At 58.7% G+C, this 57,671-nt stretch carries 50 protein-coding genes; 28 read left to right on the top strand and 22 right to left on the bottom strand.

Annotated elements, in window-relative coordinates; genetic code table 11:
• Nucleotides 1-86 precede the first annotated feature (86 nt).
• From NKF26_RS21365 to NKF26_RS21355, 3 genes are all read left to right on the top strand, one after another.
• Entirely contained in the window at nt 87-1,514 is a 1,428-nt protein-coding gene (locus tag NKF26_RS21365; RefSeq protein WP_253228755.1) for an O-antigen ligase, read from the top strand.
• 390 nt (nt 1,515-1,904) lie between these two features.
• Nucleotides 1,905-2,729, top strand: coding sequence for an undecaprenyl-diphosphate phosphatase (locus NKF26_RS21360; RefSeq protein ID WP_253234864.1), 825 nt, complete (start codon nt 1,905-1,907; stop codon nt 2,727-2,729).
• Nucleotides 2,730-3,292: 563 nt separating this feature from the next.
• Nucleotides 3,293-4,738 carry a sugar transferase gene (locus NKF26_RS21355; protein WP_253228753.1) on the top strand — a complete coding sequence of 482 codons (1,446 nt, stop codon included), beginning with the start codon at nt 3,293-3,295 and terminating at the stop codon, nt 4,736-4,738.
• A gap of 303 nt (nt 4,739-5,041) precedes the next feature.
• Here the strand turns inward: NKF26_RS21355 and NKF26_RS21350 are convergent, their stop codons facing one another.
• Together NKF26_RS21350 and aglM are read right to left on the bottom strand one after the other, a co-directional pair.
• The gene (locus tag NKF26_RS21350) at nt 5,042-6,592 is read right to left on the bottom strand and encodes an aryl-sulfate sulfotransferase (protein WP_253234863.1); all 1,551 of its coding nucleotides are present in this window, start codon (nt 6,590-6,592) and stop codon (nt 5,042-5,044) included.
• Nucleotides 6,593-6,902: 310 nt separating this feature from the next.
• Nucleotides 6,903-8,195: a UDP-glucose 6-dehydrogenase AglM gene (gene aglM / locus NKF26_RS21345; protein WP_253234862.1), complete on the bottom strand. Its 1,293-nt coding sequence runs from the start codon at nt 8,193-8,195 to the stop codon at nt 6,903-6,905.
• 86 nt (nt 8,196-8,281) lie between these two features.
• Between aglM and aglF the strand changes: the two genes are divergently transcribed.
• Nucleotides 8,282-9,016 carry a UTP--glucose-1-phosphate uridylyltransferase AglF gene (aglF, locus tag NKF26_RS21340; protein WP_253228750.1) on the top strand — a complete coding sequence of 245 codons (735 nt, stop codon included), beginning with the start codon at nt 8,282-8,284 and terminating at the stop codon, nt 9,014-9,016.
• A 127-nt stretch (nt 9,017-9,143) separates the two neighbouring features.
• Nucleotides 9,144-10,058: an NAD-dependent epimerase/dehydratase family protein gene (locus tag NKF26_RS21335; protein ID WP_253228749.1), complete on the top strand. Its 915-nt coding sequence runs from the start codon at nt 9,144-9,146 to the stop codon at nt 10,056-10,058.
• 17 nt (nt 10,059-10,075) lie between these two features.
• On the opposite strand, the gene NKF26_RS21330 is transcribed toward NKF26_RS21335, so the two are convergent.
• The 3 genes from NKF26_RS21330 to NKF26_RS21320 form a co-directional block, all read right to left on the bottom strand.
• Nucleotides 10,076-11,227 carry a glycosyltransferase family 2 protein gene (locus tag NKF26_RS21330; protein WP_253228748.1) on the bottom strand — a complete coding sequence of 384 codons (1,152 nt, stop codon included), beginning with the start codon at nt 11,225-11,227 and terminating at the stop codon, nt 10,076-10,078.
• 53 nt (nt 11,228-11,280) lie between these two features.
• Nucleotides 11,281-12,423, bottom strand: a complete 1,143-nt coding sequence (locus NKF26_RS21325; RefSeq protein ID WP_342766350.1) for a glycosyltransferase family 1 protein — start codon at nt 12,421-12,423, stop codon at nt 11,281-11,283.
• Nucleotides 12,424-12,510: 87 nt separating this feature from the next.
• The gene (locus NKF26_RS21320; protein ID WP_256487789.1) at nt 12,511-13,650 is read right to left on the bottom strand and encodes a glycosyltransferase; all 1,140 of its coding nucleotides are present in this window, start codon (nt 13,648-13,650) and stop codon (nt 12,511-12,513) included.
• Between the two features lie 316 nt (nt 13,651-13,966).
• Here NKF26_RS21320 and NKF26_RS21315 point away from each other — a divergent pair, with 316 nt between their 5' ends.
• The 4 genes from NKF26_RS21315 (at nt 13,967) to NKF26_RS21300 (ending at nt 20,128) form a co-directional block, all read left to right on the top strand.
• Nucleotides 13,967-15,280, top strand: coding sequence for a sulfatase-like hydrolase/transferase (locus tag NKF26_RS21315; protein WP_253228747.1), 1,314 nt, complete (start codon nt 13,967-13,969; stop codon nt 15,278-15,280).
• A gap of 301 nt (nt 15,281-15,581) precedes the next feature.
• Nucleotides 15,582-17,372 (top strand): O-antigen ligase, encoded by a 1,791-nt coding sequence (locus NKF26_RS21310; RefSeq protein ID WP_253228746.1) that lies wholly within the window; start codon nt 15,582-15,584, stop codon nt 17,370-17,372.
• 242 nt (nt 17,373-17,614) lie between these two features.
• Nucleotides 17,615-18,448, top strand: coding sequence for a hypothetical protein (locus NKF26_RS21305; protein ID WP_253228745.1), 834 nt, complete (start codon nt 17,615-17,617; stop codon nt 18,446-18,448).
• Between the two features lie 138 nt (nt 18,449-18,586).
• Complete coding sequence (locus tag NKF26_RS21300; RefSeq protein WP_253228744.1) at nt 18,587-20,128, top strand: flippase; 1,542 nt, start codon at nt 18,587-18,589, stop codon at nt 20,126-20,128.
• 141 nt (nt 20,129-20,269) lie between these two features.
• On the opposite strand, the gene NKF26_RS21295 is transcribed toward NKF26_RS21300, so the two are convergent.
• On the bottom strand, nt 20,270-21,181 hold the full coding sequence (locus NKF26_RS21295; protein WP_253228743.1) for a hypothetical protein: 912 nt from the start codon (nt 21,179-21,181) through the stop codon (nt 20,270-20,272).
• 224 nt (nt 21,182-21,405) lie between these two features.
• Between NKF26_RS21295 and NKF26_RS21290 the strand changes: the two genes are divergently transcribed.
• From NKF26_RS21290 to NKF26_RS21275, 4 genes are all read left to right on the top strand, one after another.
• Nucleotides 21,406-22,329 (top strand): NAD-dependent epimerase/dehydratase family protein, encoded by a 924-nt coding sequence (locus NKF26_RS21290; protein WP_253228742.1) that lies wholly within the window; start codon nt 21,406-21,408, stop codon nt 22,327-22,329.
• 280 nt (nt 22,330-22,609) lie between these two features.
• A complete protein-coding gene (locus NKF26_RS21285; RefSeq protein ID WP_253228741.1) occupies nt 22,610-22,915 on the top strand; it encodes a hypothetical protein in 306 nt (101 codons plus the stop codon).
• 69 nt (nt 22,916-22,984) lie between these two features.
• A complete protein-coding gene (locus NKF26_RS21280; protein WP_253234861.1) occupies nt 22,985-23,521 on the top strand; it encodes a metal-dependent hydrolase in 537 nt (178 codons plus the stop codon).
• Between the two features lie 135 nt (nt 23,522-23,656).
• Complete coding sequence (locus tag NKF26_RS21275; RefSeq protein WP_253234860.1) at nt 23,657-24,652, top strand: DUF1616 domain-containing protein; 996 nt, start codon at nt 23,657-23,659, stop codon at nt 24,650-24,652.
• 8 nt (nt 24,653-24,660) lie between these two features.
• On the opposite strand, the gene NKF26_RS21270 is transcribed toward NKF26_RS21275, so the two are convergent.
• Genes NKF26_RS21270 through NKF26_RS21255 form a run of 4 tightly spaced genes read right to left on the bottom strand, consistent with a single transcriptional unit; the run spans nt 24,661 to nt 28,350 of the window.
• Nucleotides 24,661-25,629: an NAD(P)-dependent oxidoreductase gene (locus tag NKF26_RS21270; RefSeq protein WP_253228738.1), complete on the bottom strand. Its 969-nt coding sequence runs from the start codon at nt 25,627-25,629 to the stop codon at nt 24,661-24,663.
• A 6-nt stretch (nt 25,630-25,635) separates the two neighbouring features.
• Entirely contained in the window at nt 25,636-26,634 is a 999-nt protein-coding gene (locus NKF26_RS21265; protein WP_253234859.1) for an NAD(P)-dependent oxidoreductase, read from the bottom strand.
• A complete protein-coding gene (locus NKF26_RS21260; protein WP_253234858.1) occupies nt 26,631-27,821 on the bottom strand; it encodes a DegT/DnrJ/EryC1/StrS aminotransferase family protein in 1,191 nt (396 codons plus the stop codon). The genes NKF26_RS21265 and NKF26_RS21260 overlap by 4 nt, the downstream gene beginning before the upstream one ends.
• 43 nt (nt 27,822-27,864) lie before the next feature.
• Nucleotides 27,865-28,350, bottom strand: a complete 486-nt coding sequence (locus NKF26_RS21255; RefSeq protein ID WP_253228735.1) for a DapH/DapD/GlmU-related protein — start codon at nt 28,348-28,350, stop codon at nt 27,865-27,867.
• Between the two features lie 142 nt (nt 28,351-28,492).
• On the opposite strand from NKF26_RS21255, the gene NKF26_RS21250 reads away from it, so the two are divergent.
• The 4 genes from NKF26_RS21250 to NKF26_RS21235 all read left to right on the top strand — a co-directional run bounded on the left by NKF26_RS21250 (nt 28,493) and on the right by NKF26_RS21235 (nt 33,078).
• Nucleotides 28,493-29,494, top strand: coding sequence for a glycosyltransferase (locus NKF26_RS21250; RefSeq protein ID WP_253228734.1), 1,002 nt, complete (start codon nt 28,493-28,495; stop codon nt 29,492-29,494).
• Between the two features lie 20 nt (nt 29,495-29,514).
• Nucleotides 29,515-30,555, top strand: coding sequence for a lysylphosphatidylglycerol synthase transmembrane domain-containing protein (locus NKF26_RS21245; RefSeq protein WP_253234857.1), 1,041 nt, complete (start codon nt 29,515-29,517; stop codon nt 30,553-30,555).
• Nucleotides 30,556-30,619: 64 nt separating this feature from the next.
• A complete protein-coding gene (locus NKF26_RS21240; RefSeq protein ID WP_253234856.1) occupies nt 30,620-31,954 on the top strand; it encodes a glycosyltransferase in 1,335 nt (444 codons plus the stop codon).
• An 83-nt stretch (nt 31,955-32,037) separates the two neighbouring features.
• Nucleotides 32,038-33,078, top strand: coding sequence for an SDR family NAD(P)-dependent oxidoreductase (locus tag NKF26_RS21235; RefSeq protein WP_253228731.1), 1,041 nt, complete (start codon nt 32,038-32,040; stop codon nt 33,076-33,078).
• 37 nt (nt 33,079-33,115) lie between these two features.
• Here NKF26_RS21235 and NKF26_RS21230 read toward each other — a convergent pair whose 3' ends face one another.
• Nucleotides 33,116-34,798, bottom strand: a complete 1,683-nt coding sequence (locus NKF26_RS21230; RefSeq protein ID WP_253228730.1) for a hypothetical protein — start codon at nt 34,796-34,798, stop codon at nt 33,116-33,118.
• A 197-nt stretch (nt 34,799-34,995) separates the two neighbouring features.
• On the opposite strand from NKF26_RS21230, the gene NKF26_RS21225 reads away from it, so the two are divergent.
• The 3 genes from NKF26_RS21225 to NKF26_RS21215 all read left to right on the top strand — a co-directional run bounded on the left by NKF26_RS21225 (nt 34,996) and on the right by NKF26_RS21215 (nt 37,928).
• Nucleotides 34,996-36,099, top strand: coding sequence for a glycosyltransferase (locus tag NKF26_RS21225; protein ID WP_253228729.1), 1,104 nt, complete (start codon nt 34,996-34,998; stop codon nt 36,097-36,099).
• A 100-nt stretch (nt 36,100-36,199) separates the two neighbouring features.
• Nucleotides 36,200-37,138 (top strand): polysaccharide deacetylase family protein, encoded by a 939-nt coding sequence (locus NKF26_RS21220; RefSeq protein WP_253228728.1) that lies wholly within the window; start codon nt 36,200-36,202, stop codon nt 37,136-37,138.
• A gap of 1 nt (nt 37,139) precedes the next feature.
• Nucleotides 37,140-37,928, top strand: coding sequence for a formyltransferase family protein (locus NKF26_RS21215; protein WP_253234855.1), 789 nt, complete (start codon nt 37,140-37,142; stop codon nt 37,926-37,928).
• Between the two features lie 16 nt (nt 37,929-37,944).
• Here the strand turns inward: NKF26_RS21215 and NKF26_RS21210 are convergent, their stop codons facing one another.
• From NKF26_RS21210 to NKF26_RS21195, 4 genes are all read right to left on the bottom strand, one after another.
• Nucleotides 37,945-38,205, bottom strand: coding sequence for a hypothetical protein (locus NKF26_RS21210; protein WP_253228726.1), 261 nt, complete (start codon nt 38,203-38,205; stop codon nt 37,945-37,947).
• 77 nt (nt 38,206-38,282) lie between these two features.
• Nucleotides 38,283-39,506, bottom strand: coding sequence for an NAD-dependent epimerase/dehydratase family protein (locus tag NKF26_RS21205; RefSeq protein WP_253234854.1), 1,224 nt, complete (start codon nt 39,504-39,506; stop codon nt 38,283-38,285).
• Nucleotides 39,503-39,658 (bottom strand): hypothetical protein, encoded by a 156-nt coding sequence (locus NKF26_RS21200; RefSeq protein WP_253228724.1) that lies wholly within the window; start codon nt 39,656-39,658, stop codon nt 39,503-39,505. The genes NKF26_RS21205 and NKF26_RS21200 overlap by 4 nt, the downstream gene beginning before the upstream one ends.
• Nucleotides 39,659-39,854: 196 nt before the next feature.
• Nucleotides 39,855-41,987 (bottom strand): hypothetical protein, encoded by a 2,133-nt coding sequence (locus tag NKF26_RS21195; protein ID WP_253234853.1) that lies wholly within the window; start codon nt 41,985-41,987, stop codon nt 39,855-39,857.
• Here NKF26_RS21195 and NKF26_RS21190 point away from each other — a divergent pair.
• The 4 genes from NKF26_RS21190 to NKF26_RS21175 all read left to right on the top strand — a co-directional run bounded on the left by NKF26_RS21190 (nt 41,974) and on the right by NKF26_RS21175 (nt 45,088).
• On the top strand, nt 41,974-42,153 hold the full coding sequence (locus NKF26_RS21190) for a hypothetical protein (RefSeq protein WP_253228722.1): 180 nt from the start codon (nt 41,974-41,976) through the stop codon (nt 42,151-42,153). The two genes, NKF26_RS21195 and NKF26_RS21190, sit on opposite strands and share 14 nt — an antisense overlap.
• A 180-nt stretch (nt 42,154-42,333) precedes the next feature.
• Nucleotides 42,334-43,779 (top strand): DUF58 domain-containing protein, encoded by a 1,446-nt coding sequence (locus tag NKF26_RS21185; RefSeq protein ID WP_253234852.1) that lies wholly within the window; start codon nt 42,334-42,336, stop codon nt 43,777-43,779.
• The gene (locus tag NKF26_RS21180; protein ID WP_253228720.1) at nt 43,779-44,225 is read left to right on the top strand and encodes a hypothetical protein; all 447 of its coding nucleotides are present in this window, start codon (nt 43,779-43,781) and stop codon (nt 44,223-44,225) included. The genes NKF26_RS21185 and NKF26_RS21180 overlap by 1 nt, the downstream gene beginning before the upstream one ends.
• Nucleotides 44,222-45,088, top strand: coding sequence for a hypothetical protein (locus NKF26_RS21175; protein ID WP_253234851.1), 867 nt, complete (start codon nt 44,222-44,224; stop codon nt 45,086-45,088). The genes NKF26_RS21180 and NKF26_RS21175 overlap by 4 nt, the downstream gene beginning before the upstream one ends.
• Nucleotide 45,089: 1 nt before the next feature.
• On the opposite strand, the gene NKF26_RS21170 is transcribed toward NKF26_RS21175, so the two are convergent.
• Both NKF26_RS21170 and NKF26_RS21165 read right to left on the bottom strand, forming a co-directional pair.
• Entirely contained in the window at nt 45,090-46,103 is a 1,014-nt protein-coding gene (locus NKF26_RS21170; protein WP_253228718.1) for a MoxR family ATPase, read from the bottom strand.
• On the bottom strand, nt 46,096-47,172 hold the full coding sequence (locus tag NKF26_RS21165; RefSeq protein ID WP_253234850.1) for a DUF4350 domain-containing protein: 1,077 nt from the start codon (nt 47,170-47,172) through the stop codon (nt 46,096-46,098). The genes NKF26_RS21170 and NKF26_RS21165 overlap by 8 nt, the downstream gene beginning before the upstream one ends.
• Before the next feature lie 767 nt (nt 47,173-47,939).
• On the opposite strand from NKF26_RS21165, the gene glmS reads away from it, so the two are divergent.
• Nucleotides 47,940-49,739 (top strand): glutamine--fructose-6-phosphate transaminase (isomerizing), encoded by a 1,800-nt coding sequence (gene glmS / locus NKF26_RS21160; RefSeq protein WP_253234849.1) that lies wholly within the window; start codon nt 47,940-47,942, stop codon nt 49,737-49,739.
• A gap of 98 nt (nt 49,740-49,837) precedes the next feature.
• On the top strand, nt 49,838-50,221 hold the full coding sequence (locus NKF26_RS21155) for a hypothetical protein (RefSeq protein WP_253228715.1): 384 nt from the start codon (nt 49,838-49,840) through the stop codon (nt 50,219-50,221).
• Between the two features lie 10 nt (nt 50,222-50,231).
• On the opposite strand, the gene NKF26_RS21150 is transcribed toward NKF26_RS21155, so the two are convergent.
• The 4 genes from NKF26_RS21150 to NKF26_RS21135 all read right to left on the bottom strand — a co-directional run bounded on the left by NKF26_RS21150 (nt 50,232) and on the right by NKF26_RS21135 (nt 54,899).
• On the bottom strand, nt 50,232-51,428 hold the full coding sequence (locus NKF26_RS21150; protein ID WP_253228714.1) for an MFS transporter: 1,197 nt from the start codon (nt 51,426-51,428) through the stop codon (nt 50,232-50,234).
• A 161-nt stretch (nt 51,429-51,589) separates the two neighbouring features.
• Nucleotides 51,590-52,672 carry an outer membrane lipoprotein-sorting protein gene (locus tag NKF26_RS21145; protein WP_253228713.1) on the bottom strand — a complete coding sequence of 361 codons (1,083 nt, stop codon included), beginning with the start codon at nt 52,670-52,672 and terminating at the stop codon, nt 51,590-51,592.
• Nucleotides 52,673-52,967: 295 nt separating this feature from the next.
• Nucleotides 52,968-53,750, bottom strand: coding sequence for an IclR family transcriptional regulator (locus NKF26_RS21140; RefSeq protein WP_253228712.1), 783 nt, complete (start codon nt 53,748-53,750; stop codon nt 52,968-52,970).
• A gap of 78 nt (nt 53,751-53,828) precedes the next feature.
• Nucleotides 53,829-54,899 carry a Gfo/Idh/MocA family protein gene (locus NKF26_RS21135; RefSeq protein WP_253234848.1) on the bottom strand — a complete coding sequence of 357 codons (1,071 nt, stop codon included), beginning with the start codon at nt 54,897-54,899 and terminating at the stop codon, nt 53,829-53,831.
• A gap of 153 nt (nt 54,900-55,052) precedes the next feature.
• Here NKF26_RS21135 and NKF26_RS21130 point away from each other — a divergent pair, with 153 nt between their 5' ends.
• A complete protein-coding gene (locus NKF26_RS21130; protein ID WP_253234847.1) occupies nt 55,053-55,784 on the top strand; it encodes a sugar phosphate isomerase/epimerase in 732 nt (243 codons plus the stop codon).
• A 25-nt stretch (nt 55,785-55,809) separates the two neighbouring features.
• Here NKF26_RS21130 and NKF26_RS21125 read toward each other — a convergent pair whose 3' ends face one another.
• The gene (locus tag NKF26_RS21125) at nt 55,810-56,268 is read right to left on the bottom strand and encodes a universal stress protein (protein WP_253228709.1); all 459 of its coding nucleotides are present in this window, start codon (nt 56,266-56,268) and stop codon (nt 55,810-55,812) included.
• 132 nt (nt 56,269-56,400) lie between these two features.
• Between NKF26_RS21125 and NKF26_RS21120 the strand changes: the two genes are divergently transcribed.
• Complete coding sequence (locus NKF26_RS21120; protein WP_253234846.1) at nt 56,401-57,507, top strand: Gfo/Idh/MocA family protein; 1,107 nt, start codon at nt 56,401-56,403, stop codon at nt 57,505-57,507.
• The last annotated feature ends 164 nt before the right edge of the window (nt 57,508-57,671 follow it).

Raw genomic sequence — 57,671 nt, 5'->3', positions numbered from 1 at the left:
GTTATTCCTAAATTATATAAAAAGGCAAAGAAATACTCTTTTTATGCTATGGTTCAACGGTAGTACCGATAGCGAGGATCAAACCAATGAGTATCCGTAACCAACGAAAGACTTCTGTCTCCCTGAATCCCCTTACCGACGAGTTTCAACCGATAGCCCTGCTCCAACTGCTTTTGATACCACTCCTCTTCGTCGTGGTTCTCCTTCGCGTGCCGAACGCACCCGAACAGTACGGGTCGTTTCATATCGACATGCTCTATCTCTACCTCGCTCCGGTTTTGTTGCTCATGTACAGTTATTACAACCGGGACCGGAACTTGTGGCTACATATCGCGCAAGTGTGCGTACTGATACTGCTGACGTTCGTCCTCCTGCGACAACACAACAAATACATCCCGCCGGACGGACGGACTTTCCAAGTCGCTTTCGTCTTCTTACTGTACGTTCTGTACCCGATTCTCGGCCATCGCCTCGTGGAGTTCGTTCGAAGTCGGGCGCTGTTCATCGGCGCGTATTCGGTGTTGCTTGGGGTGTTTTTCTATCACGTCAAGGAAATGAGTGCCGGATCGACGAAAGCCTCGTTCGTCGTGTACGTGGCGCTCATCTTCGGACTGAGCCTCTTTTTCCTGCCGAGATACGTCAATCGTAACGTCTTCCTCTGGGCCGTATCGCTCATCTCCGCATTCGCTGCCGTGGTGGGTCTTCCGGCGTACATGATCGGGGACTACCAACTGTCGTGGCTGCAAATCCAACTGTTTCAAGCGACGTTCGGCCTCCCGCTCTTCGGTCAAACCCATTTCCTCCAGTCGATATTCGCGAACCCGAACACCACCGGAATCGTCGCCTTCGCGGGCGCGTTCGGGGCGCTCGTGTTGGCGAGCGATTCCGTACGACACAGGCGGTACGTCGCGGCCTCGGTGGCGATACCGCTCCTGCTGTTGAACGTCGTCGCCCTCGTCCTCTCTTACTCCCGATCATCGTGGCTCGCGTTCGGCCTGGCATCTATCATTTACGTCGGATACCTGGCTTTCGACCGTAGAAGTCTCCCATTCACCGTCGTCGGTTTGGGAGCGATAACGATTCTGTTCCTCGGTGGGATTCTCTTCTCGGTACTGCCGATAGACGCGAGCGGCCGATTCGTTCTCTGGAAAGCCGGCGTTCGGGCCGTCTACCACGCTCCGTCACCGATCGGATACGGGGTCGTCAACACGCACGACGTCATCGCTCCGTTCATTTCCGTCGAGAGGATGCGTGGACGCTCCCCGCACAACTCATACGTGGAGATATTCCTCCAGGTCGGTGTGGTAGGCGGGCTCGCGTACCTCACACTCGTCGGGGGAAGCATCCTCGAAGGAATCGTCCGGCGGGACAGCGTCGACGTTGCGATGCTCGCGTTCGCGTTCGGATTCGCGGTCCATCAGATGTTCGAAGCGTACACGCTATTCAACACCGAAATCGGGTCGGTCCTCTCGGCGCTCGTGTTCGGCTATCTCATCTGCGGCTATCGAGACTGAGCGAATTCAAACCACGATCTTGTTTATTCGATACTTCTCCGAAACCAACACCAATTCAAGATTGGTAAAAGGATTAGAGTAATCGAAATATTGCGGCCCACAGGAACAGGGAAACGAGTACCGAAAGGAGGAATGCGGTCCAGAAACCGGCGAATTCTGGGAGTTCTAACTTAGGGCCTGCGATCGCCATCTATAGTACCAATTTACGTTCACAGACTTATCTCTTGTAGGGTTAACATGGACAGTCATTAAGTAGACAGACGGCACGCTCGACCCACACTGAAGTTTTAATCGAACAGGTAATCAGTATATCATTGTGTATCTTCGTCGAACTAACGGGAAACGACAGAAACCGAATCGCCTATAGTCCTCGACAAATATTCCCACGTAATGGTCGATACCTCCCTCGTAATTGCATTTGTAACGGGTATTCTGCAGGGAATTTTCGAATGGCTACCAATATCGAGCGAGGGTAATATCACTCTGTTTCTCCGTGCGATGGGAAAACAACCGGAAGCGGCCCTTCAGTTTTCGCTCTTTCTGCACCTCGGAACGGCTATCGCGGCGACCGTGTACTATCGCGGCGAGATACAACGCGTCCTCGAATCGCTTCCGACGTGGCGTCCGCGTTCGGCGTTCGATGAACGGCAAGCCGAACTGTCGTTTATCGTCGTCGGAACGTTCGCGTCGGGTATCGTCGGCATCCTCGCGTACGCAACCCTCGACGCAGTCGTCTCGGACCTCGCTGGCGGCGGATTCGTGGCGCTCATCGGCGTCCTGCTGATCGGAACCGGTATTCTGCTTCGCACCGCCGACCGATTCGAACTGGGGAACCGAGAAACGCCAACGCTGCGGGATGCAGTGCTCGTCGGAAGTATGCAAGGCCTGTCCATCCTTCCGGGCGTTTCACGGTCGGGGACGACCGCCGGAACGCTCCTCTTCCGGGGATACGACGGCGTGAACGCATTTCGCCTCTCGTTTCTGCTGAGCATTCCGGCGGCGGCGGGTGCCGGAATGTTGGTAGTCCTCAAGACGGGGGCGCTCCCGACCGTTTCACTGAAAGCCGCGGTCATCGCTATCGGAACCAGTGCCGTTATCGGCTACCTCACCATCGATGCCCTACTACGGGTCGTCGAACGAGTGTCCTTCTGGGCCGTGTGCGTCGGTATCGGAACGCTCGCAGTCCTCGGTGGCGTGTTCCTCTTTACCCTGTGATTCTCAAATTCCGATTATCGTATACCCGAGTCCGAACACGCCGAGAATGATTCCGATGGCAATCAACGCTTCATCCCTCGTCATCGTTTCGTTGTAGTATCTCGGTTCATCCAAGATAGTATTTATGTAATATCTAAATCACGATTTTCGTCCGACGGTCCACCCGCTTCCACGCCCCTAGAGAACGAGGAGACCAATGAAGGGAAGCCACAAAACGATTGACAAGATCCCTGCAAGGAGGTATCCCTTCCAGAACGGGTAATACCCCGAAGACCGAGTAGTATCCACGTTCGCGTTCATGTCTTAATTATGATGAACGCTGATGATCACTATTGTAATGATTCCTCTACGGATGTGTAGGGAGAGATTACCGAGTACATCCGACCTCCCGTTTCGTGACGCTGATAAAGCCGACGAGAGTCAACCCGTCCAATCATAACGAAGAATAACATATGAATATCTATCAAATAACTACTCTATTTATTATAATAGATCCAAAAATGATTACAAGCGTTAATTGGACGTAGCATTTATGACTTTGTAATACCTACGTCAGTTAAATAATGCCCTCCGGATTTCGTTATCGTTTCACGAGTATCACGGGAACGATCCTTTTCGTCTCCGTTGCGGTCATCGTCGCCAATAGCTCCTCGATACAGGGGTTCGTAACGACCACGTTCCCGATAATCGACCAGCTCCAGGCGGTGCAACTGCCACCGACGCAGATCGGTATCGCCGGGGTCCTCACGGTCTTCGTCGTTACGGCGTGCCTTGCCCCGATGTACAAGCCGCGTCCGCGGCGGATACTCGACACCCTGTTCGTCACCGAAAAACGGCTCCTCATCGCAGTTCTCGGGCTCGCAACGATAGGCTACTTCGACTATACGTATCGGCTCCCGCGCTCGACGCTCATCATCGTCGCCGCGTTACTCTGCGTTCTCCTCCCGCTTCTGTTCGTTACCATCCGCCGACGACCAGCCATTAAAACCGACTGTCCCATCATCATCGGGGACGACATCCGCTACATTCGGGACGTTCTCACTGTTATCAACACACCCGTGTTGGGGTACGTTTCGCCGTTGAGCGGGGCCGAAATCACGGAGCGGGAACGAGAGCAAGTCGCCCCGGACGGCGGCACGGAACAACCGTTGGCGGGCGTGGAACGGCTCGGTGGACTTTCCCGGTTGGAGGACGTCCTGCTCGAAAACAGCGTCGATACCGCCATCCTGGCGTTCTCGACCACCGACCGAGCTGAGTTCTTCGGTGCGCTCGACACGTGTTACAAACACGGCGTCACCGCTAAGGCACCCCGCAGACAGATAGACAGCGTTCTCACCAAGGCGGAGGCGACGGAAGACGACGAATTCATCGAAATCGCACTCGAACCGTGGGACTGGCAGGATTACCTCCTGAAGCGGTCGTTCGACATTCTGTTCGCAGCCAGCAGTCTCCTCCTGTTCGCCCCGCTCCTCGGACTCATCGCGCTGGCGGTCAAACTCGACAGCTCCGGTCCCGTGTTCTACAGCCAGGCACGAACCGCGGAGTTCGGCGGCACGTTTCAGGTGTACAAGTTCCGGAGTATGGTTACCGACGCGGAAGCCGGAACGGGCGCAAAATTAAGCGAAGAGGACAAGGGGGAAGTCGACCCTCGCGTCACGCGTGTGGGGAAAATCCTCCGACGGACTCACTTGGACGAGATTCCACAACTGTGGTCGATTCTGGCGGGAGATATGAGCGTCGTCGGTCCCCGGCCGGAGCGACCGGAACTGGACACCGATATCGAAACGGGCGTCGTCGAATGGAGAAAACGATGGTTCATCAAGCCCGGTTTGACCGGTCTCGCACAGATCAGCGACGCAACTGGGCACGAACCGGCCAAGAAACTCCGATACGACATCGAATACATCCGACGGCAGTCGTTCTGGTTCGACGTACAAATCGTGGTTCGACAGCTGTGGGGAGTGGTCAGGGACGTTGGAGACCTCGTCAGTGGCGAAGACGAGCAGTAGTTCGACGACACGTCGCGACTTCTCGTGTCGTTTCCACGAGTGTTTATCACCGCTCATTCCCCGGTGCAGTCTTTTTCGCATGAACTCCGCATCAGCTCTGTTAGCGTGAACTCCGCACCGGTTACGACGGCGTCACCCCCTTTCGTTCGTCGCTCGTCGTTCGCCGATGACGCCACGTACCACTGGACGTGTCACGCGTTCGTTTTCCGGAGGGAGGAACACACGATCCGGAGGGAGGAACACACGATTCAGTGGACGAAGGAAGCGTATTTCGAAAAAGACGGGTCGAAAAGGGTCCGTTCGTTATCTCGCTCGATTCACGGTCGTCAACAGGAGGAGCGCCGCGAAGCCCGCATACACCAAGCCGGAATCGGGGCGGGTGACCGCGAGCGCGATGAACCCGACCGCACCGAGGAGGGAACACAGATACGCACCGACTGCTACCGCCGCTCTGATCCTTCGGGGGATTACCTCGTCAAACGGTGTCGGCGTTCCGATTCCCCGTGTCAGCAACAGCAGTCCGAGACCGAAATAGAGGGTCGTCTGCCCGCCGGAAACCGGAAGGAGGACGATCAGACTGAGACCCATCAGTACAGCGGCGGCCGCGACACCCGTCGCGAGTCGAGCGGTCGGAAGCCGGGTTGTACTCGCAGCGAATCGATCGACGACAGTGGCGTCCCGAAGTCGCGATAGCGGAACGGCGTACAGCGATTCGGTGGCGACCCAACCGAGGGCCAACATCGTCGCGGAGAGGAGGAACCCGTACTCGCGGATGGTCACCCAGTCCGGGAGCACCCACGTGAGTATTTGGAACGACTTTCGATACGACTTTTCGAACGACGACAGGAAGGCCAACTTGGAATCCTCCTTCGACGGCATGACCTCGTCAAACCTGTCACGCTGGCTCGCCATGGTCGGCCCGGTCGGTTCGTCACCGTACTGGAGCCGTTCCACGTCGTAGACGGAGCGCTCGACGTGATACTCCCAGACTATCTTTCGATCCGGGGTGACCTCGATGGCTCGGTCGTTGAGCGTGTCGCCGATGAGCGTGTTTCCGTTCGGAAGTCGATCCGCATCGCGCGGCCAAAGGAGGTCGCCTCGATAGCCCCAGGTAAGCTTCCACTCTCCGTCCGACCGCTGGTACTCGACGATCCGGTTGTTCTCGCTGTCCGCGACGAGCACCGTCAGCGGGTCACGCGTGAGGACGAGCGGATTGTGTTGCTCGTAGAGAATGTCGTAATCGTCCTCGTGTCCCAGCGTCCAGTCCGTCTTCTTCGTTTTTTTATCGACCTGAATGACTCGGTCGTAGTTGCGAGGGCTGAGAACGACGGACGTACCGTTGTTGCCCAGCGCGATGTTGTTCAAATGAGTCCTGCCGCCACCTGCGCTCTTCGGGTAGTGATTTTTGAATTTGTATTCCCACGTCGTCCGGTTCGTTCGGGAATTGTAGATATACGCTCGGTCGTGTCTCTTATCAGCGATTGCATAACGGTGGCCCCCCAGATAATCGATATCGTGCGTATCGAACGGAACATCGAACTTCTCCAACTCGGTGCCGTTGCGCCAGTTCATCAGTACGGCAACGCGCTGAAACTGGTTCGGGCCGGTTTGTTCACCGGCGACGAACAAAATACGATCCCGTCCGATCGGATCGATATCCATGTACCGGCGATACTTGTCGTGCTTCCAGATGAGCCGTTTCGTATCGGTTTGGACGGCCACGAGTTTACCGGCGTGTTTGTAGACGTGCGTCGACCCTCCTTGCGTGGAGATGAACGTGACGTTCTGTGCGTTCTCCCGTAGTTCCCCGTCCGTTGCGAGCGCCTTATTCGTCGTGAGGGCTGTAAACGCCACTGGGACCAAGAGGGTGATGATCAACAGAACGGCTACGATACGAAGCGTATTTTTCGTTGAGACTGGCATCCCGTACGATCTCATGGGTATTCATTACAACACCGATAGAAGTAGTTTTCTCCAAGAATACTGGAATTGTGTTAAACATGCGTGTCACGAGACAGAATTTCGAATATTTAAATGGATACTGGAATATAGAATCGGGAGAGACGATTCCCCTGCAATAACGGTGACGACACCGAACGTCCGAGATTCGAAAAAAGCGTTCGTCAGTAACTGATTCCGACAGCGAAACGAACCCCGTTCGGGATCACCAGGTGAGACCCTCGTAGACGATACCCTCGCGGCGCTGAACGATACGACGGCCGTCCACGACGACCTGATCCCGCATCGAATCGAACTCGTCGTCCAACGCGGCGAACTCGTCCCAATCGGTAACGACGAGCGCCCCGTCCGCCCCATCGAGCACCGTCCGCGCGGAATCGACGTACTCGATATCGGGGAAGTGTTCGCGCATGTTTTCGGTCGCCACGGGGTCGTACGCCACGACGGTCGCGCCGCCGTCCTGTAACCCTTCGATGATCGGAATCGCACGGGAGTTACGAACGTCGTCGGTTCCCGGTTTGAACGCGAGTCCGAGCACCGCAATGTGCTTGCCCTGAAGCGGGACGTGGTCTTCGAGCAGTTCGAGCAACCGCTTGGGCTGTTTCTCGTTCACTTCGATGGCCGCTTCGACGAGGGACGGTTCGTATCCCTTCTCGTGGGCGGCGGCGACCAACGCGGCCGTGTCCTTCGGGAAACAGCTTCCACCCCATCCGACGCCGCTGCGAAGGAATCGCTCGCCGATACGGTCGTCCAATCCGATCGCGTCCATGACCTCGTAGGCGTCAACGTCGTACTCCTTGCAGATGTTTCCGAGTTCGTTGACGAGGCTAACCTTCGTGGCGAGGAACGCGTTGTTCGCGTACTTGATCATCTCCGCCTCGCGGATACCGGTTTCGACCACAGCGGGATCGGACGATACGATAAGCGGTTCGAAAACCGCCGACAACCGTTCGTTCGCACGTTCGTTCTCCGTTCCGAGGACCACTTTGTCCGGACCGAGGAAATCATCCACCGCACACCCCTCACGGAGGAATTCGGGGTTCATCGCCACGTCGAAGTCCTCCCCTCGGGTCTTGCCCGAGGCGTCCTCGATGATGGACCCGAGTACGTCCTCGGTTGTTCCGGGAACGACGGTACTCTTGACGACGACGAGGTGATAGTCGTCTTTCGACTCCAACGCCTCGCCGAGCGAACGCGCTCCCGCCTCGATGATCGACGTGTCGATACTACCGTCCGGACGGGACGGGGTCGGTAGCGCGAGGAACGTCGCGTCGGTTTCGCGGACTGCACCGTAGTCCGTCGTCGCCGTGAGTCGGGTTCCACCGTGCTCGGCGACGAGGTCGTCCAATCCGGGTTCGTGGATGGGGGCCCGTCCGTCGTTGAGCTGTTCGACGATGCCCTCGTCGATGTCAATGTTGGTGACCGAGTGTCCGAGGTCGGCGAAACAGGAGGCGACCGTCGTTCCCACGTACCCACTCCCGACGATGCTAAGCTTCATTAACAAGGGTACTAACTCCAGCTTCCTTGAAACTTAGTGTATTATTCGTCTAAAGGTATTTATGTCTTGAATTCAGCTTAAGAAGTATGAAAGCTGTCGTCCTGGCGGCTGGCAAGGGTACCCGTCTTCGACCCCTCACGAACGACAAGCCGAAGGGCTTGGTCGAGGTGAACGGCAAACCGATCGTCACTCACTGCTTCGAGCGTCTCGCCGAACTCGGCGCCGAGGAGTTCATCGTCGTCGTCGGCTATCGCAAAGAAGACATCATCAGCTACTACGACGACGAGTTCGATGGGATTCCGATCACCTACACCCATCAGCGGGAACAGAAGGGACTCGCACACGCGCTGTTGACCGTCGAGGAACACATCGACGACGACTTCATGCTGATTCTGGGCGACAACATCTTCGACGCGAACCTCGAAGACGTGGTTCGTCGGCAGCAAGAGGACCGAGCGGATGCCGCGTTCCTCACCGAAGAGGTACCGTACGAGGAGGCAAGTCGATTCGGCGTCTGTGACACCAACGACTACGGCGAAATCACGGACGTCGTCGAAAAGCCCGAGGACCCACCATCGAACCTCGTGATGACCGGGTTCTACACGTTCTCCCCGGCGATTTTCCACGCCTGCCATCTCGTCCAACCGTCGAACCGCGGCGAGTACGAGATCAGCGAGGCCATCGACCTCCTCATCAGGAGCGGTCGTACCATCGATGCGATTCGCATGGATGGATGGCGCATCGACGTCGGCTATCCCGAGGACCGCGACGAGGCGGAGAAGCGACTCTCGGACGAAGAAGCGGTTAGTTCGTCCGCGTAGGCCACTTCGTACCGTCGTTGCTATGTCGATTAGCCACCGATCCGTCGAACCGGTACCACCACAGATATCGTGAAAACTATCCGACATAGGAAACGGATTTAAAAGAGGGAGATTCATACAAAGGTGAATGGTCCATACACCAGCCTCTAAAACCGTCCTCGTCACCGGCGGTGCGGGATTCGTCGGCAGCCATCTCGTCGATGCACTCGTTCGGGAGAACGACGTCCGAATCCTCGATGACTTCAGCACCGGGAAGCGCTCCAACGTAAACGACGACGCGACACTCATCGAAGGCGATATCCGCGATTCCGAGACCCTCCGACGTGCAACGGAAGATGTCGACCTGATATTCCACGAAGCGGGTGTCGTGAGCGTTCAGCAGTCCGTCGAGGACCCGATATCGGCGAACGAAGTGAACCTCGACGCGACGCTCGCGCTGCTCGAACGCGCGCGCGAACACGACGCCCGCGTCGTCCTGGCTTCGAGTTGTGCGATTTACGGGCAACCGACCGAGATTCCGGTTTCGGAGGACGAACCGTTCTCCCCCTCGTCGCCCTACGGTTTGCAGAAATCCGCGCTCGACCACTACGCCCGCCTCTACGAGGAACTGTACGGATTGGAGACCGTCGCGCTCAGGTATTTCAACATCTACGGCCCTCGCCAGTCGAGCGGGGATTACAGCGGTGTCATCAGCATCTTCAAGCGCCAAGCGACGAACGGCGAACCGATTACCGTCGATGGCGACGGCGAGCAAACGCGCGATTTCGTCCACATTGACGACGTCGTACGGGCCAATCTACTGGCCGCGACGACCGACCACGTCGGCGAAGCGTACAACGTCGGCACCGGCACGAGCGTCACGATAAACGAACTCGCCGAGACGATTCGGGACGTCTCCGGGTCGTCGTCCGACATCGTCCACACGGACCCCCGTCCGGGGGACATCCAGGAGAGCGAAGCTGACATCTCGAATGCGAGTGAAAAGCTGGGATACGAGGCAACCGTCCCTCTGTCCGTTGGTTTGGAATCGATCATCGACTGACGAATGCGGACGGATGGTCAGTTGACATCCCTGGTCGATGTCCAAATATCGATGGAAGTGCCCGACAAGAACTGAATGAACCCGGACGCGAAAGCGAGGTTCATACTGAGAAAGTACGCCGGAATTCCGAACAGCGTCGAAGACCGTGCGCGCGGACTCGTCATTCCGACGGCTGCCGCTCCGTAGCAAACTAATTGTCCCGCCAGTAGCGTAATCACGGGCAAGGACGGAACGAGTAATGCGAGGGCGGCGTTCGACAGCAGGACGAGCAATAACACCGCAGGCAAACACCATCTGAGAACTTTATGCGAGAAAAACTCGAACGCGACGAGACCGTGGCGAGGGGAGAGTAGCGTTCGATACCAAACGAGGGACTGGTAGTTACCGGCACCAATCCTGATCCGTCGTCTGTACTCCTGCCATAAGTCTCCCGTCGTCCGTTCGGTCGCCTTCGCCGCATCGACGAATACGATCCGACGACCGTTTTTCGCCTGCTGTAGGACCACGATAAAATCGTCCGTGAGCGCTGCCTCCGGAATTCGTTCGAAATCATCCCGCCGTAGCGCGAGCATACCACCATTGGCACTCACCGTCGTTCCCAGTTTTGATTCGAGTTTTCGAATCCCGAGTTCGTATTTCCAATACGAGCTCTCCGTACTCTCCCCCTCGGCGTCAACCAACCGAAGGGACCCTGTCGTCAGTCCCACATCGTCGTCAGCGAGTGGTGCAACTAATTCGGTTACGGCATCGGAATCGTACATCGTATTGGCGTCGGAGAACACTAGAACGTCCCCGGTCGCCTCAGCAACTGCTCTGTTGAGAGCATAACTTTTCCCACGTCGTTCTTCCAAAGGGAGGAGTCTCGTCCGAGACCCGGTGTGCTGTTCGACGATAGCGTCCGTCCTATCGGTTGAATCCGAGACGATAATACAGTCAAACCCACCGGCATACTCGATGGCCTGTGTATTCTCGATTTTTTCTCGTATAACTGCTTCTTCGTTGTGAGCAGCGACGATCATAGTAACAGACGGACGGACGGTTCTATCCCTCTGATCGTTTCGGTCCACGAACCTCGATAAAACGATGAGGACGAGTGGATACCCGACATAGGTGTAAAGTATCGTTAATATGCCGAGAATAAAGACGAGTGACACTAAAAGTGCGATCATCGTTCGATTGTTGTTGAGAGCATAAGTTAAGAGTTGGCGATAGTGATGCCGATTCAGAAAATCGAGTCCCAAGTTTGTTCGATCTTTTTTGCCGATTGTTGCCACGAAAATTGGGTCGCCCGTTCCCGGCCGAGTTCTCGATACTCCTCTCGTGCGCCCTTATCCTCCCACAGATCGTGGATCGCTTGGCTGATCGTAGCGGAGTCCCGAGGATCGACGGTGATCGCTGCATCCCCCACTACCTCCGGAAGCGACGAGGTATTCGACGTGATGACCGGTGTACCGGATTGTATCGCCTCCAAGACCGGGAGCCCGAACCCTTCGTAAAGTGAAGGGAAGACGAAAATTTGTGCCATGTTATACAGGAGGGGCAAATCTTCTTCCGCGACGTAACCGGTAAAGGTGATTTGATCCTTGAATCCACACCGTTGGTACACCGCTTTGAACTCTTCGTCTGCGAGTTGCTCTTTGCCGACGATCACGAGAGGAGGGCGCTCTTCGTCGTCCATCATTGATAGCGCGTCGATAACCGTGACCAGATTCTTCCGTGGTTCGATGTTTCCGACATACAGGAGAAACCGGTCGGGTAGTTCGTACTTCCGTTGGAGGCGATCGCACGTTTCCGACGATAGATCACGTGGTCGATATCGGTCGTTCGCTGCCCCCGGTGCTACAGAGATCCGTTCAGGTGAGATATCCCGATACTTCCGGAGATCTCGTTCGGAGTGGTGTGAGACCGTGATGACACGATCCGCCTTTTTCACTGCTCTGCCAAGAAATGCTTGGAGGTAAATACGATACAACCGGGGGTGTGCGTCCGGATAGGTCCGGTGAATCATGTCATGGACGACGATAGCGCTCGGTCCGTCGAATAGGATGGGCTGGACGAAGTTAGGTCCGAAGAACGCGTCTATTCGATCCTGCTTGAGTGCTCGTAACAACGTTACGTTCACCCACCAGGCGGGAGCGGCAGGACCTAATAAATCATCCGCCAGACGAGGGGCACTGATCGGTCGCCAAACGAGCGTGGTATCCTCCGGCGTTTCGATGGATACCGGGGATTCGTCCGTCCGGTCGTTGTAATATGCATACAGTGTCTGTCCCGCGAAGGCACCGGACTCAATGATGTTAACGAGATAGTTGCCAACTCCCGAGATGTTCCCGACGAGTGTTCGCGCGTCAATGCCGATCTTCATCGATCCCTATTTTCTGATGTGGCTCCATAATAGATTCTACCTTCGAACTGGAACGTCAGTCGTTTACTAAGGTTCATCTCGTGGTGATCAGCTGTGAGTACTATCGAGTTCTTCTTCGACGACCTCCCGCATATCGTTACGAAAACGAGTTCGACCGAATCGCTCGGTAGCCGATGGAAGATTCGCTCGAAGGTCCCGTTCGAGATCCGAATTCGAGAGGACGGTATCGATCTTTTCCACGGCTTCCGTGACGGTGCCGTAGAGGAGAGTGGATTGATTGTTTACGATTTCACGCTGACCGCCACTATCGGGGACGAACGGGAGAACGTCACCTGCAACCATCTCTGCGACGACCATCCCGAAATGTTCGTTGTCCTTTCCGTGTAGTCCGTATCGGTGTGTGTTGATCAGGTGGACTAGTTCCTCCCGACTCACCTCGTTCTCTATATGAATAAAATCGTATTCCCCAGCCTTCGCTTCTATTCGTTGCTGATAGTCCGACATGTGGGGAGGACCGATCAGGTGAAGATGAACGTCGTGACCACGTTCGTGGAGACGAACGATGATTTCGATGTTTCGAAGGATGTTCTTGTCGGGTGCGAATCGACCGATCGAAACGAAACCGGTCTCCTGGTCATCGAACGGAAGCGATTCGAACTCTTCCGTATCTACGGGGGGATACACCGTCCTCGGCCGAATATCGTACTCCTCTTTCACAAGTTCGGCCATCCAATCTGAATTTGCGAGCGCCATCGAATCCCTCATCCGTCCGTCGGTTACACCAGCGATATACTGACAGATCTCCTTGTAAAAATCCCGTGAGCCGCTTCGATCCCTCGCATCGAGCGCAACTTTCGGCTGTGAGTAAACCGGATGATGGAAGTAGAGGATCGGTCCGGTGTCCGTTCCTAACTCGTTGAAGGTTCCAATCACGAGGTCGAACGAGTGCAACGATTCCCGAACGGCGCGGTTCAGAACCGCATATTTTAACAGACCGAGACGGGAGCCAATCGTCCGGCTCAGCAATACACTGGAAGTGGGTACCCGTACCGTGATATCCCCAACATCCGCATTGTAGTAGGGATTCAATTCATCGAAATCCGGAGCATGTGTAGTAAAGAGGGTAACGTCATGCGATTCTTGCAATGATTCTAATACGTTCATGCAAACGGCTTCCGCGCCGCCCTTTACCGAGAAGTCCGGGTGGATCACAGCGATAGTAGCCATGTGAATTATGTACTCACCAATTGTTGTCGTGCTACCCGTTTCGCGGGTGTGACCATCAGACTTGTGACCGGGAGATGAGTTGTGTTTAATTTACACACATGAAAACGACACATTTCAATATTCCAAACAGAGAGAAACGTCCCCGATTTAGCCGATTTGGCCCTCTGTGAGACGGTGTGAGGCGGTTTTACCCTCTTGATTCAAAAACCAGTTTTTAATTTGATGTAGTGTATGTAGATAACTAACGCCCGTTGGAGATGGAAAGCTAAACGGTGGATCAGAGAGTAGGGTGATTTAATCGATATCCGAGGTAGAAATGACAAACATTGCACTTGTAGTTCTCGATACCCTCCGGAAAGACGCGTTTGACAAACACTTCGACTGGCTTCCCGGAAAACGATTCGAACGAGCGTATTCCACGGCCAACTGGACCGTTCCCGCTCATGCTTCGTTATTCGCCGGGTTGTATTCGAGCGAAGTCGGGGTTCACGCGAAGAATATGTATTTCGACGCGGACGAACCCACAATCGCTGAACAGCTACAGGAAGCAGGATACGAAACGCGCGCGTTCAGCGCGAACACAAACGTTTCGGGTCACTTCGACTTCGATCGTGGTTTCACCGAATTCGGTGCACCTGCAAAGATGGAGCATCTCAACGACGATGACCAGTTCGATTGGCGAAATTACAATCGAAATACGGACGATGCAGGTGCCAAGAAATACCTGAAGGCGTTGTACGCCTGCATTCAGGACGATTCCGCAACGATCCCCTCCCTGGTGACCGGAATCAACCTCCTTCGTTATGGTGGAAATCCCACCGAGTACGGAGGTTCGTTAGAAGCGTTGGAATGGCTCAAGGAGACGCAGTTTGCAGACCGAGAGTTTCTCTTCCTCAATCTCATGGAAGCACACGAACCCTATCGTGTCCCGTCCGAGTACCAAACCGTCGAAGAGCCCGATCTGACCGGCTCCGTCGGTGATATCAGCATCGATGAGGTCGACGCTAGCCAAACGAAGCAAGCGTACGACGACTGTGCCACCTACCTCTCCGACATATATGAGGAAATATTCGATCTTCTCTCCTCCGAGTTCGATTACGTGATTACGTTAGCCGACCACGGCGAACTCCTCGGTGAACACGATTCGTGGGGGCACGAATACGGAGTGTACCCGGAACTGACGCATGTACCGCTGGTTATCTCGGGAAACGACCTCTCCGGGAGCGAGGCCCGTGCCGTGAGCATCCTCGACGTTCATCGAACGGTTCAAACGCTCGCCGGTATCGAAGGTGAGTCACGTGGACGAAACCTTCTCGATGATCTCCCCGAGGAGTCGTTTTTAACGGAGTATCACGGACTCACTTCGTGGAGCGAAAAGAAATTGGAGGAAAACGGCTATGCAGACGACGTCGAGCGGTATAACGAGGACCTTCGCGGATACGCCGCTCACCGAGATTACTATGGGTATGAAACACAATCCGGGATCAACGTAACCGGTACGGATCAAACACCGGACGTCAGCGCGGAAATACAACGACTGTGCGAAGAGTTGGACATCCGTGACGTTGAGAAGAACAACGACGTCCCGGACGAAATCAAAGATCGCTTAGAGGATTTGGGATACGCTTAACTTTTATTTTCGCCGCCGTTCTTCATCGGTTATTCCGCTTTAGTCGACGTTAGAACCGCTGTTTCGAGATTATTGCTGAACAATAGTGTATAGATACCCTATGCATAGTGATTAGAGCATCCACGAGACAGCAGATGAGCCAGTTCCGACTGGACAATATCTCTGTCGAATTTTAAAATAATCAATTTAATGTTGTATATTCACTATGATTCACCATCACGGTTTTATAGTATGATTTGTTTTTGAACATATTCGGATATCCTGGAATATATTTATAGACTCGCTTTGTCTGTGAGACAATATGGGGCTACTTGGATCTCGGAACAAAACGACTATTTCCAATGATTGGTTTCAAATAATTTTCCTCACTTGCACTCTCATTATTGGACTCTTGTTGGGTGCGCCACTTTTCCAGTTTGTCATTAAATCCTCCGGCATACCACTCCCACTTCCGCTGCTTGTCGGAGTCGGAATCGTCGGCATGGTGTTTGCAGCCGTGGTGGTAACACGAGACGCTTGGCTACTTGGTGGCTTCATTTCGCTTATCGTCCTAGCCACGTTTAATGCGGATATCCCATTTTTGCCAGCTGCAAATAAATATCCAACCGCCATTGTCGGACGATTTCTGTTAGTTCACTTTCCGCTCATATTTCTCTGTTTGCTCGCTGTAGCAGCTGGTTGGTATCACGATTCACCGGGAGTACCAGTATATCTTCTCGGAGGGTTTGTCGTAGCCACCGTACTTTCAGCAATCTTTGGTGTTCGAGCGAAATTCATACCGACTGGCTTTTTCGTCCTATACGCAGTTGAAATCGTTGCGGTCGTATGGTTGGTTGAAATGGCGATACGGAAGGATATTCTCACGATTAAGCAACTCGTGACTATTTTTATATTCATCGTTATCGGCCAGGCGTTTGTCGGGGTCGCCCAACTACTTCATCAGGGCTCTTTTGGTCTGTCTTATCTCGGAGAGGGAGGTGCGTACAAACGCGTTTGGATGTCACTCCCACTGGTGGGTAGCTTTAGCATAGGACCATACGTAGCCGGATTTACGGGTATGTCGTTCACACTCTCGATCTTCTGTGCAACAGCCATCCCAATTGTCGCGAGCCTGGCGATGAGAGAAGATGGTGCACGGCGCAACCTTCTCCTCCTCAGTCTCGTCTTATTAGTCTCTGTAATCCGATTCTCCGCAGCGGATTCGGTACGAGGTGCTCTCATACTTTCCTCGCTCAGTTATGGTGCTTTGCTTTTCTACCTTCGTTCTAAAGATGTGTTGACGATTTCACTCCCGAAGAGAACAAAAACTAAAGGAGCATGTTTAGTTCTTCTCCTCTTGTTAATCGTTCTCATTCCCTCGCACGTGACTGGTAACTCGTTCTCTACTCCGATGAGTTCTAATTCATCACCGATAGAGATCGCTTCTCACTCGACGACGCACAATTTGGCTAGTGGTGAATCAGTTGGCGTAACGTCGCAGAAAACATCAAAAGGTAGTAAATCAGCATCGGCTGAGATGAAGACGGCGTTAAAAATTGGCAAAGTATCATCGTATGAGAGGAATGCGATGTCAGAAGGTGGTAAAACAGCGCCGGTTAAGCCGGAGGAGTCGGTCACAACTGCAAACAACACCACAAAGAAAGTTTCAATCCCATTCTTTTCGACTGCAAACTTAGGAACTCGATTCCAACAGTACGGTGTGGCTTTCGATGTGTTTGCCGATCACCCTATCTTCGGAATCGGCGGTATTAATTTTGTACATATCGCCGAGGATTATGGACTTCCGGTCCCCAATGGATATAGTCATCCTCGACTCATACACAATACCTATTTTGCGTTATTGACTGAAACCGGATTGGTAGGGTTCAGTCTGTATATGGGTGCATTAATCTGTATCGGCTATTACGGTTGGAAGCTTCTAAATATGAACTCAACCGACCCATTGTTAATCTCCGGCGTTCTCGCTGGACTGGTCGGTATCGCAGCGTTCGGGTTTTGGAACCCCCAGATATACAATATGAAAATCACGTTCATCTTTTGGATATTAGGAGGCGCGATCTTCGGAGAGTATCAGAAAGGAAAGAGGCAATAAAATAGATCCCATAGGATCAGTCTTCTACGAGGACTCAACGCATTAACAGGGATTATATACCGTCACGCCGTCATAAGTATTATACACCTCCTGTGTTTATCTGTGATTGAATTCCGATTTCGCACCTTTACTTGGAAAACATGAATAAAGTAAAAAAAGTAATCGATAATCCTGAGAAACTATTGTATAAGGCTCGCCAACACATTGGCCGAGTAGAAAATAGGGTACTCGGATGCGATGTGATGGCCGAAGATTGGGATAATCTCCTTATTCTAGACGCTTGCCGATATGACATGTTTGAGCGATTGGTGGATTTCCCTGGAGAATTACATTCGCGGCGTTCAGCGGGATCCGCAACACGCGAATTTATCGCTAACAACTATACGGGACGAACGTTTCTCGATACGGTATACATAACGGGGAATCCGTTCGTGTCCATGGACGCGGGGGATTCCTTCCATGCACTAGAAGAGACTTGGAAGAAGCATTGGAATGAAGAACATGGTACAGTTCTTCCGGAGAGTATTCAAGAAGCAACGCTAGAAATGGCGGATCAGTATCCGGACAAACGGGTTGTTTCCCACTTTATGCAGCCGCACCACCCCTTCATCGGGCCGTTTGCACGAGAAGAAATCGGTACCTTAAGCGGAAACAGTCACGCCCGAGAGCGTGCTCTCGGAAAGGAATCGAGTGATGAAACCGGTCAACGAGTCTGGTTCAAGGTGAGAAACGGGGAACTATCGCTTGAGACGTTGAAGCGCGCGTACGATGAGAATTTGAAGACAATTCTTCCGGTTATTAAGGATCTTTGCGAACGGCTCGATGGGAAAACCGTCATAACCTCCGATCACGGAAATCTGCTAGACGAATCGGCATATCGAGTACTTTCGGCAAGTCCACATCGATATGCTCATCCGAAATTTGCAACTGCCGAATCCTTGGTAACTGTACCGTGGTTCGAATATCCGTTCCAATCCCGCAAAACGATTACTAGCGAACCACCCATTAATCAAGATCAGCAAGACGTAACGGACGATACGATCGACGATCGGTTAGAGGCGCTGGGATACAAATAGTATCGCAACAACATTGATACTTGATGCAGCGAAAAACGTAACGAGGTCCTCTGTAAAATCTAGAATCGGATGAATACTGTGAACCGACTACTCCGATTCCTACTTCCACAGATATAAACCACTTATCCTCCACACACAATGACAGAGAAAGTCAAAAAGATCTCACAAACTCTCGCATCGTCCGGAGCGATACTCTTCGGTGGAATGATTCTCCAATTGAGTATCAATTTCGGTTCGAAGCTCCTCATTGCCCGAACATTCGGGAAGGTCGATTATGGAGGGGTTTCGCTCGGAATCACGCTAATGACAATGGTAACTGTCCTCACTCTTGCGGGGACTGATACAGGCATTGGTCGATATCTCCCGCGGTTCGAGGATGACGGACGCAGACGCGGTGTGCTCCTATCCGGCTTTCAGATCGTTCTTCCGTTCGCTTTCATAGCCGGTTGTCTGATTTTCCTGTTCTCCAGCACGATAGCAGGTACCGTATTTAACGATTCAAACCTGAGTCCAATCATTCGTGCGTTTGGCTTCGCCGTTCCGTTCATGGCCTTCGTGAAGCTTACAATCGGGAGCGTGCGCGGTCTGGAAGATTCACTCCCGAAGGTGTATCTTCAGAACATCGCCGTTCCTGTCTCGCGTTTCGGGATGATAATTGGAGCGATACTCCTGGGACTCGGAGCCGTCGGTATCGCGTGGTCGTATGCACTTTCCTACGGTATTGCGGCGATGCTCTGTCTATACTACCTATATCGTCGAACGCCATTACTGGCCGATATCAAGCCAGTTGGAATGCACAAGGAGCTACTCGTTTTTTCAGCGCCGATCATGATCACCGCTACGATGAACATGATTTTGTCAAATATTGATATATTCATGTTGGGAGTATTTTCATCCGGGACGGGAGACATCGGAATCTACAACTCGGTGTACCCAATCGCGGCAATGCTTGCCGTGGTTCTGACCTCCTTTGGCTTTATTTTCATGCCGATAATTTCAAAACTGCATTCGAACGGTGATTTCACCGAGATGAGGAGAATGTATCAAGTCGTCTCCAAATGGGTTTTCCTAGCTACAGTTCCGTTATTCCTCGTTCTCGTACTGTATCCGGATGTCGTGATTCGTAACACATTCGGTGCGGAGTACTCACCGGGAGCTTTAACCCTCGCACTCCTTTCGATCGGATTCCTCGCTCACGCCGTCGCCGGTCCAGCTGGAAACGCGTTGACTTCCATCGGGAAAACGAAATTGATAATGGTCGATAATATCACGGTTGCGATGGTGAATGTCGCACTCAATCTCGTTCTGATACCCAAATATTCGTACTTCGGAGCAGCAATCGCAACTACCGCTGGTTATCTGATGATGAACAGTCTCTATCTCATACAACTGTATCGTACTATCGGAATCCATCCCTTCGGACGATCATTGTTTCGAACAACGATCGCTGCTTTAGTAGCAGCTGGAATCGCGTATGGCGGTTCCTGGATCCTTCTTGGAGACGTCACGCTCGTTCAACTCATCGGTGCATTTGTACTCTTCTGTGCCATTTATCTCCTGCTAATAGTTGTCCTCGGAGGGATTGAGGAGGAAGAACTGGCGCTTGTGGAAGGCTTTGAAAACCGATTCGGTGTCAATCTCACGGGAGCAAAACAACTGGCACGACGCGTCGCAAAATAATCCGTTCGTACCGAGTAATTCCCCGATGACGTTTGTAGTGAGAAACCGATGAACGACTCGGAATTGAGATGAGGTATCGTTCATGAATACCGATGTAGTGGGACCGCGTTTCCGCTACGTAACCGACCGCGAGATCGTTGTTTATATCACGTAACCTAGGTCTTGTAGCTGCTGTTCAATTCCGGATTCATCGTATTCTTCGACCGCTGTCGGTGGTTCTGAGGTGATCTCTTTTCGATTGTCGCCGTGAACGATGAACCACGGGATTTTGACGAGTTCGTCCATATAAACACCGTCAGGATGACCATAGATTCGAATTGGTGTCGGGAATACCCGTTCACCAAGCAATTCGCCGTGGTCAGCTGAGATCACAGTTTTCCCTTCAAGTTCCGGAAGTAGGGTTTTCACATCCTCGACTACGATCTCTAGGTTTTCCTCATAGGCTCGCTGAACGAGCCCGTTTTGTAACCCATATTTTTTGGGTATCTCGTTCAATTCGTCAGTAGCGTTGAAGTGATCACGTCCAAACGGGCCGATGAACGGGTAGTGTGGCTGAACATAGTGAATAAGGAGTCGCTTATTCGGATATTCGTTGGCCGCCTCAAGAGCGACTTCTGTCAGCGTCTCAGGTCGGGCTATCGTGTTTTCATCGCCTTCACGGAACTCGCTTTGCCAAACGCCTTTGTGCGCATGAAGCTCGGAATTGATCTCATCGCGTATATGTGCATAATTTCCGTTTGCAGTTACATAGACGACATCATGTAGGTCGCGGTCGGAAAAATTTGCCCGAACCCACTCTCGTGTCATACTCCCTCGTGAAATCCTGGATTCTAATACCCCATCCAAATCGTTTGCATGTGGTTTAAAAGAGTCGTAACGACAGGCGTCGAGGATAATGAGATTATCCCAGTCTTCGGCAAACACGTCGATGCCCCCCGTATTATATTCGTTATTGTTTTCGTATTGATAATAGGTGCGACTGATCTGTCTCCCTATTGCATACCTATCTGGAATGTTCCCCCGTTTAATGCGCCGAATGACACGATCAATCATTCTCAGAAGATATCTTTCGGGTCTACTTAGCTATTACGTCCAAATATACAAATATTTCCATATTAAAAAAAGAGTACAAGGTTAGACATGGTAGTATTTATTGACGAAAGACGGGAACGTTTCGTAGATCGCATTTCAGGATGTCAGTAATGACGCGCCTCCGAACTCCAATATCCGTTTATTATAAGTAACGCCTCTGAGTGAACTCAATTAGCGCTCCACAAATGCAACTTACTGATAAACGCGTCCTCGTTACCGGTGGTGCGGGATTCATCGGCTCGAACCTCGCAAACAGCCTCGCTGAAGAGAACGACGTCGTCGTCGTCGACGACGGCTACCTCGGAACGCCCGAAAACCTCGACGACGGTGTCGAATTTCACGAACGGAGCGTCCTCGAAGACGACCTTCCAACGGACGTAGACGTGGTGTTCCACATCGCCGCACTCTCCTCGTACAAGATGCACGAGGAGAACCCGACGAAAGGCGCGCGGGTGAACGTCGAGGGCTTCGTCAATACCGTCGAACAGGCGCGGGACGACGGCTGTGACACGGTCGTGTACGCCTCCACCTCGTCCATCTACGGGAACAGGACGGAACCGTCACCCGTCACCATGGACGTGACCGTCAACACCGGCTACGAAGCGTCGAAACTCGCGCGCGAGAAGTACGCCGAGTACTTCGCGAACCATTACGACATGAACATGGCCGGAATGCGGTTCTTTTCCGTGTACCAGGGCTACGGCGGTGCGGAAGAACACAAGGAGAACTACGCGAACGTCATCGCGCAGTTCGCCGACGACATGGCGGACGGCGAGCGCCCCGTTCTGTTCGGCGACGGGACGCAGACGCGTGACTTCACCCACGTGGACGACATCGTTCGCGGCCTCGTCCTCGCGGCGGAGAACCAACTCACTGGCGTCTACAACCTCGGAACCGGCGAGCAGGTCTCGTTTAACGACCTCGTCGAACTGCTTAACGAGGCGCTCGGAACCGATATCGAACCCGAGTACGTCGAGAATCCGATTCCGGATTCGGTGTACGTCCACGATACGATGGCGGACTACTCCGAAATACACGCGGAGACGGGTTGGGAGCCAGAAATCGCTCTCGACGAAGGGGTAAAATCCGTCTGCCAGCAGTATCGATAGCCTACCTCACCTGGATACCGATACCCGCATGCTGAACCGGCGGAACCGCCGCGACGTTTCGGCGCGTTTCCACCGTTTCGACGCCGGTACTCGACGCTTCATAGCAGTTGTTCTCCGTACGTTCGCGTGTGTTTCGTTTCCGACAAGTGGCCGGTCGGCGTCGACGGGCGAAACCCTCGTTACGTCGATGAAAACGGAATGGCGGCGAACGAACGATGGCGTGGGTTGATGTACGGATTCCGTGACGCCCTCGTGAGGGAGTTCCGACTCCCGTTATATCATGAAAACAGCACTGAAACACACGCTCGTCGTCCTGCTCGCTACCGGCCTACTCGTCGCCGGGATGGCCGGAACGACCGTCGGGCAGGCACCGTCGGCGAACGGAGCACAGACGGGAACGTTCATGCAGACCGGACAGCTTTCGCAATCGCAACTCGATTCGATGTCCTGTAGCGAACTTCAATCGACCTACGAGCGAAGCCTGGACCGGATCAAATCGAGCGACCTGCCGTCCCAGAAAAAGCAGAGCCTCGAACAGCGGGCGACGACGCTCTACAAGATGTACAGCTTCAAGAAAGGTTGTTAGACGACTCCGTTTTTCCGGATTCACACCCACCCCAGAGCGGTTAAGCGACTTCCCGCCGAGTCACCCAGTATGTGGCCATGGGGACATCTGGCGGTGGGGTATCTGGCCTACTCGGGGGTTCGACGGACGCGGACGGACCGTCCACCGACCGGCCTCGAAGTGGTCGTGCTCGCCGTCGGAACGCAGTTTCCTGACATCGTGGACAAACCGCTCGCGTGGTGGTTCGGCGTCCTCCCGACCGGGCGGTCGCTCGCACACTCGCTGGTGACCGCGAGTCTGGTGCTCGCCGTCGCATACTGGGTCTGTCGCCGGACGAAAACCCGGAACCTCTGGGCGGCGTTCGCCGTCGGCTACCTCTCGCATCCGTTCGCCGACGTGCTCCAACCCGTGCTGGCAGGTCAGTACGGACAGGCCTCGTTCCTCCTGTGGCCCGCACTCTCGCTCCCGCAGTCACACCCCGTGGCACTTTCGACGGGCGGCGTGTCCAGCGACTTCGTGCTCGAACTGCCGTTCGTCGTCGCCGCCACCGTCCTTTGGCTGGCGGACGGCGCACCCGGCGTCAGCCAGTTCCTCCCGTCCACTGTGAGCCTGCATCGTGAGCAGTAGTCCGACGACCCAAATCTTTAGTTACCTCGTCATCGTACATCGTTCTTCCACGGACGAACGTCGCCGGGAACGAACCGTCGAGCGACGTTCACGGTACGGAATCGACGTGACGATTCGATACGAACGGAGCCAATAATGGACAGGTCCGACCTCAGACTGCTCGTTCCACGGCGAATACGGCGCGTTCCCGCAGACCTCGTGGTCGTCGTGGCGCTCGTGTTCCTCACCGCCGTCGTGGTCCTCGCCGGACGCGGGTTCTGGACGCTCGCCCGGTGGGGAATCGGCTTTTGCTTCCTGTTTTTCCTGCCGGGATACGCCGTGATTGCGGCCCTGTTTCCGGAATCCGCCGGGAGCGACGAGGATTCGAGCGACGGTATCATCCCACGGCGAATCGACGGCGTCGAGCGCTTCGTCCTGTCCACCGCGGCCAGTTTGGCCGTCGTCCCGCTCATCGGCTACCTCGTCAGCTATTCGCCGTGGGGACTGGACGTCGTGCCCGCCCTCGTGAGCATCGGCGGGTTCACGGTCGGTTGTGCCATCGTCGCCGCCATTCGTCGCCGGTCGGTTCCGGAATCCGAGCGGTTCTCGGTTCCGTTCGGAGCGTTCTACGAAACGGTCTCGACGGGGAGGACGTGGACGCGACCGTTGAACCTCGTTCTCGTCGTCAGCCTCGTCGTCGCTTCGGCAGGAATCGTCTACACGACGACGACCCCCCGCCCCGACGAGCGGTTCACCGAACTCTACATCGGCACGAAAAACGGGACGGGCGAGACGGTCGCGGACGCGTATCCGCGGAACTTCACCGCGGGGGAGTCACAATCGCTCCGAGTAGGTATCGGGAACCACGAGTACGAGCGGACGAATTACACGGTCGTGGTCCTGCTACAGCGGGTGAACGGTAACGAGGGAGCGCGCGGAGGGTCACACGTCACCGCCCAACGGCAACTCGACCGGTTTCACGTCTCCGTCGCGGGCGGGAAAACGGCCGTCGAAAACCGCTCCATCTCGCCGACGATGACCGGCGAGCGATTGCGACTTCAGTTCCTCCTGTATCGCGGCGCGCCGCCAGCGTCACCAACGCCGAAGAACGCCTACCGACGGACGCATCTCTGGATAAACGTCACCGGTTGATCACGCTCCTACGACGTTTTTCGACGGACGAGGGATTCGACGGCGTCCCGCACCGAACGGGTCGGCCTCCATCCCAGTTCCGCTTCGGCGGTGGACGTATCCACGGGGAATTCCGTGGCGAGCGTCTCGTTGCCGCGCGGGTTCTCGACCAGTTCGATGTCGGGGGCAGTACCCGTTTCGTCCGCGACCGTCTCCTGCACGAGTTCGGCTATTTCGTGCACCCCCATCTGTTCTCCACTCGCGATTTCGTATCCTTCCGTGCCCGTTCGTCCCGTCGCACGCTCCGCCAGCAACCGCTCCACGCTCCGGCGGTACGCGTCCCCGACGTCGTGGACGTGAACGTAATCTCGCGCTTGCGTTCCGGGTTCGTAGACGGGAATCGAGTCGCCGGAGATCGCCCGATCCACGAAGAAATTGATGACCGTCGGTTTGGAGATTCGGTTTCCGTCAACCACGTGTTCACCGTACACGTTCGATTTCAGGAAGAGGTGGGCCGGAAACGCGTCCGGAGCGAACGTCTCGACGGCACGCTCCCCGATAACCTTCGTTCTGCCGTACCAGTTCATCGGTGTCCGTGGCGACTCGACGGTTATCGGGAACTCCTCCGGCGTTCCGAGCACGGCCATACTGAACGGAAAGACGAGCGCCGTTTCGTGCCGTCGGCAGAACCACGCGACGTGGTTCGTCCCCTGTACGTTGACCTCGTAGGCGAGCGTCGGATTCTCCTCGCAGTTTTGCACGCCGCTTACCGCCGCGAGGTGGACGACCACGTCGGCACCGTCGAGGGCCGTATCCACTTGTGATCTGTCTCGGACATCGACGGTCGTATCGACGCCGTACCCGTTCCCTCCGTGATGCGTGAGCGCGCGAACCTCCCATTCCGGATGGGCCGTTCGGAGCGTTTCGACCACCCGACTCCCGATGTACCCTGCAGCGCCGGTGACCGCAACCGTCGCCGACTCGTAATTCTCGGTCATCGGCTTTCACTCGCCCCGCCGAACGAGGGTTCGAACGGTGTCCCGCATCGAATGGCTCGGTTCCCATCCCAGTTCCCGCTCCGCGGCGGAAATGTCCACCGAGAACTCCGCGACGAGCGTCTCGTCGCCGCGCGGATTCTCGATCAGTTCGATGTCGGGGTCCCTCTCGGTCTCGTCAGCGACCGACTCCCGAACCAATTCGGCCAGTTCCATCACCGTCCACTCCTCGTCGCTCGCTATCTCGTACTTCGAAACCCCGGTTCCCCCGTTTTCGAGGGCGGTCAACAACCGCTCGACGCTCCGCCGATACGCTTCCGCCACGTCCATCACGTGGACGAAGTTTCGCGCTTGAGTCCCCGGTTCGTAGACCGTCAGCGGTTCGTCGGCGAACGCGCGCCCGACGAAGAAATCGACGACCATCCCGCGTGAGATACGACGGTCCCCCACCGCGTGCTCGCCGTACACGTTGGCTTTGAGGAAGAGGTGTGCGGGAAACGACCCGGCCGCGAGCGATTCGATGGTTCGTTCCCCGACCAGTTTCGTCTCGCCGTACCAGTTCATCGGCCGCCGCGTCGTATCCACGGTTATCGGGAACTCCTCGGGGTCGCCGAGGACGGCCATGCTGAACGGGAACACCAGTCCGGCACCCGAATTGCGGCAGAACCACGCGACGTTGGTCGTCCCGTGAACGTTCGACTCCAGCGCGAACTCGGCGTCGTCCCGGCACGAGTCCACGTCGCTCGCGGCGGCGAGATGGATCACGACGTCCGACCCGGCCAACGCCGATTCGAGTCGTTCCCGGTGTCGAACGTCGAGATACTCCACCTCGATATCCCCGATTCGATGAACCTCGCCGCGATAGAAGTTGTCGAACGCGCGGAGTTCCCAGTCGGGATGATGGTCCCGAAGCGTCGTCACGACGCGACTGCCGACGTAGCCACCCGCGCCCGTGATGCTGACCGTCGGATTCCCCTCGGAATCCGACTTTTCGGCGTCCGCGCTCATCGTCCCACCGTGTAGTCCTCGGGGAAGTTCCGGACGGTTTCGACCACGCGGTCTATTTCGTCGTCGGTCAGGTTCGGGTGGTTCGGTAGGCCGATGACGTTCCCAGCGACCGCTTCGACGGCCGGAAGCGACTGGTCGTACTCGTGTTCGTGTTCGTTTTCCGACCACGGAAACTCGCTGTTGAACCCGCGATGTTCACGGAACACGGGTTGTTCGTACAGCGGTTTCGTGTAGCGATGGCGCGTTTCGACGCCCGCCGCCCTCAATTCCCGCCAGACCTCCTTTCCCGACATGTCGATCTCGTCCGTCTGCACCTCGAACGGTGCCCAGAAGTACGCGTGGTCCACGTATTCCCGAATCGTCGCCGGGCGGAGCCATTCGACGTCCGCGAGTTCGTCGCGCAGGCGCTCCGAAATTCGAGTGCGTCGAGCGTTGAGTTCGGGCAGGCGCTCGACCTGTGCGACGCCGAGCGCGCCGTTGAGTTCGCTCATCCGATAGTTGTAGCCGAGCATCTCGTGTTCGTCCCGCGACTTCATTCCGTGACTTCGCAGCAGACGAAGCCGTTCCGCGAGTTCGGCGTCGTCGGTCGTGACGACCCCACCCTCGCCGGTCGTGATGTTCTTCGTCGCGTAGAACGAGAAACAGCCAGCGTCACCGATACTGCCTACGACGTCCCCTCTGTAGCGAGCGCCGTGTGCCTGCGCGGCGTCCTCGACCACTGCGAGGTCGTACTCCTCGGCGAGTTCGAGCAGGTCGTCCATCTCCGCCGGATGGCCGTACAGATGGACCGGAAGCAGTGCCCGCGTTCGGTCGCTGATGTGGCGTTCCACGTCCGCCGGGTCCAGCGTGTAGATGTCGCGCTCGATGTCGGCAAACACGGGCACCCCGCCTTGGTGGACGACGGCCGTCGCCGTGGAACCGAACGTCAAACTCGGCACGACGACCTCGTCACCGGGTTCCAATCCGAGCGCGTTCAGCGTCAATTGAATCGCGGCGGTCCCGCTGTTCATCGCGACCGCGTGGTCGGTTCCGACGTAGTCGGCCCACGCTTCCTCGAAAGATGCCACGAACGGGCCTTGTAGAAACCGACCGGATTCGAGCACCTGTTCGATGTTTTCCCGTTCTTTCTCCCCCAGGATTGGCTCCGCAACCGAAATCTTCCCCCCCCATTCTGCGTCAGTTGTCAACGAGGGGTAACATTACCCTTGCGGCGGAACGGCCCTCCGACGGTCAGTAGGGTTCGAACTGCGGACGAGCCATCTCGGTGCCATCCGGATAGCGAATCGTCCACGGCGGCACGTCCTCGTCCACGTACGAGAGTGCGCCCACGACGGCCCCCTCGCCGAGCGTCACGTCGGGCATGACGACCGACCCCGAACCGACGAACACCTCGTCCTCGATGCGTATCGTCCCCTGAACCCGGTCCTTTTCGTCGGCTGGAACGCCGGAACTCATGTGCGAGGTGAATTTCGGGTACCCGGTCACGAGGACGCAGTTGTACGTGACGACGGAATTCCTTCCCATGTAAAACTCGCCGCCGCCGATGAGTTTCGTCCCGGAGTGGAGACACGAGTTGTCGCCGATATACGTCCCGTCGCCGGCGTTCACCAGCACGAAGTCGTCGATTTCCACGTTCTCCCCCAGTTCGAGATTGTCGGTGTTGACGAGTCGCGCCCACTCGAACACCTTGTCACGTGATTCGATGTCGTTGACCATCTCCGCCCGCTACGACGGTTCGTCGCTTAACGGTTTGGCAGAAACCGGATCTTTCTGCCGGGCGGGAATTTTGGAATTACCGCGCCGAAATGGTTAGATAATTGTCAATGGTTATGGGGAGGTACGTGGTTGGTGGTGAACGATGATTCCTCGGGTAGTCTATCTCGTCCTCTTCGTCGGGGTGCTCGGTGTGGGTTTCGAACGCTACCGAACCCGCTTCGAGCGATACGAACTCGGAGCGGCGCTACTCGGCGCATTCGTCATCCTCGTCGTCGCAGTCGCACCGCAGATCGGTACGCTTCTGCGTGGTGTGGGTGCCGCGGAACTGGTGGCCGTTCTCGCCCTCGTCGTCACGCTCGGTTTCGCCGTCCTGCTTCGGCGCAGGAGCGTCCGGACCGAGCGGAAGTTCAACTCGCTGATTCGAGAGCGGGCGATTCGAGACGTTTCCGACGACACGGACGAGAACTCGATCTACGTCGTCATTCCGGCCTACAACGAGGCGGAAACGGTCGGCGCGGTGGTCGAATCGCTCCCCGAATCGCTCTTCGACCACGACATCGTCCCGCTCGTTGTTTCGGACGGGTCGATGGACGGGACCGCCCGCGCGGCCCGCAGCGCGGGCGCGTTGGTGGTCGAACACACGGTCAACACGGGACAGTGTGGTGCGCTGAAAACCGGCTTCGAAATCGCCAGACGACGACGGGCGGACATCGTCGTCGGGATGGACGCGGACGGTCAGCACCGCGGCGACGAGGTGGAACGCCTCGTCGCTCCCGTCCTCGCCGACGAGGCGGATTACGTCATCGGATCACGCTATCTCGGAACCGACTCCTCCGAAAACGGTCCGGTTCGCCGCGGCGGCATCTGGGCGTTCACGACGCTCATCAACGTCCTCACGAAGTCCTCCATCACCGACTCGACCAACGGCTTTCGAGCGGTCACCATCGATACCCTCGACCGGATTTCGTGGGTCGAAGAGCGCTTCTGTGCGGTCGAGTTGTTGGTCGAAGTACGGAAGAACGGGTTTCGGTTGGAGGAGGTTCCGGTGACTGTCGAACGGCGGCAGGCGAGCACGACGAAGAAACCGAAACTCGGGTACGGCATCGGCATCGCCCGAACGCTCGTGGGGTCGTATCTCCGATGATTTCCGGAGGAACGTGATTCATGAACGAGGAAGGACCCGACGCGAGAAAACTCGACGAGGGAAGACACGGCGACGAGCACCGCGACGAGGAGCGGGATACCGATGCGTCCGACGACGACACGGATTCGCGGTGGAGCGTCGTCATCACGGTCCTGAAGGTGCTGGTTTCGGTCGGATCGTTCGGGTACCTGCTGTGGAAGTTCCCCGTCGAACAGGCCTTCGAAACGATGTTCCAGATGAAGGCGATTTATCTGGTGCTGCTCGTCCCTATCGTCGTGCTCCCAATCTTCCTCACGTCTCGGTCGTTGCAGTTGCTGTACGAGGAGTACGAGAAGATACGGTTCCTGCCGATATTCAAGGTCGATACGGTGGATTTCGTCGTCAACTCGTTTCTGCCGACGCGACTCGGGACGCTCGCCACGACGCCGCTCATCCTGAACAAGTACACGGGAATCAAACTACGGCGGGCGTTCGTCATCAAGGGCGTCCAACTGCAGATGATCGCCGCGATAAACGGCCTCGTCGCACTGGCCGGGTTGTTCCTGCTGGTTCAGTACCTCGAACGCGGACTGGCCCTCGTCCTGCTCGTCAGCGCCGGGGCGTACCTCTCGATTCCCGTCGGCGTGTTCCTGCTGGCGTGGGTCGACCTCCCGTCGTTCATCTCCGACCGCGCGCCGAAACTGTTGTCGTCGGCCGCCGAGATGCAACACGACATCCTTTCGCCGAACAAGGTCAAGTCGGCGGGGTTGCTGTTTCTGTCGTTCGTCGTGCTCTCGGGGGTTCGGTTCGGCGTCATCGGCACGAGTCAAGGATTGGAGTTGTCGCCGCTGCTCTACCTACTCATCCCGACGCTGGTGTACTCGGTCACCGTGCTCCCCATCTCCATCGGCGGCATCGGAATCACGGAGGTGACGGGGACGACGGTGCTCGTGGCGTTGGGAGTTCCACCCGGCTTGGCCGCGAGCGTCGTCGTCCTCGACAGGATTTTCGCCGCCTATCTGCCGCTCGTGCTCCTCTACGTCTACGCGAATTACGTTATCCACTCGGACGTGAGCGTCTAATCCAACGGAGACGAGCGTGCACCGACGCCCTAGCGTTTTGTACCGAACCGCCGTCGTCCGTGGTATGGTTCAGTGGGGGGAGGACGGCGGTAGTGAAAGCGACGGCGATAGTGACGGCGGAAACGAGTTCGTGCTCGTCAATCCGGCGAAGACGCCGCGGCCGGAGACGAAGATGCTGACCCAGCAGTTGGCCGACGACGGCAACCGGGTCTCCGTCGTCATCCCGAAGGAAGCCGAGGACAGGATGGAGACGGTGGACGACGCGGACTACGTGTTCTACGACGCGTGGTTCGTTCCTGGCGTCCGGTATCCGATCCCGTTGCCGTCGTTTTTCACCCAACTGTTCTCGCTGATCGGCCGGGCCGACGTGGCGTTCGTGACGAGCTACATCTACCTGCCGTGTCTCGTCACGACGCTCTTCGCCGCCCTGCTCCGCACTCCCTGTATCGTCAGTGTGGACGTGCTCGTCGGTGTTCGCTGGTCGTACGGACAGTCCGTCGTCGATTCCATCGCGGCGATATACACCCACACCGTCGGCCGGTGTACGTTCGCACTCAGCGACCACCTCGTCGTCCCGGGCGAGTACATGCGAACGGAACTGACGCGGTTCGCGCCCGCCGAAAAGATCACCGTGATTCCGAACGGCATCGACGTGGACCATTTCACGGCCGCCGAGGAAACAGCCGACGGCCGCGAGCGGGAGCGAGCGAACGTGGGCGAACAGGGGGATGCGGGCGGGCGAGCGGGAGTGAACGAACAGGATGCGGACAGGCGAGCGGGCGTGAACGAACGTGAGCGAGCGAACGGGGGTGGGAACGCGGATGCGAACGACCGAACGAAGGTGGGTGGTCGAACGCACGCGGACGAACGGGTAAACCTGCTGTTCGTCGGGCGGTTGGCCCCCGTGAAAAACATCCCGCTGCTCCTTCGGAGCGTGAAGCGATTACGGGACGAGACGGGTACCGACTACGACCTCACCATCGTCGGTGACGGCGAGGAGCGGGAACGATACGAGACGCTGGCGAAGGAGTTGGAGTTGAGCGACGCCGTCCGATTCGAGGGCTTTCGGTCGAACGTCCGGGAGTACTACCGCGACGCCGACGTGCTCGTACTCACGTCGGTTTCGGAAGGGTTCCCGACGGTATTGATGGAGGCACAGGCCTGTGGACTGCCCGTCGTCACCACCGATGTCGGCGGCGCACGCGAAATCGTCGCCGCCGGAAGCGTCGTCTCGCGGGACGAACCGGGTGAAGTCGCCGAAGCGATCACGTCCGTCGTCACCAGCGATTCCGAGGAACTTCGATCGACGGCGAGACGACACGTCGAACAGCAGTACTCGCAGACGGAATTGTATGTTCGATACAGAGACATATTTCAAGAACAGATCGGTAGTAATTAGACAAATCGGAGCCTGAACGCGGTCTCGGGCATGGGCACAATCGATAAGTTAGTGTGAGTGGTTTGACAATCGGGAGAGAAAATATGACAACACTGAGTAGCAAGCGAGTGCTCATTACCGGTGGGTGTGGCTCGATCGGTTCGGCACTGGTTCGACGGGTGTTGCAGGATGGCCCGGAACTGGTTCGTGTCATCGACAACGACGAGGGACGACTCCACTGGATGGAGACGAAACTCGGACGTCAGTATCCACGCCAACTGAAAACGTCGTACAAGGACGTGCGTGAGTTCCACGAGATGGTGGAAGCGATGGACGGTATCGACGTCGTCTTTCACACCGCGGCGCTCAAACACGTCGGAATCGTGGAACGCGATCCGTTTCAGGCGGTCAAAACGAACGTCGAGGGAACCGAGAACGTCATTCACGCCGCGATGGAAACGGACGTGGAAGCCGTCATCGCCGTCAGTACGGACAAGGCATCGAACCCCGTCTCGGCGATGGGCGCAACGAAGTTGCTCTCCGAGCGACTGAGCGTCGCAGCGAACGAGAACAGTCGAGACACTCGATTCGGCTGTGTCCGGTTCGGAAACGTGCTCGGGACGCGTGGCTCCGTGGTACCGGTGTTTATCGAACAGATTCGAGCGGGCGGACCGATCACCGTCACCGACGCCGAAATGACCCGGTTCGTCATGCGACCGGAAGACGCGGCCGAGTTCGTCGTGGAAACCTACGGAACGACCGACGGGGGCGAAGTCGTCGTCCGCAAGATGCCCGCGTTCAAACTGGGGACGTTAGCCGATGCGCTTCGGGAGAAGTACGCGACCCAATTCGGCCATCGCCCGGAGGAGATTCCGACGAGAATCGTCGGCTCCGGACCGACCGAGCGCTACCACGAGAAACTCGTCTCGGAGGACGAGGTGAAACACGCGGTCGAGGAGGACACCCGCTTCATCCTCTACCCGAACGAGGGATCGATGCCCGACGATGACGCGGGACGTTCGCTCGCGGGCGAGTACACGTCCGAGGACGCACGACAGCTCTCGAAAACGGAACTGTTGGCGATGCTCGACGGGATGGATGGAAAGCTACAGACGGTCGGAGCACCTGTGGAACGTCGATCGTAAGTATCGACGGCGTATTTCGATCGGAGACGCCGCCCGTTCAATCGTAGATGACGACGCCGCCGTTCGCATAGACGCGGTCGCGGTGGCGGTCCAATCCGACCTCGGGATCGTACGTGAGCGACCACCTGCCTTTCATCTTGCCGTATAGTCGATACACGCGAGCCTTCTCACGGTAGGCGACGTAGGCTCTGCTGGGAAACGCCGTGTCGTTCATCAAGTTCTCGTCCGCGGCCACGTACACCCGTTGGTCACCCGGATTTCGAAGGTTCACGGACTCCTGTGCGTAGTACTGGTCGGTGGCGATCTGTGCAGGGACGTGCGAACTGAACCGCTTCGCGGCGACCTCCTCGGCCGTGAGGTACTGTCGGTCGCTCTGTGGACTGTCGGGGACGATCAACGGCGAAACGAGTTGTGACATCAGCAACAGCACGAGGACGGCGGCCGCGAGCGTTCGCCGTCGCCGCCCGGTTGCGTATCGCGTGAGGAGGGTTATCGAGACGAGGACGCACAACAACAGTTCCACGTAGAAGTACATCCGTGACGGGTTCACTGCGGAAACACTCACGGAACCGACTCCGGTAAGTACGATACAGACCGCGATACCGGCCAGCAGCGTCCACTCGTCGTCCGACTCCGCTTTGCGGGCCAGCAGGAGCCAGGCGATTCCAGCGAGGGGAACCAACGAAAGTCCGTACGCCCGGCGAAGCAGGAAGTACATCGTCCCGGCCGCGACCGGTCTCGCCGCCTTCGGAACGGCGTGAACCGTCGTCACGGACGCGACTTGTAGTGCCAGCAACAGTCGGCCGATGACGCCCGTGATGAAGTCCGTGATGACGGTGAGTTGAACGAGAACGAGCACGCCCGAAAGGAGCGTGAGGACGAACAGGGTCGAGGGCGTCGTCGCCCGACGAACTGGCTGGTCCCGCCAATCGCCCGATTTGAGCAGGATGAGCGCGCCGCTGCCGACGACCGCCCCGAAGACGAGGAGCGTCGTGATCTTGTGCGTGTACACCAGCGTGATGGTGAAGAGGAACGCCAGCGCGAGGTCGCGTCCGCGCTTGTGCTGGAGATACTGCCCGAGGACGTAGAGGAACGGGAGCCACAACCCGACCGCGAGCGTCTGTGCCAGTGGCATCACGGCGTACATTACGGAGGTCGCGCCGACCGTGACCAACAGCGCCGCGTAGATTCCGGCGCGGTCAGTCCACAGTCGGCGCGCGATGACGTAGGCGAGAAGCGGGAAGAAAATCCCGAAGACGTAGGCGTACACGTCCAAAATTCGGAGGTCCCCCACGCCCAGTATCTTCCCGGTCAGCGCACCCGACAGCAGAAACGTGGGCGCTTTCCCGTAGAACTGAAAGTCGAGCCCCGCGACCCGCCCCGTCTCCATCAGGGAGACCATGACCGTGGCGAACTTGTCTGGGTCCATCCCGAGGTAGCTACTCGGAAACGAGACGATGGAGGCACGGTAGTAGACGCCCAACGCCACTATCGCCGCGAGAAGGGGTCGGATCGCCGGGAACGACGGCCGTGACGGGGCCCAAACCGCGTACGCGGCCAACGACAGAACGACGATTCCGACACCGGCTTGGAGATACGGTGACAGTCTGCCGCCGAAATGAGACACGAGCGTCGTCGCCAACAGCACCCAGCACGCGACGATGACGACGACTTTGAGCACGTCTCCTGGGTGACGGGCAACGGCGGGACGAGGATTCATCGACAGTCCGTTCAGTACGCGACGGAGACACTTACGAATCTATCGGCCCGCACGGGGAATTCGTGAGGTTTCGAGACGTGTTCGGATCGGGAGGAATCAATACGATGTTCGGATGGTGCGGCCATTTTCTATTCGTCCTGGTAGTGAAACTTTCAGCGAACCTATTTGCCGGTCGACACCGCCGATTAGGGGGACAGATGAAGATCGGACTGCTGAATCCGACGGTGCTGGTCAGACCGGACCCGCAACTGCTCGCGCCGCGGTTGGCAGCGGCGGGACACGACGTGGTGTTCTACCATCCGGAGAAGGGTCGCGGAAACCCGCCCGAGGGACCGAACATCACGGTGAAGTACTATCCCGCGCGGTTCGTCCCGGAACTGCGCTACACCCTTCCGACGCCGGGATTCTATCGCCTGCTGAAGGAGGATATTCCGACGCTGGACGAACTCGTCATCGGCGATTATCTCTACCCGGTCTGTTCGATCGGCGCGCTGCTCGGCCGTCGATTCGGCGTCGATACCACCGTCGTCGTGAGCAACCTCGTCGGCGTCGAGTGGTTCTACGGAAACCGGTTCGTGGACTGGGTGGCGAAACTGTACACCCACTCGGTCGGGCGACTGACGTTCGCGGCCGCGGACCACGTCGTCGGACAGGGTGAGTACGTCCGCAACGGACTGGTTCGGTTCGCGTCCGAGGGAAAGACGTCGGTCATCCCGACGGGAATCGACCTCGATTACTATTCGCCGGACGCGACGGCACCGGCCGATTTCGACCGCGAGGATACCGTCGAACTCGTCTACGTCGGTCGCCTCGACCCGGTGAAAGGCGTCGATAACCTGCTGGAAGCCGTGGCCGAACTGGACGCGAGGGAGGGTCGAACGTACCACCTCACGCTCGTCGGCGACGGGACGAAACGGGCCGAATACGAACGGTTCGTCGCGGAACGGGGAATCACGGGAAGCGTCACGTTCGCGGGCTACCAGGACGACGTGCGACCGTTTCTCATCGCGGCGGACGTGTTCGTCCTCGCGTCGCTGGCGGAGGGACCACCGGCGGTGATACGGGAGGCACAAGCGTGCGAGACGCCGGTCGTGAGCACCGACGTTGGCGGCGTCTCGGATCTGGTTCGCGGTGGTCGAGTCGTTCGGCCGAACGACCCGTCCGCGCTCGCGGACGGTATCGAATCGTTGGCCGGGACCGACCTCGCCGAACGGGGACGAATCGCTCGGGAGTACATGATCGACGGGTTCGATATCGAGTCGATGATGGCGGAGTACACGTCGATTTTCGTGGACGAATAGGAATTTCCGTCGGCAATTCGAGTGGCTGCGACCAGTTTCAAGACTGAAACGTTCGATGAGCCAGAATCTCTTTTCCAGTGGATGCCGTGTATCTCCTTTCATGACGGCAACAGTAAGCATGAGTATCGAACTGGAACTAAAATGGGGGGAACAGGGACTCGAAACCGACCCCGGATACATCAGCGAAAGGCGCTCGCACGAGACGCAGGCTTTGCGGCGACTCCTGTCCGCGTGTGACGAATACGACGTACCCATTTCGTTCGACGTGGTCGGTTACCTCCTCCATCCAGAGTACATCCCACCCGAAGACGACCCGTACGATGACGACTGGTGGCCCGTCGGACCGGAGTCATCCGTCGACACCCACCCGAGGTACTACGCCCCGGATCTGGTCGAGGAAATCGTGGACACGGAGGTGGACCACGAGATTTGCACGCACACGTACTCGCACTTGTTGGCCGAACAGTTCGACGACGACCACCTCGACTGGGAACTCGACCGAGTCGAGGACCTGTACGAACGAAACGACCTACAGAAACCGGTCTCGTTCGTGGCACCACGCCACCACACCGTCGAGCGTGACGTACTGTCAAAGCACGGAATTCGGACGATTCGGATTCCGATCGCCGGACTGCCCGACCACGCCCCGGGCAAGGCGTGGTACATGCTACGCCGTGAACATCCGGTCGCCGAACCGCGGGAACGAAACGGAATCGTCGAGGTGCCGAGTACGAAGGCGCCATCGCTGACGACGGCGCTCCTGCCGGAGGGTCGTCATCCGACCCATCCCGGCTTTCGCCCGATTCCGAAGCCGGTTCGACGGCGGATTCACCAGCGCTACCTGCAATCGGCGCTGGATCGTGCGCTCGTCGAGGATTCGCACGTTCATCTGTGGACTCACCTGTTCAACATGTCGAACGACGACCAGTGGCTGTTGATACGGGAATTTCTGCGACGAGCGGGTCAGTTCCAGCGACGAGGCGGCATCGACGTCGTGACCCTTCAGGAGTGTGCCGACCGCTACGCGGGGGGTGTCTGAGATGCGGGTCGGACTTCTGCTCGACGGGCAGATGCTGGAGGAGTGGATGGCGCGCCCCATCGAACGGATGGAAGCGGAAACGGATGCGACCGTTACGACGATCATCGAGAACGCCGACCCGCCGGGGTACAGACGGTATCTCGAAATCGCGCGGCGTGACGGTATCTGGACGTCGATGCAGGGCGTGAAGATGATCCGCCGCACGCTCGACCCACCGGAATACAGGAAACGCCGACACGTTTCGGAGGTTATCGACGCGAACGACGTGACGTACCACCGATGTCAGCCCGTGGAGACGAACGGGTTGGGGAACGAACTCCCGCCCGAAGCGGTTTCGCTCCTCGACGAACACACGGACCTCGCCATCCGCTACGGGTTCGACATTCTCGTCGGCGACGCCCTGACCGCTCCCGACCACGGTGTGCTGAGTTATCATCACGGGAATTTTCGGCGGTATCGCGGCCGCCCGGCCGGGTTCTGGGAATTCCTGCACGACGAAGAGACGGCGGGCGTGACGCTTCAACGGATAACTGACGAACTCGACGCGGGGCACATCGTCGTGGAGGACGAGGTCACCATCAGCGACTGCACGATGTGGGGCGACGTGTTGGAGCGTCTCTACTGGGCGTCCGGCCCGATGCTGGCCGAGGCAGTTCGCCGCCTCGACGAACCGACGTTCGAACCGAAAACGGTGAATGAACTCGGGACGCTCTACACCCGTCCGGATCCCGCCGAATTCGCCCGCTTCCTCGGCAAGTCGCTGTACAACCGCGTCGATGAAACCGTCTGATCGGGACCGACCGCGACTAGAATGTCCGCAAAACGTGTATCGCGACGACGTACCCGAATGCCACCAGTCCGGCGAGCAGTATCCAGCGAAGTCGTAACTGCCACCGTGGCCGGACGTGTGCGGGTGACGTGAGTTCCAGCAACATCAACAGGCCGACGAGCGAGACGAGGAAGAACGTCTCGACCGTGAGCACCCCGAGAATCGACAGGCAGGCCGCCGCGATGAGCATCAATCCGAGTTGCCCGTAGATGAACTGCCGTCGATGTTCGAGCGTCATCGGGACGACACTCGACGGAAACACGTACAACTCTGTCGGCTCCCGTGGGCAGTCAGGGGAACGTTAAAAACGGTTATTCAGTCCGACTCGGCCGGAACCGAGTCCGATTCGCCGTTCGCTTCGGCCGTCCCGTCGCTCAGCAGCACGTCGGGAACGAAGCGGTCCTCGTGCGATTCGATCCGGTCGCTGTGGCGAGCGAGCGTCTCCAACACGTCCCGAACACCTTCCTCGAACGTCTGTCGCTGGTCGCCGATGAGACTCATATAGCGGTCGTTTTCGATCTCCATCGCGTGCGTCTCGTCCTCCTCGCGCGGGTTTTCGAAGTGTTCGACGGACGTATCGAAATCGAACTCCGCGGCGACCGAGTCGATGGTTTCGGCGATTTCCACGATGCTGATGGCTCGCGTCACTTGGTTGTACACCGCGAAATCGTCGGATCGGTCGGCCGAGTCGGCGAGCGCGAGGCGCGCGAGTCCCTCCACGGTGTCTTCGAGGCTGGCGAACGGTTTCCGTTGCTCGCCCTTCCCGTACACCGTCAGCGGGTAGCCCGCGGCCGCTTGTGCACAGAAGCGGTGGACGACGGTGCCGAAGTAGTAGTCAAAGTCGAACCGCGTCTTCAACGCGTCGGACGCCCTCGTCTCCTCGGTTTCGGTGCCGTAGATGATGGCCGTCCGAACGTCGCTGATCGGAACCCCGAACTGCTTGTGTGCCAACCGCAGGTTGGCCGCGTCGTGTGATTTGGTCAGGTGATACCAGCTTCCCGCCATCGCCGGGAACGGAACTTCGTCACGCTTCCCCTCGTTCTCCATCGTCGCGCCCCCCTCCGGAATCGGGAAGTCGGGCGCGCCGTAGACGCCGGTCGTCGTCGTCTCGATGAAGTGGGTGTCGGTCATCCCGTGTTCCTTCAACCCCCACAGGAGGTTTCGCGTCGATTGCAGGTTGTTGTGCTGCGTGTAGTTCGCCCGGTCGCCGTTTATCTGCGAGTAGGGCGCGGATGGCTGTGCGGCCACGTGAACGATCGTCTCGGGTTCGTGGATGGACAGAAGTTCGTCCACGAACGAACGGTCCACGAGGTCGCCACGGACGAACGAGAGGTTCGTGATCCCCAACTGGTCGCTCGCGGCGACCACTCGCTCCTCCGGGGTCGTGATCGGAACCGCGCTCTGGCTGCCGATCTCCTCGACCCAACGACGCCGCCCGTAGTTGTCGACGCTGATGACGCGCTCGTCGGTTCGGTCGGCGATCCGGAGCGCCGTCGGCCACCCGATATAACCGTCGCCTCCGGTGACGAGAATCGTCATCGCTCGGCCCCCTTCCCGGCCGCGTCCGTATCTTCGTTTGCTTCCGCGTCTGCCTCCATCCGACGGTCACTCAGATGCTCCCAGATCTCGGTACACCCGATGCCGTCCCCGATGTCACTGAGATGTTCAACGTAATCGTTCGAGTCTCTCATTAGAGTGTCAGTCCACTATCCCTTTTGACTTCAAGATTTCGGGCGTAATGGATCTGAAAACGTCGAAATGGAACAGTACGGCGCGTAAAAATTCGTTTCTCTATATCGATCGTCACGCAATCGAGGTATACTCGGTCGGGGCGTACTTGCGACCGTGCTAGCTACGGGCCGATACCGATCGTAATTCGTCGAATCGTCAGTCCTCGGTTCGTCCATCGTCCTGCGTCCCCCCTTCGTCATCGTCGGCCTCCTCGTCGTGCTCGCGCGGAACGACGTCGCCAACGTCGTCGAGCAGCCCCGAAATGGAGTCCGCCGAAGCCGCTTCCGAGGCGAAGACGACGCGCTCGTAGTACGCAGTCAGGTCGTCCAGTACTCGATATTCGCGGTCGGAAACGGTCGTCATCGCCTCCCGTCGGAACTCGCGCGGCGTCGCCGACGGGTCGAGGTCGTACCGACGAAGGATGGAGGTACGAACCGTCGCGTACCCCATCTCGACCGCCGGTTCGTACTCGCCGGACGCGAGGCGCGAGCGTGCGGCGTCGAGTTCGTCCTGCACGGTCCGTTCGTCATTAGCGTCCGCCTCGTCACCCACGTCCTCCTCGTCCGTCCCGTCTCGGTCCTCGGCTTCGGTAACCGATTCCTCCGTCATCGTCTCGCCACCGTCGCCCATCCATCGCTCCCTGACCAGAACGGTTCCGAACAGGAGGACGAGCGTCAGCAGCGCCGCACCCGCCCACGGCAGCGAGATCCAGTCGAGCAACCCGGCCGAACTCGACGTTCCTTCGAGTCGGGCACTCGCCCGTGCCCCGTCGAGGTTCGACGCGTTCGCGTTGAACACCGCGACGACGCTGGCGTCGTCGTCTCGTTTCACCGACGACGGCAGGCGCATCGTCGTCTCGTAACTTCCGTTCGGTTTCGTCTTCGTGTGCGCGACGCGGTTGCCGTTCACTCGGAGCGCAACCACGCGACCCTTCCCCGCCGTGCTGTTGTTGGCACGCAGTCGGCCGTGCACCGCGACGCGACTGCCGTTTCGCGTCGCGTGAATCGACAGCGACGTGTTCGTCCGCTCGACGAACACGCTCCGGGACGTGTTCGAACTCGACAGCGCCCGATGCGAGAGCGCGACCGTCGCCCTGAGTCGCTGTTTCCCGGTCGGAACCGCCGACGGAAGCCGCGTCTGGAATTTGAATCGCCCGCTGGGTCCCGTGGTTGCGGTGCCGATTCGCTGATTGCCGACACTGACGACGACCGGGACGCTCCCCGCCGTCCTGCCGCCCGCACCGACGACGCCCGAGACGATCATCGGCTGTCCGAATCCCGTCCGATTCGGCGTTCGTCGCAGTCGTACCCGCGAATCGACCTGCCGTATTTCGGCGTTCACGGTGTCGGTCGCGCCGAGATACGAGGACTGGTTCAACGGTCGGTACTCGACCGGAATTTTCGTCGTATCGAGCGGAATCATCGTCGGGCGATAGGTAGCGTGGAACCGTCCGGCGTCGTTCGTTCGGGTGTGAATCGTTCGGTTTCCGACGTTGAACGTGACGTTCCGGTTCGAGATGGCACTCCCGTTTTCGGTCGTCAGCACGCCGGTCAGCGTCATCGGGTCGAGAAACGAAACCGTCTTGGATGCCGCGTGGACGTCCAGTTTCGTCCGCTCGAACACCGTCTCCTCGACGTGTTCCTGTGTCCGACTGACGTTACGGGAGATGGTCGTCACCTGCCGCGACGACCGATTCAGATCGACCGGTGTCGTCCGCGAGACGTTCCAATACGTCGATTTCAGCGACACGCTGGACTGATTCGTCCGTTCGGCCAACTGGTTGAGTTTGCGCGCGCGCTGTCGCGCACGCTTGGTGTTGCCGTTCTTTCGTGCTTTCCGATACTGACGGTAGGTCTTCCGATACTCCCGAACAGCGTCGATGAATTTGCGCTGGCTCTTCGCTCCCTGTCGAAATTGGTCGGTATCGTTTTCGCTCCCGTTCGAGCGCGTCGATCGCTGAACCTCGACGTACTGTCCGAGTTGCTTCGAGAACCGATCGCCGACGATGCCGTGTGCCTTCTCGTACTGACCCCGCTTAACCTGAACCATGCTCCCGCCCAATCGCCGCGCAAGCCGCGCTCTGAGCCACCGTTTGACCGCCTCGGAGTTCCCCTTCTGTCGAACCCGCTTCGGGTTTTCGTGGCGGGGAACGGTGACGTTCGTCGAGTTCGCGTTCGCATTCGAACCGTTCGCGGTGGAAACGGTAGAACCGCCGCGCTGTTCGGACTGGGCCGTGGTCAATCCCGTGCCGACCACGGCCGACGCCACGAGGAGTGTGGCAACTAGCACGACGAACAGAGTGTTTCTCGAACTGGTCATGGAGTATCGAGCGGTTTGCGGCGGCAGTTCGGCCAATTACGGCGGCAGTTCGACCGATCACGGCGACGGTTCGACGGCGGGGACCGAGCCATCCGACCGCTACGCTGGACGCGGAGTAAGCCGGACCGGGAGTTAAAACCGGTCGACCGTTGAGCGAAGTATGGTCGAACTATCCCATCGTGGGGTCAGTCGAACGAAGCCGTCAACTGGCGGTTCCCGCCGGGAGGGGGGCAGGCTACCACCACCCGATCGAAACGGGGGATTACCGCCGAAACGATCCCTCCCTGTTAACTGCCATCGTCGGCTTTTCCCACCGATGCATGCGACTCGTCGTCACTGGGCCGTCGTCACGTTCGGACTCTCCTTTTCGGCGTTGGCGATACTTCTCGACCGACCGGCGCTCGTCTTCGGGACGGTCGGCGTCGCGTGCTGGTTGCTGTATCAGTACGCCACGTTCACCTCGGAACTCCGGCGAGTCGTGACGGAAACGTCCGTCTCACAGTCGGTATCGCGCGCTCGACTCCCGACGGGAAGCGCGCTGACGGTAACGCTGGCCGTCGAGCGGCCGGATTCTTCCACGCTCGACCTCACGGTCGAATCACGGCCGCCGCTCTCGGGCCGGGGAACGACGGCGGCGAATCGAACCGTCGTCCTCGATGCGGACGAGGACAGCGGAAAAACGACGTACTCCGTCGAGTTCCCGACTGCCGGAACCGTCGCGTTCGAGAGACCGAGGCTCACCATCGACGACCGACTCGGGTTGTTCACCGCTCGCTGTGAGAACGGCGACGAACCGAGCATTACCGTCACCCAGCGAACCCCGGAAGACGTTCACGTCGGACGGGGAGGACAGCGGACACAGACGCAATACGGGAGTCAGTACGCGAAACGAAACACCAGCGGATTGCCGACGGTCGAGATACGCGAGTACACGACCGGTGACAGCCTCCGCCGCGTCGATTGGAACGCGACGGCGCGGTTCGACTACCCGCACGTCCGCGAGTACGAGAACGAAACCGACCGCCGACTCGCAGTCTTCATCGACAGTCGGCCGTCGGTCGGCAACGGACGGGAGGGGGAGACCCAGTTCGCGTATCTCCGTGAAGTGGCGCTCACGCTCGTCTCGGAAGCCAGCGAGCGTTCCGACGCGATGGCACTGTACGCGGTCGGACGCGACGGCGTGACCGTCCGTCACCCGTTCCGTTCGACGCCGACACATTACGCGGCGATCCGTGAGACGCTGTATTCGCTGTCGGTGGAAGAAGGGGAAAACGGCGAATTTGCCCACTCGAACGCTGATTTCGTCGCGTCGAGGCGACGAAACCGGCACGCAAACCTCCAAGCGGACGATTCGCAGTTCGCGGCGCGAATCCGTCCGTTCCTCTCGAATACAGGCGGCGCGGGGTCGGCCGTAGGTGTGGTAGCGGCCGACCCGCTGGACGCCGCGGTTCGAACTCAAGTCGGCCGTCACACGGAAAACGTTCACGTCGCCCTGCTCACGTCGGACGCCAACCGGGGCGAGGTGGAAAACTGCGTTCGCTACGCGAGCGGTCACACCGTCGGAACACGGGCATTTCTCGCGCCGCATGCGTTGTTCGATCCGAAAGGACTCGCGGAGATCGACGAGACGTACAGTGAGTACGTCTCGTTCGAGCGATTCCGGCGGAAGATCGGGGCGTATCCGCGCGTTTCGGCGTTCGAGGTCGGACCGGGGGACCGTATCGAAACCGTCCTCTCCTCCGCACGGGAGGTGCGTGTCTGATGCTCGAATCCACGAATAGAACGCCGTTGGGCGGCATCGGTGTCGTCGCGACGGCGGGTGCGCTGGTATTCGCCCAGCGAGAACTCGGATTGCTCGCCGGTCTCACGCTGTTCGCTCTCTGGGCATTCCTCCCCGCAGTGTACGCGTTCGTCGGCGGCCAGGTCGCCGTCGTCGCCCTTTTCCCGCCACACGTGCTCGGGTGGACGGTTCTCGTCGCCGAGTTCGGATTGGCGGTCGTTCTGCTGTCGCCGTCGCTACAGGGGTCGAGGAGTCGAGAACGACTGGCGGTCGTGTCGCTCGTGGCGTGCTGTCTCGCCTTGACGTGGCTCGGGCTACTCGAATTCGGGATGCTCGTGGTCATCGCAGTTCTCCTGTTCGTGACGGGTGCGATAGCGATGATCGCCACCCAGTACGGGCGTGGTGTCGTCGGAGGTGCGTTCCGATGAGCGAGACGTCACGGCGCGCGGAATCCGAACCGAAGGAGTCCGATTCCTCGTCCGAAACGGACGACCGGTTTCGACTGAAAGCCGAAGTCGAAATCCTCCGCGAGGAGAACGAAACCCTCCGGCACGAGTACGCACGCGTCCGTCACGTCAGGAACCGAAACGCGGCACTCGGTCTCGCCGCCGTCGGTCTCGTCGCCCTCGGCGGCGCGGCGCTCCTACCGTCAGTGCGGACGGTTCTGCTCGTGCTCGGCGCGACGGGGCTGTTTACCGCGACGCTGGTCTACTCGCTGGAGCCGACACGGGTGCTCCCCGTGAGCGCCAGCGAAGCCGTCTACGACGCGTTGGCCGAAAACGAATCGGCGCTCGCGTCCGAACTCGGCTTGAAGTCGGGGCGGTACGTCCCGACGGACGCCTCGGGAACGCCATCGGTCGTGTTGTTCGTCACGGCGAACGATGACGGCCCGTCGCTCCCGGATTCGTCCTCGCTCCTCGTGGTTTCGAACGGGACGGACGGCCACGGCGTTGCGCTCTCCCCGACGGGGATGTCGCTCCTCGATTCGGTTCGGGGATCGATGCCCGACGGGTTCGGCGAGACGCCGGAGGACCTCGCCGGGAGCCTGTCGGATGCGGCCGAAGCCCTCGACATCGTGGAAGCGGCATCGGCCACGGTCGTCGCGGACGAGAATCGACTGGCCGTCGGCGTGTCGGGTTACGCGTACGGCTCCCTCGACCGATTCGATCATCCGGTCCTCTCCGTGTTCGCGGTCGGATTGGCGGCCGCGATGGACGAACCGGTTCGCGTCGAGAGCATCGAACCGTCCGACCGCGCCGACGCGGTCATCGACTATCGGTGGGGCGAGTAGGTTACTCGAAGTCGTCTTTGTCCTCGTCTTCGCGGCGACCGCCGTCGGCCGTCGCCGCGAATTCGTCCGTCGTACTGCCAGGCGGGTTCGTCGCGGTCTCGACGGCCGCGAGCACGTCCTCCACGGTCGTGTCGCTCAGCGCCGCATCGGCGTCGAGCACGAGTCGGTGGACGAGTATCGGACGGAGGTGGAACTTCACGTCGTCGGGAATCACATAGGAACGACCGTGAATCGCCGCCCGCGCCTTCGCGGTCTGAAGGAACGCGATGGAGGCACGGGGCGAACCACCGTATTCGACCGCCTCGTGGGCGCGAACTGCCTCCACCAGTCGCTGGATGTACTCCTTTATCTCGGGTGCGACGTGGACCGTCGTGACCTGCTGGCGCGCCTCGTCGATGGCGTCGGTCGTCACGACCTGTTCGACGTCGTCCGGCCCCAGGTTCGGGTTCACGTCGATCCTGTCGAGCAGTTCGCGCTCTTCGGCCCCAGACGGGAGTTCGACCACGATTTTCTGCTGGAAACGGTCGCGCTGGGCTTCCGGCAGTTGGTAGGTTCCCTCCATGTCGATGGGGTTCTGCGTGGCGATGACCATGAACGGGTCGGGCAGCGAGAGCGTCTCCCCGTTGATGCTCACGTTGTCCTCCTCCATCGCTTCGAGGAAGGCGCTTTGGGTCTTCGGCGTCGCGCGATTGATCTCGTCGGCGACGACGAGGTTGGCGAAGATGGACCCCTTCTGAAGCGTGAACTCACCGGTGTTCTCGCGGTAGACGTGCGTCCCGGTGATGTCGGCCGGGAGCAGATCGGGTGTCATCTGAATTCGGTTGTGCGAGAGGCCGGTCGCGCCCGCAAAGAGGTTCGCGACCGTCGTCTTGGCGATACCGGGGACACCTTCGAGCAGGACGTGTCCGTCGGTCAACAGCGAAATCGTGAGATTCTCCACGAGTGTTTCCTTGCCGATGAGCACGCGAGCGATTTCCGTCCGGATGGACTCGTACAGCGCTTCGGCATCAGTCATCGGCGTCACCTCCCTCCCGCGCGGCTTGGATATCGGCGACGAGACGCTCGATGCGTTCGTGGGACCACGAGGGGTACCGTTCCTCGATGGCGACGACGAGTTCGTCGGTGTCGAGGGTCGGATGTGTGGGCTCCTCGGAGTCCACGCCGAATCGTTCGGTCAGTCGGCGAACGGCGGGTGAAACCGTCTCAGGGTGACGAATTCCGAGGGCGACGAGCACGAGCGCTCCGACGAGCGCGAGTTGGGCGGCGAGCGAGCGGCGGACGACGATGAGAACGAGCGCGAACGGCGGTGGTCCCTCGACCTGTGTGTAATCGAAGACGGCGCGGTCGTGTGCGGCGATGAGGCCGCGAACGAACCGCTCGTTTCCGGGACGGGATAGCATCGAGTTGATGGCAACACTCGGATCACCGACGACGACGACGCGACCCTTGCTGACGTTTTCGGCGGTCACCACTGGGTAGCTGTCGAGGCTTTCGTCCGCGTCGAGCGTACCGTTGTCGTTGGAGTCCCGATAGGCGAAGTCAGAGGTGGAGACGAGCGGGGTCGCTCCGTGTGGTCGGACGGCGGTTCCGTAGTTGAGGGTCAGTCGATGGACGTTCCGCGTGAGCGGACCGTTCGAGACGTTGGTTGCAATTGGCATAGCTGGTGAGTGGTAGTTGTGGCGTTCGTCACGGAGGACGCTTCCGTCGGATCGAGCGCGCGCCCCGAGCGACGCGAGGAGCGCGTTGCTCGTGTTCGCACGGTCGTCCATCACGACGACGGTGCCGCCGCGATGGACGAAATTCCGTAGGGATGCGCTCGATTTCGACGAGCGGGGTGCGACGACGAACACCACCGTCCGATTCGCAGGGAGCGTGCGGTACGTCGCCGAATCGAGCACGACGTTCGGACCGCCGCCCGCATCGGCTATCCACCCTCTGAGGGTAGAGGTACCGTCCCACGTGGGATTGTACGCACCGAAATCGGTCGTCGATGTGACGCTGCCGACGGCGACCGTGACGAGGACGAGCGCCGCGAGGGCGAGGACGAGAACGGTCGGCGGACGAAATGGCGCTGATCGCGTCACCGTCGTCCCTCGGGTCGCCGCCGCTGTTCGGTTTTACCCCGGGGCACGGTGGCTCCCCCCGCGTCCCACGAACGAGTGCAACGCTCCGGTCATCACTGGGCATGCGACGATGTTCGTTACAAATCTATCGGCTGTCGTGACGGGTCAACGGATGATGAATTCGCTCCGTCCGGTCCCGATCGGACCCTTGTTTTGTTGGAATACCCCCGTATTAGTACGGAATTCCAGTGAAAGTGGAGTAGTATACCACTACCACAAATGAAGACATATAAACTAGTTATAAGTAATGATTTCTACTCGGTAACTTATTTCCGAGGATATGATAACGGTTCGAACTGAAGCGGTTTGCTACCGAATAATGTCGATACGAGCGGTCTACTTCGATTCCGTGAGTTTTTCCTGATCCAACAGGGGCACTCACAGTACCAACCGGCCGCTTACTCATCCGTCGATAGCGTGTCTGTCATCGTCACTAGTTGTTGTTGGAGTACCTGAGATTCTTTTGGAATACTAGCAAAAAATCTGGATTAGCACCCAGTAATATCCTAAATAACAAATATAGGTGGTATCATAGTAGATGCGTGAGAATTATGTCAGCGCTATTGATCGAAAGCGGGGTCGTAACCCATGGCAATACTCGAAATGAGGGATGGATAAAACGAAGCAAAAACGTGTGGGGGGCCAGGAGAACGGCACGCGGAACGACCAACTGCTCCGAGAGTTCTGGAGCGACCAACTGCTTCGAGAGTTACGGAGGATAGTTTCTCATGTGTGGCATCATCGGGTGTACGGGCGGAACGGATCTCGTACCGACACTACTGAACGGGTTGGCGAAGTTGGAATATCGTGGATACGATTCGGCAGGGTTAGCCGTAAGCAACTCCCGGATTCACGTTCTCAAGCGTGAAGGGGAACTGGACGAACTGGTCGGAGCGGTTCGAGACGAAAACGACCTCGGTGGAACGGTCGGGATCGGCCATACCCGCTGGAGCACGCACGGCAAGCCGTCGGACGAGAACGCACATCCGCATACGGACTGTGAAAACAGGGTCGCGGTCGTCCACAACGGCATCATCGAGAACAATCATTCCCTGCGCGACGAACTGCACGGGTTGGGTCACGAATTCGAGAGCGAGACTGACACGGAAGTCATTCCGCACCTCATCGGCAACTATCTCGATAGGGGAGCGACACCGAAGGAGGCGTTTCGACTCGCGGTCGAAAAATTGGAGGGGAGCTACGCCATCGCGGCGGTGTTCGAGTCGTGTGACGAAGTGATGGCGACGCGGAAGGATTCGTCGCTCGTCCTCGGCGTCGGCGACGGGGTGTACATCGCGAGCGACGTGACCGCGCTGGTCGAGCGAACCGACACCGTCGTTCATCTCCACGACGGTGAGTTCGCCTACCTCTCGGAGGACGGATACACCATCGTCGATGAAAGCGGAAACCCACAACCGAAGACGGGGACGGCGATCGAGTGGGACGCGGAAGCGATGGCCAAAGGTCATCACGACCACTACATGATAAAGGAGATTTACGAACAGTCGAGCGCGCTCCGCGAGTGTCTGCGTGACCGATTTGCCGGGAATTTCGTCTCGCTAGACGCTGCCGCCGATCATCGAGCAGTGGATTCCGTCCACCTCGTCGCCTGTGGAACCAGCTATCACGCGGCGCTCTACGGCGCGAAACTGTTGTGTGAGCGGGGGATTCCGGCACAGGCCCATCTGGCGAGCGAGTACGCGATGTCCCCGCCACCGATTCGGGACGGAACGCTCGTCGTCGGCGTCACCCAGAGCGGCGAAACGGCGGACACCCTCTCGGCGCTTCGCGTCGCCAACGAACGCGATGCGTACACGCTCGCGCTGACGAACGTCATCGGAAGCACCGCGACACGGGAATGTGACGATGCGCTGTACATCCGGTCGGGTCCCGAAATCAGCGTCGCCGCGACCAAGACGTTCGCGAGCCAACTCGTCACGCTCGTGCTGTTCGTCCTTCAGCTATCGGCGGACGAGTCGTCCCGCGACGAAACGCGACGACTCGCTTCGGCGCTGACCGAGTTGCCCGAACAGATACAAGCGGTACTCGATACGAGCAACGCCGAGGCGATTGCGCATCGGTTCGTGGACAGTTCCGGCAATTTCTTCATCGGGCGAGGGATGCAGTATCCCGTCGCGTTGGAAGGCGCACTCAAGATGAAGGAGATAACCTACCAACACGCGGAAGGGTTCGCGGCTGGCGAACTCAAACACGGCCCGCTCGCGCTGGTGACGGAGGAAACGCCGGTGTTCGTCTCGATCGTCGGGGACGACGAAATAGCCCGAAAAACCGTCTCGAACGCGAAGGAAGTAAAGGCGCGCGATGCACCACTCGTCGTCGTCACCGACGGTCAATCGTCCGTCGAGGAGTTCGCCGACGAGATACTGTCCATCCCGCCGACGAATCCGACGCTCGCACCGATACTCGTCAACGTCCAGTATCAACTACTCGCGTATCACACGGCACGACTCCTCGGCCGCGATATCGACAAACCGCGAAACCTCGCAAAGAGCGTCACGGTCGAGTAGCGGGCGATTCCCCTTCGACCGCCAGTCGTCCCACGAGCGACGTCGTGGCTGCTGACGCGCACAATAGTTATGCTTTCGTGGTAGAATAGTTATACGAAATGGACGAAAGCAATCGTAAAATCGTCGCGTTCGGGCTGTTGTCCGCGCTGTCGAGTATTACGGTTGGCGTATCGGTGTTAGGGGTTCGTTCTGCCGCGGTCGAACGATGGTGGGTCGGTATCGTCGCGGTGTTCGTCACGTTCGTTCTGACGTTCGCAGCGGACAGAAGCCGCACCGGTCTCCGGGCGTTGGTGGCCATCGGACTCCTCACGATAGCGCTCATCGTGACTCGAACGATTCCCATCGCCGTTCTCCCGTTCGTGATGATCGGAATGGGTGCCGGAACGGGAGTCAATCGGTTCCTATTCGGTGTCGTGCGGGCAGTGCCGCCGCTCCGCCGACAGCGCGAGAAAGCACCGGCACCCGACTGGTACCCGTTCTGAGACTCTTTTTTCAATTGGAAACAACTGCTCGTTCGGGTCGTGCGCTTCGGAGCAACAGCCATCCGATTCCGATGACCAACGCGGCGACGCCGCAGACGAGGAGCGTTTCCCCGTAGTCGAAGACGGCCGAAAGACCGACACAAAGCGGCGGGCCGACGGTCGTCCCGAGTCGGAGAACGGTGGTCCGGACGCTCATGATACTGCCGCGGAACTCGTCGGGCGCGAGTTCGTTGAGCGCCGTGTCAGTGATGGGTTCGGCGAGGCCCTGTCCGAGGCCGAACAGCAACAGCGCCACGGCGACGACAGCGAGCGAGTCGGTCAGGGCGAGCAGGACGAGGCCGACGCCGTAACTCGTGAACCCGAGCGCGATGGATTGGAAACTGGAGAGCCACCCCAACAGCCGGTCGCCCTGCATCGCCGTGGTCCCCATCGCCACCGCCGGGAGACCGAGCAGTAACCCGATTCCACCCGACGAGAGTCCGTACGATCCGTCGAGGATGAACGGAACCACGGTGAGTTGGGCACCGTACAGGAGCACGAAGATGCCGAAGATGGCGACGTACAGCACGGCGAACGGCCGCATGGAGGTCGGCCCGGTGACGAACTCCCGGATCGTCCCGCCGGAGTTCGCGTCGTGACGGGGCGGTTCTTCGAGGAACGCGAGGCCGAACGGCGCGACGACGACCCCGAGTAGGAAACAGAGGAACGGAGCCGTCCACGAGAGCGTCGCGAGCGCCCCGCCGAGGAGCGGGTACCCCGCTGCACCGACCGCGAGAATTGCGGCGTTCATTCCGATGAGCGTGCGGCGTTTCTCCCCGGCGAAGCAGTCGCCGATGAGCGTGACCGTCATGGTAGCGATAGCGCTGCTGGCCGCGCCCTGTATCGCGCGGAGGAGGAGGATAGAGGTGAAGTGGCCCTTGAGCAGGACGACCGCGGACCCGCTCAGGCCGAAGACGATGAGCGAGGGGACGAGGATACGTTTGCGACCGATTCGGTCGGCGAGCAGTCCGATCGGAACCGTGAGAACGACACCGGGAAGCGTGAACGCGGAGAGCAACAGACTCGCTTGCGTTTCGGAGATACCCCACGCTTCCTGCACAGCGGGGAGGGCGGGACTTATCAGGGAGACACCCATGACGGCGACGAGCGTACTGGCGAAGATGACGGCCGTCATCGGAGAATCTCGAATCGCTTGGAGGCGTTTCATTCTTGCTAGCGAAGCGTTCGAGACGAACCGCGGAGAGAGTTTCGATACGAAAGCCGATTCGGGAAGTCGATTCGGAAACCACGAACACACTCTCGGTCGTGTCGACTTCACGAAGCCAGTGAAAAAATCGAGCCGTCGTAACCGCGGCGGCTATCGGGTGGTTAGCAGTAGAGCGATTCCGCGAAGTCGACGAGTTCCTCTTCGGAGAGCGACCCGACGACCGAGTAGCTGTGATCCCCGTCGGACCACTGAACGATGCCTCGGTCGCCGACGTTGGAGTAGCTTCCGTCGTGCCCGGCAATCGAGACGGTCCCGTCGCCGTCAACCGTGCGGGTCGCGGGCGTCTGGGAGACGGCCAACGTATCCGAACCGTTCGTGTACTCCAGGGACACGGAGGCGTTTCCGTTCGAGGTCGTCACCGTCACGTTTTCGAGCGAGTAGCCGTCGGGAACCGACGACGGTTCACGGATGGTGTAGTCCACCGCTTTCTGTGCCGCATCGACCGATGAGTACGTCGTGGTCTGCGGGAGGGTGACGTCGATGACGTGTGCGTCCTCCGGCGGGGTGAACGTGAACCGGTCGTCCGGAATCGACGCGTTGTACGTCAGGTTGGAGTACGTCATCGTGGTCGTCGTGGATTCGTTGCCGACGTTCGTCGTGATCCGTTCCTTGACCGGGAACCAGTTCTTCTGGTCGAGCCACACCGTCGCGTTGCCCATCATAGCCTGCATCGATTCGTTTTTCGGCTGGAGCGAGACGACGTACGTCTCGTGGCCGGAGACCGTCGCGGTTCCCTGGTAGTTCGCCTCGAAACCGTCCGAAATCCCCTGGAGGGCGTTGCTCATGTTTTGGATGAGTCCGGCGTTCTCGCCGTCGAGACGCAGGTGTCGCGCGGTGTTCGTGGTGTCGTTATACATCCACAGGTCCGAACCGTTCGAGACCATCACGGTTCCGGCCTGCGGGCCGTCGGTGTACTCGTAGCGGACGTGGTCCGGCGTTCGCTGCCAGATGTCGGCTTCGACGGTCTGATTCCCGTCCGGCCCGTCCGTCGTGATCGTGACCGTCCCGGAGACGCTATCGACGGTCGTGTTGTTACCGAGGGCGTGCTGTTCGATCGTCGCTTCCGATGGTGTCGTATCCTCCTTTGCAGAGACCTGGTTCCCAACGCTGGCGTAGCCGACGAACGAGACGGCAACGACGAGGGTGAGGAGACCAACTGCAAGCAGGGACTTTCGTGCAACCATGCGCGCCGATGTTATCAACGTTCTATAAAGAAAGTTTTTGAATAATGTTGAAAAATGAGTGTTAGTAACACGGTTCGACGATGGGTAAAACGTGGGAGTCGTTCCAATCCGAGGAGATAGTTCTCCGATTTGGATAAACTAACAACTCATAATTAACGGATCTCAACGAAAGCATATAAATCATTCCGTGATCTCGTCGTGTTCCCATAGCCGTCCCTCACTGGAGGACGATTATCCGTGAAAAATGAACGTGTTTGATCTTGACGTGAATGTGGATGCCGGAGACGAGCAGCGACTACTCCATCCAATCGAGATACGCCGTGTTGACTTCGATGACGCCAGCTACGTTTCGGATCTCCTGTGGAATCTCCCTGCGGAACGTGTCGTCGTCGATACGCTCGACGGGACCGCTCACGCTGATCGCGCCGAGGAGTTCGTCCGTTTCCGTCACGAGCGCGGTGGCGACGCATCGGACGCCCTCGAACTGCTCCTCGTCGTCGAAAGCGATGCCGCGCGACCGAATGTCGTCGAGTTCCGCGCGAAGCGACGACTCCTCGACGATGGTCCTGTCCGTGTATCGGTGCAACGCGCCCCAGTCGAGAACCTCGTCGATTCTCGTCCCGTCCATCGCCGCGAGCATCGCCTTTCCGGCCGCCGTGCTGTGAAGGTCCTCCTGCGTGCCGAGATGGGTGTTGATGTCCGCGCGGTCGTGGCGGGTGGACTGATACAGCGTGATTCCGTACCCGTGTCGTTCGACCACGAGTCGAGCGGTTTCGCCGGTCGTCTTCGCGAGCCTGTCGACGCTCTCCTTGCCGATTTGGAAGACCGTCTCGCGCTCCCGCACCGCACCACCGTACGTGAGCGGACGAAGTCCGAGTTGGTACTCGCCGTCCGCCCGCTCCACGAAATCGTGTTCGAGAAGCGTCGCCAGGTAGTGGTGCACCGTTCCCTTCGAGAGTCCGACTTCGTCGGCGAGGGCCGTCACACCCATCCGCTCGTGTTCGTCCAGCGCGTCCAACACCCGAAACGCGTTGCCGACCGATTTGATGGTCTTGCTCCCGTTCCCGTCTCGTGCCATGGGCTGACGTGGGTCGCGAAACCATAAGAATCTGCCCTAATCGTTTGACGCTATCAAACTCCTCTCGTCGCCTCGGGTTTATCGGTCGTTGTCGGCGTAGACGCGGTCCACGAGTCGCTGGACGGCGAGCGCCTGCTCGACGGTGTTGGTGGTCGGCGGTTCGTCGTGTGCAACGGCGTCGATGAACGACCGTATTTGCTCACGATACGGGTCGTTGTGGTTCGCGGTGACGGACGTATCGAGGTAGTGATCCACGCCGCCGCTCCGGGTCTCGAAGAATTTGAGCATCTGAGAGACGTCCACATCGGTGTCCCGGATGTCTGTGATGTCCAACAGCGCACCGGCTTCGGTCCCGTGAATCCGGTAGGAGTGGACTGAGTCGGCGTTGACCGCCCACGCGGTTTCCACCGTCGCCGTTCGCTCGCCGTCGAACTCCAGAAACGCCGACGCCGAATCCTCCACGTCGAACATGTTCGCATCGTCGTCCTCCCCCCACATCTTGAGATAGGCGTAGGAGTCCCGATTCCCGAAATCACATCGCGTCGTGGATTTCACGTCGACGATGTCCGGTTCGTCGAGGAAGTAAAACAGCAAATCCATCACGTGGATTCCGATGTCGATGAGCGCCCCGCCGCCCGCGAGTTCCTTCGACGTGTACCACGACCCCCTGCCGGGGACGCCACGGCGACGCATGTACGCCGCCTGAACGTGCGTGATTTCGCCGAAAAACCCCTTGTCGATGTACCATTTGAGTATCTTACAGACGTTCAGAAACCGGCTCTGGAAGCCGACCATACATGTTTGCCCTGTCTCCTCGGCGGTTGCCGCGATCCGTTCCGCGCTCTCCAACGTGTGGGCGAGCGGTTTCTCCATGAACACGTCGATTCCCTGTTCCATCGCCGTCGTCGCGACGGGTTCGTGGAACTTGTTTGGCGTCGTGATCACGACCGCGTCCAGGTCCTCCTCGAACAGTTCCGTCGGACTCTCGAAATGAGCGCCGTCGAACCGGCGTTCGAATCGCCGTCGCGCCTCCGAACTCGCGTCGGAACCGTACACCCGCTGGTCGAAATCGACGAGGGTCTGGGCGCGGTTCAGACCGTGCGTCCCGAGGCCGACCACCCCGATATCGAGCGTGATGTCGTTGCGCATGCTCGTGGCTCCGCAGGCGACGTTATTCAGCTTTGGCTTACCCCGGTCGAAAATTAGGTGGACGACACGCGACGTGTGATGTCCCCAATCCCGTTTCGAACTGAGGTTCCGCGAAAGCAACCGTTTTTACCCTCCTCTTCGTCGGGTACGAATATGGCCCGACCAGCCGTGCAGTTGTACTCGCTACGAGCAGTCGATGAACCGCTCCCCGAACTGATCACGAGCGCCGGAGACGCCGGATTCGAGGGCGTCGAATACGCGAACCGGATCGGCGACGCCGACACGGACGCCGTCATGGACGCCCTCGACGGTGCGGGAATGGAATCGGTCGCCGCACACGTCGGTATCGAGGAACTGGAAGACGACCTCGAAGGGACGGTCGAATTCTACGATTCGCTCGATTGTGACCGCCTCGTCGTTCCGTGGCTCGATCCCGAACATTTCGAGAGCGAGGACGCCATCGACGCGTCCGCGGATCGACTCACGTCGCTCGCGGACCGAGTCGCCGACCACGGCGTCGAACTTAGCTACCACAACCACGACCACGAGTTCGAGGCGGTCGACGGCCGTCCGGCGTTCGAACGGTTCGCCGAATCGTCCGGTGACTCGCTCGCGCTCGAAGTGGACCTCGGTTGGGCGTCGGCAGCGGGTGTCGACCCGACCGGCTTCCTCGAACGATGGGGCGACCGGATTCCGCTCGTGCACGTCTCGGACGCCGACGAGTCGCGGTCGCCGACGGAAGTCGGTGACGGCGTTCTCGACGTTGACACCTGTGCGAGCGCAGTCGACGAAGCGGGCGTCGAGTGGGCGATTTACGAACACGACGAACCCGAAGACGCGATGGCGTCGCTCTCCCACGGCGGCGACGTGCTGCAAAAGTTCTGAACGGGACCGTTCTTTTTCTGACCGACTACCCCATCGTGAGCGTCACGTAGCCGTCGAAGTTGAGGACGACCCGCTGGGCGAAGTCGCCGAACAGCGCCTTTCCGGTCGGAGACCGAGATTTTCCGACGACGAACGCGTGGTCACAGTCGTACTTCTCCCCGGCTTCGATGACGCGGGTTCCCCGCTCCTTGTCATCGACGACGGCGACGACGGTCCTGAAATCGACGTCCATACCGTCGAGAACTTCGGCCGCGAACTCGGTGGCTTCGTTCGCCGCCGCCTCCGTCACGGCCCCGGTATCGTAGTTCACGTTCTCGACTTCCCCGACGGATTCGAGCGTTTCGACGTCGGCTTCGTACTCCGATTCGTCCAGAAACGCCAGAACTACCAGTTCGGCGTCGCTCGCGGCGGCATACGTTCCCGCTTCGCGGAGGAGGTCCCTGTGCGTGTCCGTCGTATCGATGGCTACTACACCACGTTCCATACCAGCGATAGACGAATGGAAGTATATAAAACGAGAGGATAGTTGCGACTCATAGCCCGGAAAATCGGGCGACCGACGCCGCATCAGGGGGAAATCACTATGACACTGGTCTGTGTTACGCTAGATGTTTCAATGAGTGAATACACTGTCGCTATCATCGGAACCGGACCGGACCCAGCCAACCCGACGGTCAAAGGATTCGCCATGGGCTATCGACACGCCGAAGCGTACCGAAACGACGACGACTGCCGCCTCGTCGGCTGTGCCGACATCGTCCCGGAGAACGCCGCCGCCTTCGCGGAGACGTTCGATATCCCGGAAGACGGCGTGTTCGAGGAGTACGTGGAGATGGTGGAAACCGTGGAACCGGACATCGTCAGCATCACCGTTCCACCCGCGATACACGAGGACATCGTCGTCGAGTGTGCCAAACGCGGTGTCGAGGCGATTCACTGCGAGAAGCCCATGGCGACCGAATGGGCCGACGCACAGCGAATGGTTCAGGAGTGTTATCGGCGGGACGTCCAACTCACGTTCAACCGACAGCGTCGCTTCGGCCGACCGTTCACGGAGGCGAAACGACTGCTCGACGACGGCGAAATCGGCGAGCTTCAGCGCGTCGAAATCGGCTGGGGCGACTTCTACGACACCGGCGCACACACGGTAGACCTCGCCGGGATGTTCAACGGCGACCGGTCGGCCGAATGGGTCATCGCAGGGCTCGACTACCGGGACGAGGACGTTCGGTTCGGCGTCCACCAGGAGAACCAGATGTGGGCACAGTGGCGCTACACGAACGGCGTGTACGGTCTCGTGTCCACGGAACCCGAATCGGAGTTCGTCGGCGCGGCGCTCCTCCTCCGCGGAAGCGATGGCGTCATCAGAATCGACGCCGCCGACGGCCCGATGCTCGAACTCGAACGCGACGGCACCCGAACCGAAATCGACGTCGATGGCGAGACGATGCACGCCACGGGCAAGGAGGAAGGACGGTACGGGTCGAAGTTCCACGACCGCGCAGTCGCGGAAATCATCGACTCGCTCGAAACGGGACGGGAACCCACCATCAGCGGCCGAATCGGGCTCAACACCGCGGAGGTCCTGTTCGCGGGCTACGAGTCGGTCCGGAGTCGCGGACGGGTGGACCTGCCGCTCGAAATCGACGACAACCCGCTCTCGTCGCTGGTCGAGTCGGGTGCGCTCACGCCGAAACCGCCGGTCGACGAAGACGGCGCGTAAAACAAAATCGAACTTTTTTCGACGGCGAGGGGAACAGCGTTAGTCCGACTCGACGCCTTCGCTCGTCGATCCCAATCCGGAGTCGGCATCCGAATCGTCATTTTCCATTTCTTCGATTGGCGGACTGTTCCAGTACTCGTGGGTCTCCTCGACGCGGAAGCAGG

This window comes from Haladaptatus sp. AB618 (assembly GCF_024136965.1).
Taxonomy (GTDB): domain Archaea; phylum Halobacteriota; class Halobacteria; order Halobacteriales; family Haladaptataceae; genus Haladaptatus.
This window is presented reverse-complemented; position numbering and strand designations above follow the sequence as displayed.

What these genes read in the sequence shown, in the direction of transcription:
- NKF26_RS21170 (WP_253228718.1), bottom strand. Translation starts at nt 46,103, where the DNA reads ATGACTGATGCCGAAGCGCTGTACGAGTCCATCCGGACGGAAATCGCT.
- NKF26_RS21315 (WP_253228747.1), top strand. Translation starts at nt 13,967, where the DNA reads ATGACAAACATTGCACTTGTAGTTCTCGATACCCTCCGGAAAGACGCG.
- NKF26_RS21215 (WP_253234855.1), top strand. Translation starts at nt 37,140, where the DNA reads ATGCGGGTCGGACTTCTGCTCGACGGGCAGATGCTGGAGGAGTGGATG.
- NKF26_RS21185 (WP_253234852.1), top strand. Translation starts at nt 42,334, where the DNA reads ATGCATGCGACTCGTCGTCACTGGGCCGTCGTCACGTTCGGACTCTCC.
- NKF26_RS21180 (WP_253228720.1), top strand. Translation starts at nt 43,779, where the DNA reads ATGCTCGAATCCACGAATAGAACGCCGTTGGGCGGCATCGGTGTCGTC.
- NKF26_RS21210 (WP_253228726.1), bottom strand. Translation starts at nt 38,205, where the DNA reads ATGACGCTCGAACATCGACGGCAGTTCATCTACGGGCAACTCGGATTG.
- NKF26_RS21300 (WP_253228744.1), top strand. Translation starts at nt 18,587, where the DNA reads ATGACAGAGAAAGTCAAAAAGATCTCACAAACTCTCGCATCGTCCGGA.
- NKF26_RS21295 (WP_253228743.1), bottom strand. Translation starts at nt 21,181, where the DNA reads ATGATTGATCGTGTCATTCGGCGCATTAAACGGGGGAACATTCCAGAT.
- NKF26_RS21290 (WP_253228742.1), top strand. Translation starts at nt 21,406, where the DNA reads ATGCAACTTACTGATAAACGCGTCCTCGTTACCGGTGGTGCGGGATTC.
- NKF26_RS21155 (WP_253228715.1), top strand. Translation starts at nt 49,838, where the DNA reads ATGGACGAAAGCAATCGTAAAATCGTCGCGTTCGGGCTGTTGTCCGCG.
- NKF26_RS21255 (WP_253228735.1), bottom strand. Translation starts at nt 28,350, where the DNA reads ATGGTCAACGACATCGAATCACGTGACAAGGTGTTCGAGTGGGCGCGA.
- glmS (WP_253234849.1), top strand. Translation starts at nt 47,940, where the DNA reads ATGTGTGGCATCATCGGGTGTACGGGCGGAACGGATCTCGTACCGACA.
- NKF26_RS21225 (WP_253228729.1), top strand. Translation starts at nt 34,996, where the DNA reads ATGAAGATCGGACTGCTGAATCCGACGGTGCTGGTCAGACCGGACCCG.
- NKF26_RS21330 (WP_253228748.1), bottom strand. Translation starts at nt 11,227, where the DNA reads ATGATCGCACTTTTAGTGTCACTCGTCTTTATTCTCGGCATATTAACG.
- NKF26_RS21335 (WP_253228749.1), top strand. Translation starts at nt 9,144, where the DNA reads ATGGTCCATACACCAGCCTCTAAAACCGTCCTCGTCACCGGCGGTGCG.
- NKF26_RS21140 (WP_253228712.1), bottom strand. Translation starts at nt 53,750, where the DNA reads ATGGCACGAGACGGGAACGGGAGCAAGACCATCAAATCGGTCGGCAAC.
- NKF26_RS21285 (WP_253228741.1), top strand. Translation starts at nt 22,610, where the DNA reads ATGAAAACAGCACTGAAACACACGCTCGTCGTCCTGCTCGCTACCGGC.
- NKF26_RS21325 (WP_342766350.1), bottom strand. Translation starts at nt 12,423, where the DNA reads ATGAAGATCGGCATTGACGCGCGAACACTCGTCGGGAACATCTCGGGA.
- NKF26_RS21305 (WP_253228745.1), top strand. Translation starts at nt 17,615, where the DNA reads ATGGCCGAAGATTGGGATAATCTCCTTATTCTAGACGCTTGCCGATAT.
- NKF26_RS21230 (WP_253228730.1), bottom strand. Translation starts at nt 34,798, where the DNA reads ATGAATCCTCGTCCCGCCGTTGCCCGTCACCCAGGAGACGTGCTCAAA.
- NKF26_RS21250 (WP_253228734.1), top strand. Translation starts at nt 28,493, where the DNA reads ATGATTCCTCGGGTAGTCTATCTCGTCCTCTTCGTCGGGGTGCTCGGT.
- NKF26_RS21125 (WP_253228709.1), bottom strand. Translation starts at nt 56,268, where the DNA reads ATGGAACGTGGTGTAGTAGCCATCGATACGACGGACACGCACAGGGAC.
- aglF (WP_253228750.1), top strand. Translation starts at nt 8,282, where the DNA reads ATGAAAGCTGTCGTCCTGGCGGCTGGCAAGGGTACCCGTCTTCGACCC.
- aglM (WP_253234862.1), bottom strand. Translation starts at nt 8,195, where the DNA reads ATGAAGCTTAGCATCGTCGGGAGTGGGTACGTGGGAACGACGGTCGCC.
- NKF26_RS21120 (WP_253234846.1), top strand. Translation starts at nt 56,401, where the DNA reads ATGAGTGAATACACTGTCGCTATCATCGGAACCGGACCGGACCCAGCC.
- NKF26_RS21135 (WP_253234848.1), bottom strand. Translation starts at nt 54,899, where the DNA reads ATGCGCAACGACATCACGCTCGATATCGGGGTGGTCGGCCTCGGGACG.
- NKF26_RS21130 (WP_253234847.1), top strand. Translation starts at nt 55,053, where the DNA reads ATGGCCCGACCAGCCGTGCAGTTGTACTCGCTACGAGCAGTCGATGAA.
- NKF26_RS21235 (WP_253228731.1), top strand. Translation starts at nt 32,038, where the DNA reads ATGACAACACTGAGTAGCAAGCGAGTGCTCATTACCGGTGGGTGTGGC.
- NKF26_RS21270 (WP_253228738.1), bottom strand. Translation starts at nt 25,629, where the DNA reads ATGACCGAGAATTACGAGTCGGCGACGGTTGCGGTCACCGGCGCTGCA.
- NKF26_RS21220 (WP_253228728.1), top strand. Translation starts at nt 36,200, where the DNA reads ATGACGGCAACAGTAAGCATGAGTATCGAACTGGAACTAAAATGGGGG.
- NKF26_RS21355 (WP_253228753.1), top strand. Translation starts at nt 3,293, where the DNA reads ATGCCCTCCGGATTTCGTTATCGTTTCACGAGTATCACGGGAACGATC.
- NKF26_RS21280 (WP_253234861.1), top strand. Translation starts at nt 22,985, where the DNA reads ATGTGGCCATGGGGACATCTGGCGGTGGGGTATCTGGCCTACTCGGGG.
- NKF26_RS21205 (WP_253234854.1), bottom strand. Translation starts at nt 39,506, where the DNA reads ATGACGATTCTCGTCACCGGAGGCGACGGTTATATCGGGTGGCCGACG.
- NKF26_RS21360 (WP_253234864.1), top strand. Translation starts at nt 1,905, where the DNA reads ATGGTCGATACCTCCCTCGTAATTGCATTTGTAACGGGTATTCTGCAG.
- NKF26_RS21310 (WP_253228746.1), top strand. Translation starts at nt 15,582, where the DNA reads ATGGGGCTACTTGGATCTCGGAACAAAACGACTATTTCCAATGATTGG.
- NKF26_RS21365 (WP_253228755.1), top strand. Translation starts at nt 87, where the DNA reads ATGAGTATCCGTAACCAACGAAAGACTTCTGTCTCCCTGAATCCCCTT.
- NKF26_RS21150 (WP_253228714.1), bottom strand. Translation starts at nt 51,428, where the DNA reads ATGAAACGCCTCCAAGCGATTCGAGATTCTCCGATGACGGCCGTCATC.
- NKF26_RS21175 (WP_253234851.1), top strand. Translation starts at nt 44,222, where the DNA reads ATGAGCGAGACGTCACGGCGCGCGGAATCCGAACCGAAGGAGTCCGAT.
- NKF26_RS21320 (WP_256487789.1), bottom strand. Translation starts at nt 13,650, where the DNA reads ATGGCTACTATCGCTGTGATCCACCCGGACTTCTCGGTAAAGGGCGGC.
- NKF26_RS21245 (WP_253234857.1), top strand. Translation starts at nt 29,515, where the DNA reads ATGAACGAGGAAGGACCCGACGCGAGAAAACTCGACGAGGGAAGACAC.
- NKF26_RS21275 (WP_253234860.1), top strand. Translation starts at nt 23,657, where the DNA reads ATGGACAGGTCCGACCTCAGACTGCTCGTTCCACGGCGAATACGGCGC.
- NKF26_RS21265 (WP_253234859.1), bottom strand. Translation starts at nt 26,634, where the DNA reads ATGAGCGCGGACGCCGAAAAGTCGGATTCCGAGGGGAATCCGACGGTC.
- NKF26_RS21200 (WP_253228724.1), bottom strand. Translation starts at nt 39,658, where the DNA reads ATGAGAGACTCGAACGATTACGTTGAACATCTCAGTGACATCGGGGAC.
- NKF26_RS21240 (WP_253234856.1), top strand. Translation starts at nt 30,620, where the DNA reads ATGGTTCAGTGGGGGGAGGACGGCGGTAGTGAAAGCGACGGCGATAGT.
- NKF26_RS21145 (WP_253228713.1), bottom strand. Translation starts at nt 52,672, where the DNA reads ATGGTTGCACGAAAGTCCCTGCTTGCAGTTGGTCTCCTCACCCTCGTC.